General features: G+C 56.9%; 54 protein-coding genes (2 of these 54 cut by a window edge). 13 read left to right on the top strand and 41 right to left on the bottom strand.

The window, feature by feature from the left end; genetic code table 11:
- Positions 1-1116 carry the 3' portion of a glucan biosynthesis protein D gene (locus SB719_RS00560; RefSeq protein WP_293006555.1) on the top strand. It extends 543 nt beyond the left edge of the window, so 1116 of the gene's 1659 nt are visible here — the last part of the coding sequence; its start codon lies beyond the left edge, outside the window; its stop codon occupies positions 1114-1116.
- 29 nt (positions 1117-1145) lie between these two features.
- Here the strand turns inward: SB719_RS00560 and SB719_RS00555 are convergent, their stop codons facing one another.
- From SB719_RS00555 to lrhA, 15 genes are all read right to left on the bottom strand, one after another.
- Positions 1146-1598 carry a GNAT family N-acetyltransferase gene (locus SB719_RS00555; RefSeq protein WP_314689188.1) on the bottom strand — a complete coding sequence of 151 codons (453 nt, stop codon included), beginning with the start codon at positions 1596-1598 and terminating at the stop codon, positions 1146-1148.
- A 139-nt stretch (positions 1599-1737) separates the two neighbouring features.
- Positions 1738-3195 carry an NADH-quinone oxidoreductase subunit NuoN gene (nuoN, locus tag SB719_RS00550; RefSeq protein ID WP_039385550.1) on the bottom strand — a complete coding sequence of 486 codons (1458 nt, stop codon included), beginning with the start codon at positions 3193-3195 and terminating at the stop codon, positions 1738-1740.
- Positions 3196-3201: 6 nt separating this feature from the next.
- Positions 3202-4722: an NADH-quinone oxidoreductase subunit M gene (nuoM, locus tag SB719_RS00545; protein WP_292976302.1), complete on the bottom strand. Its 1521-nt coding sequence runs from the start codon at positions 4720-4722 to the stop codon at positions 3202-3204.
- Between the two features lie 223 nt (positions 4723-4945).
- Positions 4946-6781, bottom strand: a complete 1836-nt coding sequence (gene nuoL / locus SB719_RS00540) for an NADH-quinone oxidoreductase subunit L (RefSeq protein WP_065648837.1) — start codon at positions 6779-6781, stop codon at positions 4946-4948.
- On the bottom strand, positions 6778-7080 hold the full coding sequence (gene nuoK, locus SB719_RS00535) for an NADH-quinone oxidoreductase subunit NuoK (protein ID WP_013509877.1): 303 nt from the start codon (positions 7078-7080) through the stop codon (positions 6778-6780). The genes nuoL and nuoK overlap by 4 nt, the downstream gene beginning before the upstream one ends.
- On the bottom strand, positions 7077-7628 hold the full coding sequence (gene nuoJ / locus SB719_RS00530) for an NADH-quinone oxidoreductase subunit J (protein ID WP_065648836.1): 552 nt from the start codon (positions 7626-7628) through the stop codon (positions 7077-7079). The genes nuoK and nuoJ overlap by 4 nt, the downstream gene beginning before the upstream one ends.
- 10 nt (positions 7629-7638) lie before the next feature.
- A complete protein-coding gene (nuoI, locus tag SB719_RS00525) occupies positions 7639-8181 on the bottom strand; it encodes an NADH-quinone oxidoreductase subunit NuoI (RefSeq protein ID WP_039385566.1) in 543 nt (180 codons plus the stop codon).
- Positions 8182-8192: 11 nt separating this feature from the next.
- Positions 8193-9170, bottom strand: a complete 978-nt coding sequence (gene nuoH / locus SB719_RS00520) for an NADH-quinone oxidoreductase subunit NuoH (protein ID WP_065648835.1) — start codon at positions 9168-9170, stop codon at positions 8193-8195.
- Positions 9167-11890, bottom strand: coding sequence for an NADH-quinone oxidoreductase subunit NuoG (nuoG, locus tag SB719_RS00515; RefSeq protein WP_292976244.1), 2724 nt, complete (start codon positions 11888-11890; stop codon positions 9167-9169). The genes nuoH and nuoG overlap by 4 nt, the downstream gene beginning before the upstream one ends.
- A gap of 112 nt (positions 11891-12002) precedes the next feature.
- Positions 12003-13343 carry an NADH-quinone oxidoreductase subunit NuoF gene (gene nuoF / locus SB719_RS00510; RefSeq protein WP_150016637.1) on the bottom strand — a complete coding sequence of 447 codons (1341 nt, stop codon included), beginning with the start codon at positions 13341-13343 and terminating at the stop codon, positions 12003-12005.
- Positions 13343-13858 carry an NADH-quinone oxidoreductase subunit NuoE gene (nuoE, locus tag SB719_RS00505; protein WP_412158754.1) on the bottom strand — a complete coding sequence of 172 codons (516 nt, stop codon included), beginning with the start codon at positions 13856-13858 and terminating at the stop codon, positions 13343-13345. Before nuoE ends, nuoF begins: the two co-directional genes overlap by 1 nt.
- Positions 13859-13860: 2 nt before the next feature.
- On the bottom strand, positions 13861-15660 hold the full coding sequence (gene nuoC / locus SB719_RS00500) for an NADH-quinone oxidoreductase subunit C/D (protein ID WP_065648832.1): 1800 nt from the start codon (positions 15658-15660) through the stop codon (positions 13861-13863).
- A gap of 116 nt (positions 15661-15776) precedes the next feature.
- On the bottom strand, positions 15777-16454 hold the full coding sequence (locus tag SB719_RS00495; RefSeq protein ID WP_039379030.1) for a NuoB/complex I 20 kDa subunit family protein: 678 nt from the start codon (positions 16452-16454) through the stop codon (positions 15777-15779).
- A gap of 15 nt (positions 16455-16469) precedes the next feature.
- Complete coding sequence (locus SB719_RS00490) at positions 16470-16913, bottom strand: NADH-quinone oxidoreductase subunit A (RefSeq protein ID WP_039379033.1); 444 nt, start codon at positions 16911-16913, stop codon at positions 16470-16472.
- Positions 16914-17562: 649 nt separating this feature from the next.
- Positions 17563-18486 carry a transcriptional regulator LrhA gene (gene lrhA / locus SB719_RS00485; RefSeq protein ID WP_039379035.1) on the bottom strand — a complete coding sequence of 308 codons (924 nt, stop codon included), beginning with the start codon at positions 18484-18486 and terminating at the stop codon, positions 17563-17565.
- Positions 18487-19447: 961 nt separating this feature from the next.
- Here lrhA and SB719_RS00480 point away from each other — a divergent pair.
- Both SB719_RS00480 and yfbR read left to right on the top strand, forming a co-directional pair.
- Entirely contained in the window at positions 19448-20665 is a 1218-nt protein-coding gene (locus SB719_RS00480; RefSeq protein WP_065648831.1) for a pyridoxal phosphate-dependent aminotransferase, read from the top strand.
- A 120-nt stretch (positions 20666-20785) separates the two neighbouring features.
- Complete coding sequence (gene yfbR / locus SB719_RS00475) at positions 20786-21385, top strand: 5'-deoxynucleotidase (RefSeq protein ID WP_065648830.1); 600 nt, start codon at positions 20786-20788, stop codon at positions 21383-21385.
- A 15-nt stretch (positions 21386-21400) separates the two neighbouring features.
- Here yfbR and SB719_RS00470 read toward each other — a convergent pair whose 3' ends face one another.
- Both SB719_RS00470 and yfbV read right to left on the bottom strand, forming a co-directional pair.
- A complete protein-coding gene (locus SB719_RS00470) occupies positions 21401-22060 on the bottom strand; it encodes a sugar phosphatase (RefSeq protein WP_293006563.1) in 660 nt (219 codons plus the stop codon).
- A gap of 28 nt (positions 22061-22088) precedes the next feature.
- The gene (gene yfbV / locus SB719_RS00465; protein WP_065648829.1) at positions 22089-22541 is read right to left on the bottom strand and encodes a terminus macrodomain insulation protein YfbV; all 453 of its coding nucleotides are present in this window, start codon (positions 22539-22541) and stop codon (positions 22089-22091) included.
- A 339-nt stretch (positions 22542-22880) separates the two neighbouring features.
- Between yfbV and ackA the strand changes: the two genes are divergently transcribed.
- The gene (gene ackA / locus SB719_RS00460; RefSeq protein ID WP_065648828.1) at positions 22881-24083 is read left to right on the top strand and encodes an acetate kinase; all 1203 of its coding nucleotides are present in this window, start codon (positions 22881-22883) and stop codon (positions 24081-24083) included.
- Positions 24084-24154: 71 nt separating this feature from the next.
- Positions 24155-26299 (top strand): phosphate acetyltransferase, encoded by a 2145-nt coding sequence (gene pta / locus SB719_RS00455; RefSeq protein WP_292976226.1) that lies wholly within the window; start codon positions 24155-24157, stop codon positions 26297-26299.
- A gap of 78 nt (positions 26300-26377) precedes the next feature.
- Here the strand turns inward: pta and yfcD are convergent, their stop codons facing one another.
- Positions 26378-26923 (bottom strand): NUDIX hydrolase YfcD, encoded by a 546-nt coding sequence (gene yfcD, locus SB719_RS00450; protein ID WP_039379079.1) that lies wholly within the window; start codon positions 26921-26923, stop codon positions 26378-26380.
- A gap of 326 nt (positions 26924-27249) precedes the next feature.
- On the opposite strand from yfcD, the gene SB719_RS00445 reads away from it, so the two are divergent.
- Positions 27250-28146 (top strand): TIGR01777 family oxidoreductase, encoded by an 897-nt coding sequence (locus tag SB719_RS00445; protein ID WP_065648826.1) that lies wholly within the window; start codon positions 27250-27252, stop codon positions 28144-28146.
- 34 nt (positions 28147-28180) lie between these two features.
- Here SB719_RS00445 and hisP read toward each other — a convergent pair whose 3' ends face one another.
- The 15 genes from hisP to SB719_RS00370 form a co-directional block, all read right to left on the bottom strand.
- Positions 28181-28954: a histidine ABC transporter ATP-binding protein HisP gene (hisP, locus tag SB719_RS00440; RefSeq protein ID WP_039379092.1), complete on the bottom strand. Its 774-nt coding sequence runs from the start codon at positions 28952-28954 to the stop codon at positions 28181-28183.
- 8 nt (positions 28955-28962) lie between these two features.
- Entirely contained in the window at positions 28963-29679 is a 717-nt protein-coding gene (locus SB719_RS00435) for an ABC transporter permease (RefSeq protein ID WP_065648825.1), read from the bottom strand.
- Positions 29676-30362, bottom strand: coding sequence for a histidine ABC transporter permease HisQ (locus tag SB719_RS00430; protein WP_065648824.1), 687 nt, complete (start codon positions 30360-30362; stop codon positions 29676-29678). The genes SB719_RS00435 and SB719_RS00430 overlap by 4 nt, the downstream gene beginning before the upstream one ends.
- A gap of 196 nt (positions 30363-30558) precedes the next feature.
- On the bottom strand, positions 30559-31341 hold the full coding sequence (argT, locus tag SB719_RS00425; RefSeq protein WP_065648823.1) for a lysine/arginine/ornithine ABC transporter substrate-binding protein ArgT: 783 nt from the start codon (positions 31339-31341) through the stop codon (positions 30559-30561).
- Positions 31342-31615: 274 nt separating this feature from the next.
- A complete protein-coding gene (locus SB719_RS00420; protein WP_065648822.1) occupies positions 31616-32185 on the bottom strand; it encodes a UbiX family flavin prenyltransferase in 570 nt (189 codons plus the stop codon).
- 136 nt (positions 32186-32321) lie between these two features.
- The gene (gene purF / locus SB719_RS00415; protein WP_065648821.1) at positions 32322-33839 is read right to left on the bottom strand and encodes an amidophosphoribosyltransferase; all 1518 of its coding nucleotides are present in this window, start codon (positions 33837-33839) and stop codon (positions 32322-32324) included.
- A 36-nt stretch (positions 33840-33875) separates the two neighbouring features.
- Complete coding sequence (cvpA, locus tag SB719_RS00410) at positions 33876-34361, bottom strand: colicin V production protein (RefSeq protein WP_039379104.1); 486 nt, start codon at positions 34359-34361, stop codon at positions 33876-33878.
- 249 nt (positions 34362-34610) lie between these two features.
- Entirely contained in the window at positions 34611-35372 is a 762-nt protein-coding gene (dedD, locus tag SB719_RS00405; RefSeq protein WP_065648820.1) for a cell division protein DedD, read from the bottom strand.
- Complete coding sequence (gene folC, locus SB719_RS00400) at positions 35362-36630, bottom strand: bifunctional tetrahydrofolate synthase/dihydrofolate synthase (protein ID WP_304235269.1); 1269 nt, start codon at positions 36628-36630, stop codon at positions 35362-35364. Before folC ends, dedD begins: the two co-directional genes overlap by 11 nt.
- 170 nt (positions 36631-36800) lie before the next feature.
- Positions 36801-37709, bottom strand: coding sequence for an acetyl-CoA carboxylase, carboxyltransferase subunit beta (gene accD / locus SB719_RS00395; RefSeq protein WP_039379111.1), 909 nt, complete (start codon positions 37707-37709; stop codon positions 36801-36803).
- A gap of 132 nt (positions 37710-37841) precedes the next feature.
- Positions 37842-38504 (bottom strand): DedA family protein, encoded by a 663-nt coding sequence (locus SB719_RS00390; protein WP_065648818.1) that lies wholly within the window; start codon positions 38502-38504, stop codon positions 37842-37844.
- A gap of 34 nt (positions 38505-38538) precedes the next feature.
- On the bottom strand, positions 38539-39345 hold the full coding sequence (truA, locus tag SB719_RS00385) for a tRNA pseudouridine(38-40) synthase TruA (protein WP_292976209.1): 807 nt from the start codon (positions 39343-39345) through the stop codon (positions 38539-38541).
- A complete protein-coding gene (locus SB719_RS00380) occupies positions 39345-40355 on the bottom strand; it encodes an aspartate-semialdehyde dehydrogenase (protein ID WP_304235274.1) in 1011 nt (336 codons plus the stop codon). Before SB719_RS00380 ends, truA begins: the two co-directional genes overlap by 1 nt.
- Positions 40356-40447: 92 nt before the next feature.
- A complete protein-coding gene (pdxB, locus tag SB719_RS00375; protein WP_304235276.1) occupies positions 40448-41599 on the bottom strand; it encodes a 4-phosphoerythronate dehydrogenase PdxB in 1152 nt (383 codons plus the stop codon).
- 57 nt (positions 41600-41656) lie between these two features.
- Positions 41657-42430 (bottom strand): AraC family transcriptional regulator, encoded by a 774-nt coding sequence (locus SB719_RS00370; protein WP_292976203.1) that lies wholly within the window; start codon positions 42428-42430, stop codon positions 41657-41659.
- Positions 42431-42523: 93 nt separating this feature from the next.
- Here SB719_RS00370 and SB719_RS00365 point away from each other — a divergent pair, with 93 nt between their 5' ends.
- Complete coding sequence (locus SB719_RS00365; RefSeq protein ID WP_292976200.1) at positions 42524-43414, top strand: DMT family transporter; 891 nt, start codon at positions 42524-42526, stop codon at positions 43412-43414.
- Here the strand turns inward: SB719_RS00365 and SB719_RS00360 are convergent.
- Both SB719_RS00360 and tctD read right to left on the bottom strand, forming a co-directional pair.
- Positions 43401-44777, bottom strand: coding sequence for a sensor histidine kinase (locus tag SB719_RS00360; protein ID WP_314687692.1), 1377 nt, complete (start codon positions 44775-44777; stop codon positions 43401-43403). The two genes, SB719_RS00365 and SB719_RS00360, sit on opposite strands and share 14 nt — an antisense overlap.
- Entirely contained in the window at positions 44768-45439 is a 672-nt protein-coding gene (tctD, locus tag SB719_RS00355) for a transcriptional regulator TctD (RefSeq protein ID WP_065648811.1), read from the bottom strand. Before tctD ends, SB719_RS00360 begins: the two co-directional genes overlap by 10 nt.
- Positions 45440-45559: 120 nt before the next feature.
- Here tctD and SB719_RS00350 point away from each other — a divergent pair, with 120 nt between their 5' ends.
- The 4 genes from SB719_RS00350 to flk all read left to right on the top strand — a co-directional run bounded on the left by SB719_RS00350 (position 45560) and on the right by flk (position 49652).
- Positions 45560-46537, top strand: coding sequence for a Bug family tripartite tricarboxylate transporter substrate binding protein (locus SB719_RS00350; protein ID WP_412158753.1), 978 nt, complete (start codon positions 45560-45562; stop codon positions 46535-46537).
- An 11-nt stretch (positions 46538-46548) separates the two neighbouring features.
- Entirely contained in the window at positions 46549-46980 is a 432-nt protein-coding gene (locus tag SB719_RS00345; RefSeq protein ID WP_304235289.1) for a tripartite tricarboxylate transporter TctB family protein, read from the top strand.
- A 12-nt stretch (positions 46981-46992) separates the two neighbouring features.
- A complete protein-coding gene (locus SB719_RS00340; protein WP_304235291.1) occupies positions 46993-48501 on the top strand; it encodes a tripartite tricarboxylate transporter permease in 1509 nt (502 codons plus the stop codon).
- 119 nt (positions 48502-48620) lie between these two features.
- Positions 48621-49652: a flagella biosynthesis regulator Flk gene (gene flk / locus SB719_RS00335; protein ID WP_412158752.1), complete on the top strand. Its 1032-nt coding sequence runs from the start codon at positions 48621-48623 to the stop codon at positions 49650-49652.
- A 1-nt stretch (position 49653) separates the two neighbouring features.
- Here flk and SB719_RS00330 read toward each other — a convergent pair whose 3' ends face one another.
- Entirely contained in the window at positions 49654-50097 is a 444-nt protein-coding gene (locus SB719_RS00330) for a rhodanese-like domain-containing protein (protein ID WP_412158751.1), read from the bottom strand.
- An 86-nt stretch (positions 50098-50183) separates the two neighbouring features.
- Here SB719_RS00330 and SB719_RS00325 point away from each other — a divergent pair, with 86 nt between their 5' ends.
- Complete coding sequence (locus tag SB719_RS00325) at positions 50184-51620, top strand: PLP-dependent aminotransferase family protein (protein ID WP_412158750.1); 1437 nt, start codon at positions 50184-50186, stop codon at positions 51618-51620.
- Here the strand turns inward: SB719_RS00325 and SB719_RS00320 are convergent.
- Positions 51583-52755 (bottom strand): arabinose transporter, encoded by a 1173-nt coding sequence (locus tag SB719_RS00320; protein ID WP_314687684.1) that lies wholly within the window; start codon positions 52753-52755, stop codon positions 51583-51585. The two genes, SB719_RS00325 and SB719_RS00320, sit on opposite strands and share 38 nt — an antisense overlap.
- 168 nt (positions 52756-52923) lie before the next feature.
- Complete coding sequence (gene fabB / locus SB719_RS00315; protein WP_065648804.1) at positions 52924-54144, bottom strand: beta-ketoacyl-ACP synthase I; 1221 nt, start codon at positions 54142-54144, stop codon at positions 52924-52926.
- A gap of 156 nt (positions 54145-54300) precedes the next feature.
- Between fabB and mnmC the strand changes: the two genes are divergently transcribed.
- Positions 54301-56313 carry a bifunctional tRNA (5-methylaminomethyl-2-thiouridine)(34)-methyltransferase MnmD/FAD-dependent 5-carboxymethylaminomethyl-2-thiouridine(34) oxidoreductase MnmC gene (mnmC, locus tag SB719_RS00310; protein ID WP_412158749.1) on the top strand — a complete coding sequence of 671 codons (2013 nt, stop codon included), beginning with the start codon at positions 54301-54303 and terminating at the stop codon, positions 56311-56313.
- Between the two features lie 28 nt (positions 56314-56341).
- Here mnmC and SB719_RS00305 read toward each other — a convergent pair whose 3' ends face one another.
- The 3 genes from SB719_RS00305 to SB719_RS00295 form a co-directional block, all read right to left on the bottom strand.
- Positions 56342-56623: a YfcL family protein gene (locus SB719_RS00305; RefSeq protein ID WP_039379145.1), complete on the bottom strand. Its 282-nt coding sequence runs from the start codon at positions 56621-56623 to the stop codon at positions 56342-56344.
- Between the two features lie 30 nt (positions 56624-56653).
- Positions 56654-57199, bottom strand: a complete 546-nt coding sequence (locus tag SB719_RS00300) for an elongation factor P hydroxylase (RefSeq protein WP_065648802.1) — start codon at positions 57197-57199, stop codon at positions 56654-56656.
- 65 nt (positions 57200-57264) lie between these two features.
- Positions 57265-57671, bottom strand: the 3' portion of a protein-coding gene (locus tag SB719_RS00295) for a sulfite exporter TauE/SafE family protein (protein ID WP_292976170.1). The gene runs 391 nt beyond the window's last position; only the last 407 of its 798 coding nucleotides appear in the window; its start codon lies beyond the right edge, outside the window; its stop codon occupies positions 57265-57267.

The following is a 57671-nucleotide window of genomic DNA, read 5'->3' as shown; positions in this document are numbered from 1 at the left end:
TTCCGCGCCGTGGATGAAACCTATCAGTATGGCCTCTCCGCCCGCGGCGTGGCCGTTAACACGTTCAGCAATGGTCAGGAGGAGTTTCCTGATTTCACCGCATTCTGGTTTGAAACGCCAAAAGCAGATGACACCACTTTTGTCGTGTATGCCCTGCTGGATGGTGCCAGCCTGACCGGCGCCTATAAATTCACCATCCACTGTGAAGAGAAACGTGTGGTGATGGAAGTGGAAAACCACCTCTTTACCCGTAAAGCGATTCGCCAGCTCGGCATTGCGCCGATGACCAGTATGTTCAGTTGTGGTACCAACGAACGCCGCATGTGCAACACCTATCATCCGCAGATCCATGACTCCGATCGCCTCGCGATGTGGAGCGGCAGCGGTGAATGGATTGCCCGTCCGCTTAACAACCCGCAGCGCCTGCAATTTAACGCCTATAAAGATGAAAATCCGCGCGGTTTTGGTCTGCTGCAGCTGGATCACGACTTCAAAAATTATCAGGATGTGATCGGCTGGTATGACAAGCGCCCGAGCCTGTGGGTCGAGCCGACCGGCAAATGGGGCAAAGGGGCCATTAATCTGATGGAGATCCCCACTACCGGGGAGACGCTGGATAACGTGGTCTGCTTCTGGCAGCCAGAGGAGCCGATTCAGGCGGGCAGCGAGCTGAATTTTGGCTACAAGCTCTACTGGAGCCAGCTGCCGCCGGTACGCAGCGATCTGGCACGCGTGGATGCCACCCGCACCGGCATCGGCGGTTTTCCCGAGGGCTGGGCACCGGGTGAACACTTCCCTGAGACCTGGTGTCGCCGTTTTTCCGTAGACTTTATCGATGGCGACCTGAAAGCCGCTGCTGCCAGAGGCATTGAGCCGGTTATTACCGTTTCATCAGGCACGTTCAAACAGGTAGAGATCCTCTATGTTGAACCGATCAACGGTTATCGCATTCTGTTTGACTGGTACCCGAACAGCGATGCAACCACGCCGGTGGAAATGCGTCTGTTCCTGCGTACCAAAGATGAGACATTGAGCGAAACCTGGCTCTACCAGTATTTTCCGCCGCCGCCTGACCAGCGCAAATACACCGACGACCGGCAGATGACACCGGTCTGATAGCGATCACGGCGAGGCTCCCCTCGCCGTTATATTTTCTGCATGCCGATATGCGGGATGTCATCTTCCAGGTAGACCGCGGTGACCGCCTGAAAACCGAGCCGGCCATAAAACCCCTCAAGGTGCGCCTGCGCCGACAGATAAATCGCCTGTCCTGGCCAGTGAATTTCACAGCTGCTCAGCACCTGTTCCATTAACCGGTAGCCCAGCCTGAGCCCGCGCGCCTCTTCAGAGACGATTACCCGCCCCACCACAACCGCTTCACCCGGCTGCGCCGGCGTCAGTATGCGCGCGCAGGCCAGCAGCCGGCCCTCAAGAAAACCGAGAATATGGCGATTCTCTGCGGCCAGATCCTGCCCGTCCAGATCCTGATAGGGGCACTGCTGCTCCACAATAAAAACCTGGTTGCGCAGCGCCAGCAGCGTGTAGAGCTGCTGTGCCGTCAGTTCCCGATGGTGGCAATCAAGCCATGCTATTTCCACAGATCACTCCTGTTTTCAAATGGCGATAGGCTGAGACTACCATAACGGCCGGACTGGCACCGTGACGGCATACGGGCAACGAATAACAGATAAAAAAAATCAGGCCCGGAGGCCTGATTTATGTCAGCAAAAAGCATTGTTACATCAGCGGCTGTGCCATCTGTACCAGCCTGATGAGCGGCTGCGGATAGACACCCAGCAGCAGCACAAGAATGGCGGAAATCAGCACGACCACACCGCCCGCGGTAAACGCCCAGTTAGCCGGCGTATCACGCGTGTGCAGCTCTGGCGGGGTAAGATAGAGGCTCACCGTTACGCGCAGATAGTAGTAAAGGCCGATGGCACTGCCGGCAACCACGGCAGCGGTCAGCCACCAGAGATGCGCATTCACACCGGATGCGATAACGTAGAACTTACCGATAAAGCCCAGCGTCATCGGAATACCCGCCAGCGACAGCATCATCACCGTCATCACTGCTGACAGCACCGGACGATGCCAGAACAGACCGCGATAGGAATAGAGCGAGTCGGCATCCGGACCGCGATACGGGCTGGACATCAGGCTGACCACGCCAAAGGCGCCCAGGCTGCTGAACAGATAACCCGCCAGGTAAACACCAGCCGTTTCCAGCGACAGCTGATGCGTTTTCACCGCAATCAGCGCGACCAGCAGATAACCCAGATGAGCGATAGAGGAGTAGCCAAGCAGACGCTTAATATTGCTCTGCGAAATCGCCATCAGGTTGCCCACCAGGATAGAGACAAAGGCGATAATCCCCAGCACGGTGCGTACCGCTTCACTGTCGGTCAGCGGCGCGTACATAAACAGACGCATAATGACACCAAAGATAGCGATCTTGCTGGCGGTGGCCAGGAAGGTCGATACCGGTGCAGGCGCGCCCTGATAAACATCCGGCGTCCAGAGATGAAACGGCACCAGCGACAGCTTAAAGCCAAGGCCGATAATCATCATTCCCAGCCCCACCAGCAGCAGCGGCTGCTGGATCATGCTATCAGTCAGGCTGTTACCCAGCTGAACAAAGCTCAGGCTGCCGGAGTCGGCATAGACCAGCGCAATACCAAACAGCAGAAACGACGAGGCGGCCGCAGAAAGAATGGTGTATTTCAGCGCCGCTTCCAGCGAACGTTTCTGCCGGAAAGCGTAGCCAATCAGACCAAACAGCGGCAGGGAGAGCAGTTCAATACCAATAAATAGCGCGGCCAGATGGTTTGCACTTGCCAGCACAACCCCGCCCAGCGCAGCAATCAGCACCAGCAGGTAAAACTCATCCTTATTATCCGGGAAGCCCGCCAGCCAGGGATAGGCGAAAGTACAGGTCGCCAGACTCGCCAGCATCACCAGCGCGGTATAGAACATGGAGTAGCCGTCAACGCGCAGCAGCGGCGTCACATCCATTGCGCCCGCCTGCCCGACAAACCACAGCGACACCAGCGCAAGGTTCAGGCCAATAACGGTCAGCGTGGCATTAACGAAATGGTTGCGTCGCCACGCAATGGACAGCATCACCACCACCACCGTCAGTCCGACGATCAACAGCGGCAGTAGCGCGATCAATTGTTGAGGAGTTATTGTCATGGCGAATTACGGCCTTGTAGTTGAAATTGAAGCGGTAAACCACTGCTGAATATTACTCATCGCAGCATGGGACGTATCGAGAATCGGCTGCGGGTAGACACCCAGCAGCACCAGCAGCACGACCAGCACGCCGATGGTGGCAAATTCGCGTACTGACATGCCGGGCAGCGGCTCTTTCGATTTCGCTTCGCCGTAGTAAGCACGCTGCATCATGATCAGCGAGTAAACCGAAGCGAACACCAGCCCAAAGGTGGCAATCACGATGATCATCGGCACAACCTGGAAGCTGCCGGTCAGGATCATGAATTCGCCCACAAAGTTGCCGGTACCCGGCATGCCGAGATTCGCTACCGCAAAAAAGAGTGACAGACCTGGGATCCATTTGATTCGCGACCAGAGACCGCCCATCTGACGCATGTCACGGGTATGCAGACGCTCATACAGCTGGCCACACAGAATAAAGAGTGCTGCGGCTGACAGACCGTGAGCAATCATCTGGATAACCGCCCCCTGGAAGGCCAGCTGGCTGCCGGTATAAATCGCGATCAGCACAAAGCCCATGTGCGAAATCGAGGTATAGGCAATCAGACGCTTAATATCCGTCTGAGAGAATGCCATCCAGGCGCCATAGAAGATGCCGATAATGCCGAGCCACATCGCAATTGGCGCAAACTCAGCTGAAGCATTCGGGAACAGCGGCAGGCTAAAGCGCAGCAGACCATAAGCTGCGGTTTTCAGCAGAATACCGGCCAGATCGACAGAACCGGCAGTCGGTGCCTGGCTGTGTGCATCAGGCAGCCAGCCGTGCAGCGGCACCACCGGCATTTTCACCGCAAAGGCGATGAAGAAGCCCAGCATCAGCAGCCACTCAACGTTGCGTGACATCGGGGTTTTCAGCAGTTCTTCATAGCTGAAGGTCCAGACACCGGTTGCATTGTAGTGCACAAACACCAGCGCCAGAATCGCAATCAGCATCACCAGACCAGACGCCTGAGTGTAAATAAAGAACTTGGTGGCTGCTGTGATACGGGTTTTACCGTCCGACGCTTTATGTCCCCAGAGCGCGATGAGGAAGTACATCGGCACCAGCATCATCTCCCAGAAGAAGAAGAACAGGAACATGTCGATGGCAAGGAATACGCCGATAACGCCGCCCAGGATCCACATCAGATTGAGGTGGAAAAAGCCCTGATACTTCTCAATTTCGTTCCATGAGCAGAGTACCGCCATCAGGCCCAGCAGACCGGTCAGTACCACCATCAGCAGGGACAAACCATCAATGGCCAGATGGAAGCGGATACCAAAGCGCGGGATCCACGCCACGTTAAAGCTTGATTGCCACTGCGGCAGACCGCTGGCCTGCGTCAGCGAATAGCCGCCCTGCAGCCATAGCTGCAGACCAAGAGCCAGCGTGAGTCCCATGGTGATCAGGGCGATCCAGCGCGGTACTTTTGCGCCAAGCCGTTCAGCCAGCCAGCAGAGCAGGCCCCCGACGAAAGGTATTATTATTAGCCAAGGTAATAGCACGGCATACTTCCCTTTTTTTAACCTGCTTTCGAGCTATCTTGCTTGCCCGATTCGTTTCCGGCAGTGCCCGCAATCCTCACGTACATCAGTACGCTCCGGTTGCTGCGCGCTGGCGATAACGAAACGGGCTGCGCCGATTACGCTTCGTCATTCAGGCAATTTTCACATTCGCTATCAGGAAAAAAAGAGTTTTTGTCATCTTCTCTTCCAAGCCCATCAATCTTTACATCACCAGCATCAGGGCAAGCACCACAACGGCACCCACGCTCATGGAGGCAACATACCAGCGCAGATAACCATTCTCGCTGACCACCAGACCTTTATTACCAATACGCGACAGCAGCGCAGGCAGGTTCATCAGGGAGTTCAGCGGATCGCGCTGCAGCAGCCATGCGATACCGAGATACGGTTTAACAAAGACTTTGTCATACAGCCAGTCAAAGCCCCAGGCGGCAAACCACCAGGTGCCGAAGAAGCGGCCCGGTGCGCTGTTGGCCACGCGGGTCACCAGCTGACGCTTGCCAAGCCACAGTGCAGCAGCAATCAGAATCCCGCTGACAGCCACTAAGCCTGATGCGATCTCCAGCGCCATTTTGCCGTTTTCGCCAAATTCATTTTCCGGCAGGACGCCTGCCAGCGGAGGCGTAATCAGCGCGCCAATGAAGGTGGAGAGGATCAGCAGCACAATCAGCGGCAGATGATGGGTAATGCCTTTACCGGCATGCGCGTGGATCTTCTCCTCGCCATGGAACACGATAAAGATCATGCGGAAGGTGTAGATAGAGGTCAGGAATGCCCCGACCAGACCGGCAACCATCAGATTAATGTGTCCGTTGGCCAGCGCACCAAACAGGATCTCATCTTTACTGTAGAAGCCTGCGGTAATAAGCGGCAGCGCGGCCAGCGCGGCACCGCCTACCAGGAAGCAGGCATAAACCAGCGGAATGCTTTTGCGCAGGCCACCCATTTTAAAGATGTTCTGCTCATGATGGCACGCCAGAATAACGGAGCCAGATGAGAGGAACAGCAGCGCTTTAAAGAAAGCGTGCGTCATCAGATGGAAAATCGCCGCATCCCATGCCTGTACGCCCAGCGCCAGGAACATGTAGCCAATCTGACTCATGGTGGAATAAGCCAGCACGCGCTTGATATCGGTCTGTACCAGCGCAGCAAAACCTGCCAGAACCAGCGTGATAGCGCCGACAATTCCCACCAGATGCAGAACGTCAGGCGTCAGCAGGAACAGACCATGCGTCCGGGCGATTAAATAGACACCCGCCGTGACCATGGTTGCCGCATGGATCAGTGCCGAAACCGGCGTCGGGCCCGCCATCGCATCCGCCAGCCAGGTTTGCAGCGGCAGCTGTGCAGATTTACCTACTGCGCCGCCCAGCAGCATCAGGGTGGCCCACTGCAGCATACTGTTATCTGCGGCAAAGTGTGCCGGTGCCAGCGCCATCAGCTCACGGAAGTTCAGCGTGCCGAGTTCGTTGTAGAGAATAAACAGCGCAAAGGCCAGAAACACATCGCCCACACGGGTGATGATAAACGCTTTCATGGCCGCTTTGCCGTTATCCGGATTGCTGTAGTAGAAGCCGATCAGCAGATAGGAGCAAAGCCCTACCCCTTCCCAGCCCAGATACATCAGCATCAGGTTATCAGCCAGGACCAGTACGACCATGCTGGCGATAAACAGGTTGGTATAGGCGAAGAAGCGGGAATAGCCCTCTTCACCACGCATATACCAGGAGGCGAACATATGAATAAAGAAGCCGACGCCCGTGACCACAGAGAGCATCGTCAGTGACAGGCCATCCAGCACCAGATTCACTTTAATATCAAAGTTGCCAACCTGCATCCAGGTCCACAGCGCCTGAGTAAACGGCTGCTGTCCCTGACCGAAAAACTCAATACCCGCATAAAGCGTGGTCAGGGCCGAAAGACCGACCGACCCCATTCCGACAGCAGCTGACAGGTTCTCTGACCAGCGGCCCCGGGAAAACGCTAACAGCAAAAAGCCGATTAGCGGAAACAGTACAGTTAAATAGAGAAGATTCATCCGCGCATCTCGCTCACTGTGTCAATGTTCAGCGTCTGACGACGACGATAGAGCTGCAGCAGCAGGGCAAGGCCAATACTCGCTTCCGCTGCTGCAAGGCTGATTGCCAGGATATACATCACCTGACCATCTGCCTGCCCCCAATAGCTGCCCGCCACCACCAGCGCCAGCGCTGCGGCGTTGATCATGATCTCCAGACCAATCAGCATAAACAGCAGATTACGGCGCAGCACCAGTGAGGTCAGGCCGAGAACAAAGAGCACCGCAGCCAGAATCAGGCCATGTTGTAATGGGATCATGCCTGTCCCTCCTTATTGGATGCTGCATCCGTTACGCGATGGCTCATCACTTCAGCGTGACGATCGTCACGGCCGATGTGGAAGGCAACCACCAGGCCTGCCAGCAGCAGCATTGAAGCCAGTTCTACCGCCAGAACATACGGGCCAAACAGGCTGATACCGACTGCTTTTGCATCGATAACCGTGCCATCAATGCCCTGATCGGTGGCAGTGAGGATAGCGTAAACCATCACCACCAGCAGCAGCGCGGAGACAATGCCGGGTCCAACCCAGAGTGACGGCTTAAGCCACTCCCGCTCCTGCTCCTGCTGACTCTTGCCGAGATTGAGCATCATCACCACAAACACAAACAGCACCATAATGGCACCGGCATAAACGATAATTTCCAGCGCACCCGCAAAGTAGGCACCCATGGCAAAAAACGCGCCGGCAATCGACAGCAGTGAGACAATCAGGTACAGCAGCGCGTGTACCGGGTTCGTATGCGTGATAACGCGTAGCGTCGTCAGCACCGCCACCAGTCCGCAAAGATAAAACGCAAATTCCATACCTGGCTCCTTAAGGTAATAAGCCTTTGACGTCGATCGGTTTGGCTTCGTTTTCCGCGTCGCCCTTCTCTTTTCCGTCGATCGCCATACCCGCCATACGATAGAAATTGTACTCCGGGTATTTGCCGGGGCCCGAGATCAGCAGATCCTGCTTCTCATACACCAGGTCCTGACGTTTAAACTCACCCAGTTCAAAATCCGGGGTCAGCTGAATCGCGGTGGTCGGACAGGCTTCTTCACACAGGCCGCAAAAAATGCAGCGTGAAAAGTTGATGCGGAAGAATTCCGGATACCAGCGGCCATCCTGCGTCTCTGCTTTCTGCAGCGAAATACAGCCTACCGGGCAGGCAACTGCACACAGGTTGCAGGCAACACAGCGCTCTTCGCCGTCAGGATCGCGCGTCAGCACAATACGGCCGCGATAGCGTGGCGGCAGATAGACCGGCTCTTCCGGGTACATCTGCGTTTCACGTTTGGCGAAGGCGTGCATGCCAATCATCCAGATACTGCGCACTGTCGTGCCGAAGCCAACGACAATATCTTTTAATGTCATCTCAATACCCCTTACTGCGCGTTGTACAGAATCACTGCGGCGGTCGCCAGCAGGTTCAACAGCGTCAACGGCAGACAAACTTTCCAGCCGAACGACAGCACCTGGTCATAGCGTGGACGCGGCAGCGCAGCACGGATCAGGATAAACATCACCATAAAGAACGCCGTTTTCAGGGCGAACCAGATGAATGGCGGCAGGAAGGGTCCGTGCCAGCCACCAAAGAACAGCGTGACGATCAGCGCGGAAACCGTGGTAATGGCGACATATTCACCCACAAAGAACAGACCGAACTTCATACCGGCATATTCAATGTGATAACCGTCAGCCAGCTCCTGTTCCGCTTCCGGCTGGTCAAACGGATGACGGTGGCACACCGCTACGCCTGCAATACAGAAGGTTAAAAAGCCAAAGAACTGCGGAATGATGTTCCACAGGTGCGTCTGGTTTTCAACAATCGCATTCAGGTTAAACGAGCCCGCCTGCGCCACTACGCCCATCAGCGACAGGCCAAGGAACACTTCATAGCTCAGCGTCTGCGCAGAGGCACGCATCGCACCCAGCAGTGAGTATTTGTTGTTGCTCGACCAGCCGGCAAACAGCACGGCGTAGACGGCCAGGCCTGCCATCATCAGGAAGAACAGCAGACCGATGTTCAGATCTGTGACCATCCAGGTGGGTGAAACCGGCACAATTGCAAAGGCCAGCAGCAGCGATACAAAGGCGATAACCGGTGCCAGCGTAAAGATAAAACGGTCGGTAAACGGCGGTACCCAGTCCTCTTTAAAGAACATTTTGATCATATCCGCCGCCAGCTGAAGTGAACCACCCCAGCCGACACGGTTAGGTCCGTAGCGGTTCTGCCATAAGCCGAGCAAACGGCGCTCGGCAAAACTCATGAAAGCACCGCAGGCTACTACGACCAGCAGGATCACAATCGCTTTAACGACCTGCAGAATGATGTCGATAACGTCCGATGTCAGCCAGCTCATTGCGCAGCCTCCTGCAGTTGGTCAATTTGCGCATGCGCAAGGAACGGCGGCACGCCCGGCATGCCCAGCGGCAGCCCAATCTGTCCCGGCTGCAGGAAGGCGGAGAAGCGTACCGGCAGGCGCAGCGTTTCACCGGCACACACCAGCTCTGCAGCAGCGCCGTGATTGACGCCAAGCTTCTCTGCATCCGCTGGATTAATGACCAGCTCAGCAGGTACCATGCGCTTCTGGAACGTCGGGGAACGCTGCGTCATTTCCTCACTGCCGAACAGACGGTAGTAAGGCGCAACGCGGAAGTGGCTGCCGCTGGCAAACCGTTCCGGCACGTTACTGAACCACGGCAGTGAACCTTCACCTGCTTCAAACAGGCGTACACCCGGATCGCCATTCCGCAGTTTGCCGCCAACTTCATCCTGGAATTTGTTCCACGCCTGCGGTGAGTTCCAGCCTGGCGCCCAGGCGAATGGGATCTGCGAACGCGGTGCCTCAGGCTGGTTGTTCCCTTCCATAGAGAAGGCGAACATGGTGTCTTTATCCTGCGGCTGACGCGGCTCATGTACGCTGATATTGGCGCGGGCGGCGGTACGGCCACTGGCGCGATGCGGTGAACGAGCCAGTTTCTGACCACGAATGCGGAAGCTGGCATCCGGTGCCGCATCTTTAATCCCTTTCAGCTGCGGCAGCGCAGCGATGGTCGCATCAATGACATGATCGAGCTGCGTCCAGTCAATATGACGACTCTCCAGCGTGCTGTGCAGCGAGTGCAGCCAGCGCCAGCTTTCCAGCATCACAATGCTGTTGTCATAGTAAGCGGGATCGTAAACCTGGAAGAAGCGCTGTGCACGGCCTTCATGATTGATGGACGTGCCGTCGCTTTCAGCAAAGCTGGCCGCTGAGAGCACGAGACCCGCTTTCTCCAGCGTGGCGGTCCGCTGATGATCAACCACAATGACACTTGATGCAGTCTGCAGCGCAGCGTCAACGCGGGCTTTAGGCGCGTGACGATAAAGATCGTTCTCCAGCACTACCAGCGCATCCGCTTCGCCGTTTGTCAGCTGGTCCAGCGCCGCATCCAGCGAGTGACCGCCTATCAGGCCAAGCCCCATGCTGTTAGCTGCGCCAGCCAGCAGGGTGATCCCCACATCGGCACCGCGGGCTTTCAGCGCTTTCGCTACGTTGGCAGCCGCCTCAATCATTGCAGTACTGCCAGAGTGGGTGCCGGAGATAATCAGCGGCTTTTTCGCCCCTGCCAGCGCCTGCACCACCACATCAATTTTGCTGCTGAGTGATTTATCGATATCACTCACCGCGGGCGCGCTCTCATCCAGCGCGCTGGCGATGGCAAAACCAAGACGCGCCTGATCTTCTACCGGTGCGCGATAGCTCCACGCCGCAATGTCATCCAGACGGGTTTCATCGACGTTAGTGACAAACAGCGGATGTTTAGCATGCTGACCGATGTTCAGGATGGCGGCGATCTGCCAGTCTGCGACTTTCTGCGCCGCTGCCATCTCACGCGCTTTGCCTTTTACGGCCTGGCGGACTGACAGTGCGACGCGTGCACCCACCTGCGTCAGATCTTCGCCCAGCACCAGCACGGCATCATAGCTCTCCATTTCGCGCAGCGAAGGAGTATAGATACCGCTGTTCTGCAGCACGTTCAGCATCAGTTCTACGCGCGACTGCTCTCCTGCCGGCATACCGGTTGAGAAGTTGCCGGCACCCACCAGTTCGCGCAGGGCGAAGTTGCTTTCGATGCTGGCGCGGGGTGAGCCGATGCCGATAACGCGTTTCGCCTGACGCAGCACGTCAGCCGCAGCGTTAACTGCCTGCTCTGCATTCAGCGTGATGCTATCGCTGCCGCGCAGCTGATGCGGATGACGCGGGCGATCTTTGCGGTTGACATAGCCATAGCCAAAACGACCGCGATCGCAGAGGAAGTAGTGGTTTACCGTGCCGTTATAACGGTTTTCAATACGACGCAGTTCACCATAGCGCTCACCGGGACTGGTGTTACAGCCCACGCTGCACTGCTGGCAAATGCTGGGCGCAAACTGCATATCCCACTTACGGTTATAACGCTCAGAGTGCGTTTTATCGGTGAACACGCCGGTCGGGCAGATCTCAACCAGGTTACCGGAGAATTCGCTCTCCAGCGTGCCATCTTCCGGGCGACCAAAGTAGACGTTATCGTGCGCGCCATACACGCCCAGATCTTTACCGTCAGCGTAATCTTTGTAATAGCGTACGCAACGATAGCAGGCGATGCAGCGGTTCATCTCATGGGAGATAAACGGACCGAGATCCTGATTCTGATGAGTGCGCTTGGTAAAGCGATAACGACGGAAGCTGTGGCCTGTCATCACCGTCATATCCTGCAGGTGACAGTTGCCCCCCTCCTCGCAGACCGGACAGTCGTGCGGATGGTTCGTCATCAGCCACTCTACGACACTTTCACGAAACTCTTTCGCTTCGCCGTCATCAATAGAGATAAAGGTGCCATCCGATGCCGGTGTCATGCAGGACATAACAAGGCGGCCGCGGGTATCTTCGGCATTCTGGAATTGCTTTACCGCACACTGGCGGCAGGCGCCTACGCTGCCGAGCGCCGGATGCCAGCAAAAATAGGGAATATCAAGGCCCAGAGAGAGACACGCCTGCAGCAGGTTGTCCGCTCCGTTCACATCATATTCTTTACCGTCTACATGGATTGTAGCCATAGTGAACATGCTTCCGTAAGGCTCGTCCGGGGACGAGCGTTAAACATCAAATTCTGTTATCCCGCTTTTCAGCCGGACGGGCGTCTGGCGCCTTCCGTCTACGGTGGCCTGCTTACCAGCGCGCTTTCAGCAGGTTAGGCTGGATCCCGCCAATGGAGCGGGTATTGCCAAACACCTGCGGCGCAATGCCGGCTTCAAACTCTTCACGGAAATATTTAATTGCGCTCTGCAGTGGCTCAACTGCACCTGGCGCATGCGCGCAGAACGTTTTACCCGGACCCAGCTGGCGGCAAAGCTGCAGCAGCGTTTCGATATCACCCGGTTGTCCCTGCTTCTGCTCCAGCGCACGCAGGATCTTCACGCTCCACGGCAGACCGTCACGGCACGGCGTACACCAGCCGCACGACTCACGAGCAAAAAACTCTTCCAGGTTACGCACCAGCGACACCATATTGATCTCGTGGTCCACCGCCATCGCCAGCGCCGTACCCAGACGGCTGCCTGCTTTACCAATGCTGGCAAACTCCATCGGCAGGTCGAGATGCTGGTCGGTCAGAAAATCGGTTCCGGCGCCGCCTGGCTGCCATGCCTTGAACTTCAGACCATCGCGCATACCGCCAGCATAATCTTCCAGAATTTCGCGGGCGGTAATACCAAACGGCAGTTCCCAGACGCCCGGGTTCTTAACGCGGCCGGAGAAGCCCATCATTTTCGTGCCGGCGTCTTCGCTCTTGGACAGCCCTTTGTACCACTCCACGCCGTTCAGGAAGATGGCTGGCACGTTGGAGAGCGTCTCAACGTTGTTAACGCAGGTTGGCTTGCCCCATACACCGGCGCTGGCCGGGAACGGTGGTTTGGAACGCGGGTTAGCGCGACGCCCTTCCAGCGAGTTGATCAGCGCCGTCTCTTCACCACAGATATAGCGACCCGCGCCAGTGTGAACAAACAGCTCGAAGTCAAAACCGGTGCCGAGGATATTTTTACCGAGATAGCCCGCTTCGGTGGCTTCTGCAATGGCGCGACGCAGATTCTCTGCGGCTTCAACATATTCGCCGCGCAGGAAGATGTAGCCACGGTAGGCTTTTAGCGCAAAAGCACTAATCAGCATGCCTTCAACCAGCTGATGCGGCAGCTGCTCCATCAGCAGGCGGTCTTTATAGGTGCCCGGCTCCATCTCATCCGCGTTACACAGCAGGTAGCGGATATTCATGGACTCATCTTTTGGCATCAGGCTCCACTTCAGACCCGTGCTGAAGCCTGCACCGCCGCGCCCTTTCAGACCAGAATCTTTCACCGCCGTAACGATCTCATCCTGGCTCATGCCGTTCAGCGCTTTTTCAGCACCAGCATAGCCATTTTTACTGCGGTACTCTTCCAGCCATACCGGCTGTTTGTCGTCACGCAGACGCCAGGTCAGCGGATGGGTTTCCGCAGCACGAATAATGGGTTTCATCATTGATACTGCTCCAGTAGCGAGGCGATACCTTCCGGCGTCAGATGAACGTGCGTGTCGTCATTCACCATCATGGTCGGCCCCTTATCGCAGTTGCCGAGGCAGCAGGTAGGCAGCAGCGTAAAGCGCCCATCTGCCGTTGTCTGGCCGGGTTTAATATTGAGATTCTGCTCCAGCGCTGCCTGAATACCCTGATAACCGGTAATGTGGCACACCACGCTGTCGCAGTAGCGGATCACATGACGGCCAACCGGCGTACGGTAAATCTGGCTGTAGAACGTTGCCACGCCTTCGACATCGCTGGCCGGAATATCCAGCACATTAGCAATGGCGTGAATAGCCCCATCCGGCACCCAGCCCCGCGCTTTTTGCACGATCTTCAGCGCTTCAATTGAGGCTGCGCGCGCATCCTCGTAGTGATGTTTTTCATGCTCAATAGCGTGGTGCTCGGCCTCGCTCAGCACAAAGACCTCATTCGGGTCGATGGTTTGAATGGCAATTTTTTGATCGTGCATAATTAGCGGTCCACGTCTGACATAACAAAATCGATACTACCGAGGTAGACGATAAGATCGGATACCAGGCTGCCACGGATCACTGACGGGATCTGCTGCAGGTGCGGGAAGCTTGGTGTGCGCACGCGGGTGCGATAACTCATGGTGCTGCCGTCACTGGTCAGGTAGTAACTGTTGATCCCTTTTGTCGCCTCAATCATCTGGAACGATTCATTGGCGGGCATTACCGGTCCCCAGGAAACCTGCAGGAAGTGGGTGATCAATGTTTCAATGTGCTGCAGCGTACGCTCTTTCGGCGGCGGCGTGGTCAGCGGGTGATCCGCTTTGAACGGCCCTTCCGGCATGTTGTTCAGACACTGCTCCAGAATACGCAGCGACTGCCACATCTCTTCCATCTTCAGCTGCACGCGGGTGTAAGCGTCGCTGATACCTGCGCCAACCGGGATTTCAAAGTCGAAGTTTTCGTAGCCTGAATAAGGACGCCATTTACGTACGTCAAAGTCGAGGCCGGTTGCGCGCAGACCAGCACCGGTTGTGCCCCACGCCAGCGCCTCATCCATATTGTAGGCGGCTACGCCCTGCGAACGCCCCATCAATACGGTATTGCGCAGTGCCGCTTTGTCATACTCTTTCAGGCGTTTTGGCATCCAGTCGAGGAATTCACGCAGCAGGCGCTCCCACCCTTTTGGCAGATCGTGCGCCACACCACCGATGCGGAACCAGGCGGGGTGCATACGGAAACCGGTAATCGCTTCCACGACGTCATAAATTTTCTGACGATCGGTAAAGGCAAAGAACACCGGCGTCATTGCGCCAACGTCCTGAATAAACGTGGAGATGTAAAGCAGGTGGCTGTTGATACGGAACAGCTCAGAGAGCATAACGCGAATTACGTTAACGCGGTCTGGTACCGTGATCCCGGCCAGCTTCTCTACGGCGAGCACGTAAGGCATTTCATTAACACAGCCGCCCAGATACTCAATACGATCGGTATAAGGGATATAGCTATGCCAGGACTGACGCTCGCCCATCTTCTCCGCACCGCGGTGGTGATAGCCGACGTCTGGCACGCAGTCGACAATCTCTTCGCCATCAAGCTGCAGGATAATGCGGAACGCACCGTGCGCAGAGGGGTGGTTAGGGCCAAGGTTAAGGAACATAAAGTCCTCATTGGCCGTGCTGCGCTTCATACCCCACTCTTCGGGCTTAAACGTCAGCGACTCCATTTCGAGATCTTCTTTCTGCTTTGTCAGCGTAAAAGGATCGAACTCGGTCGCGCGTGCCGGATAGTCTTTGCGCAGCGGGTGCCCTTCCCAGGTCTGCGGCATCATAATGCGCGTCAGATGAGGGTGCCCCTGGAACGTAATGCCAAACATCTCCCAGGTTTCGCGCTCATACCAGTTGGCGTTGGCGAAAATAGTGGTGATGGTTGGCACATTCAGATCGTTTTCAGATAACGCCACCTTGAGCATGATGTCGCGGTTGCGTTCAATAGAAAGCAGATGATAGAAAACGGAAAAATCCGCAGCAGGCAGGCCTGCGCGGTGGGTACGTAAACGCTCATCAAAGCCATGCAGGTCATACAGCATGACATAGGGCTTAGGCAACTTGCGCAGAAACGCAACGATTTCCAGCAGCTGTTCGCGTTTTACCCATACCACCGGGATGCCGGTACGGGTTGCCTGAACTGTAAAGGCGTCCGGCCCAAAACGATTACGCAACTCGCCGATCACCGGGTCATCCAGGTGCTCCCGGGTTTGCCATGATGGCTGCGCGAGATCTTGCGTGGTCAAATCTGTCATACGTTACTCACCATTCCGGCCTGTTATCAGGCACTCAAAAGAAGGCGTCAGGATGGCGGCACACACTACGTTGTCATTTTCTGCGGCGGCCGTTACTCCATCCGTGTACGGGATACTTACACTTCGTCCGGGGTTCTCAGGTTAGTGACGGCAATTCGCTCACCACGTTTCCTTTCACGCTCAGACTGCATGTTGGCGCGATATACACCCTGGTCGCCGACGACCCAGGAGAGGGGACGACGCTCTTTGCCGATCGACTCACGCAGCAGCAGCAGCGCCTGCATATAGGCTTCCGGACGCGGCGGACAGCCAGGAATGTAAACATCCACCGGCAGGAATTTATCTACGCCCTGCACAACAGAATAGATGTCATACATACCGCCTGAGTTAGCGCAGGCACCCATTGAGATCACCCATTTAGGTTCCAGCATCTGATCGTATAAGCGCTGGATAACAGGGGCCATTTTGGTGAAAGGCGTACCGGCAATAACCATAAAGTCAGCCTGGCGCGGCGAGGCACGCATAACTTCAGCGCCAAAGCGTGCCACGTCATGCACTGCAGTAAATGACGTTGTCATTTCTACGTAGCAGCAGGAGAGGCCAAAGTTGTAGGGCCAGAGAGAGTTTTTACGTCCCCAGTTCACCATGTCGTGCAGGGCGTGTTCCAGCTTGCCCATATAAACGCTGCGGTGAACATGCTGTTCCAGAGGATCGGTAACAATCTCCTGTTTCTGCAGAGGATAACGATCGCCATCCCCGCCGTTCGGGTCTACGCGTGTCAGCGTGTAGTCCATCTTATTGCCTCGCTTTTACTGCTTATGAGGGTTGGTGTGACTGTGGCTGACCGGGCTTGATTTGACCACTACGCGACGACGCGCAGGAGCCCAATCCAGCGCGCCGATGCGAACCAGATAAACCAGGCCTGCCAGGAGCACCAAAATGAAAATTGCGGCTTCGACAAAGCCGACCCAGCCGCTTTCGCGAATGGAGGTCGACCAGGCGTATAAATAGAGGGCTTCCACGTCGAAAATAACGAAAAACATGGCAACCAGATAGAATTTTGCAGAGAGGCGGATGTGGGTATCGCCAACCGATTCAATACCAGACTCAAACGGGGTGTTTTTGTAACGCGCTTTAGCACGTCCACCAAGCAGCCAGCCGCCGGTTAACATAAAGGCACAAAGGCCAAATGCGATCACAATAAATACAATAAACGCCCAGTGATGAGCGATGACTTCGGTGGTTGTTGACATACGCTTTGCTTACTCATCAAAAGTGGCGATGGCATCCTGCACTGTTGCAGCAAACACACCACATCGATTCAAGGGAAGGATAAAAACCTTATAAACGTTGCTGTCTTTCCTGATTAGGCAGCAATTTTATGGGGTTTTTTACTCCTTTCTATAACCTTTTGTCAACTTTGACAAAAGTATCCAAACATTATTTTACACCCGCATCATATTATTAACATATACCCTCATCAGCGCCAGCTAAATCGCTTCAGTTTGTGCGGTTAATTTCAGTGTAACGGGGTTTTACATGCATGGATCGTGCGTTTAACACTCACATTTTGACAGGTCTTCCGCAGATTTCCCTCTCCCTGACAGGGTTATTTTTTTGATCCAGAACACACTTCTGCGCTTTTAGCTCTAAAAAGCAGCGCATATGGCAGGATCGGTTAGTGCAAAGAAGGCATTTTTTGATAAAAAATTTCTAAAATGACGGGAATTGAAACAACTGCTCGTTTTTCGGAAAGCCTGATAATTATCGGCCATAAAAATGCGTATCTGGCCCCGGATAACAGGCAAAAAAAAAAGCCTTAGTCGCAGTTACGCCGACTAAGGCTTTTTTATAGCAATTATACAGCGCGTAACGCGCGTATTACTGCAGTGTCGCTACGGCTTACTCTTCATCATCCAGCAGCAGTGAGCTATCCGGATTTGCGCTGAGATTGTAAGGATCGTTAGTCGATTGCATGGCATTAAAAATGGCCAGTGCCAGCTCATTGTCGCTGTCAGCATTACGACACAGCAGATATTGCGTATCAGGCAACACAGGTAACCCCTCTGCTGCTCCCATTACGCGCAGTTCAGGGCTCATCATTTCAACCGGACGAGCCGTCACGCCCAGACCTGCTTTAACGGCCGCGCGCACTGCTGCCAGTGTTGAAGCCACATAAGAGATACGCCATGGAATGCCGGCTTCATTCAGATGATCTATAGCCATATCGCGATACGGGCTTGGTTCATCCAGCAATACCAGAGGAATCGCTTCGCCGCGCTGGAAAATATAATCAGCAGCACAGTACCAGAGCGTTGGAGAAGTACGCAGCACCTGATGCGTAAAGTTACCCGGGCTGGACGTTGTCACAACCAGATCAACTTCGCCCTGGTTCAGCATTTCCATCATAAACGGGTTACGTTTGACGCGTACATCAATAGCGAGCTTTGGATAGACTGACGTTACCCGGTTCAGCAGGAAAGGCAGAATGGTATCTGATGTGTCATCAGAGGCACCGATAGTCAATACACCCTGAATATTGCTGTACATCAGTGAGGTGCAGGCTTCATCGTTAAAACGCAGAATTTTCCTGGCATAGCCAAGTAGCTGAATACCGTGCTCCGTCAGAAGTTTGTTACGTCCATGTCGGGCAAACAGCTCTTTACCGACCAGTTGCTCCAGACGTTGCATCTGCTGGCTTACCGCTGACTGGGTTCTGCACACAGCTGCCGCCGCCGCCGCAAACGTATTCAGGTCAGCAACAGCAACAAATGTACGCAGCAGATCGAGGTCGAGATTCAGTATCGGACGATTTGCATTAGTCATGATTTTTTTCTTCACTTTATAAGATTTTTAGAACTACTACCCTGGTGTATTGCCACAAAATCAAAGAGATAAGTGACAATGGTACTTACTGACAACCTCCATAAGAGATTGTCCTGAAACCGAGTTCAGGCGGGTAATGACGAGCGTACGTTCTCTGTTAACAGAGAGGCGGCGTCATCAGAGACAGAACAACTTCAGGGCCAAAGACAAGAGTCGTACCGGTGCTGGAAGCTGTGTAGTTGCCTGGTTGCCTGCATAAAAGGTTGCAGAGCAAAAAAAGAGATAACACATTGTTATGTCGATACGAAGCGGTAAAGTGCTTCGAATAATAAATTATACTTAATCATTTTTACGCTTTAAATGGAAATGTTTTCGTGCAAAACATCATATTTTTTGCTCAATAAGCCCTTTTAACCCCTCCGGCAACACCAGGGTCAAATTTTGACCATCTGGTTTGTAAACTTATTTGGAGCAAAAAAGTTATATAAAAAACGCTCTTTACCCGCCAGTGTTGCACTCGCAACCACGATTACCTGCGCAATTTCTATGCTAAGTCTTCGCATAAGAATGCAGATATTGCCGCTGCGCCATGCATGGGTTAACACCTATTGAATAAAACATCATCATTTAGCAAGATACGCTTAACTGTTTCATTGCGCAGCTAATCATTAGCATAGAAAGCATCCTTCATTGTTCTTATGACAGATTTGCCGATAGCGCCGCTGCCAGAAGCAAACCACATTGCCATCTTCCGACATAATAGTCTTTTAAATAAAGCACAAGCAGTCATAAAAACCAATCTAATCGATATACCGCCTTAATTAAACTACTCTGGCCGTGAATCTGTCTCAATCACGCCAAAAGCCGCTGCCGCCCTTCTTTTGTTATCACGAGAAGAGTAAATTGGGCTGGTTTTAACTGGGTGGCGGGTTAAAGGACTCTGCCCGAAAAGGCGGCAACGATGAATTTCCAAATTGATAAATCCGGTAAGCTGGAAAATGTCTGTTACGACATTCGCGGACCGGTACTAAAAGAAGCAAAGCGACTCGAAGAAGAAGGCAATAAGGTTCTCAAACTTAATATTGGTAACCCTGCGCCATTTGGTTTTGAAGCACCCGATGAAATTCTGGTCGACGTTATACGTAACCTGCCGGGCGCGCAGGGCTACTGCGATTCAAAGGGGCTCTACTCTGCTCGTAAAGCCATCATGCAGCACTATCAGGCGCGTGATATGCGCGATGTTACCGTTGAAGATATCTATATCGGTAATGGCGTATCAGAGCTGATCGTGCAGGCGATGCAGGCGCTGCTCAATAGCGGCGATGAAATGCTGGTGCCGGCACCGGATTATCCGCTGTGGACGGCAGCCGTTTCGCTCTCCAGTGGTAAAGCAGTACATTATCGCTGCGATGAGTCGGCGGGCTGGTTTCCGGATCTGGATGATATCCGCAGCAAAATCACACCGCGCACGCGCGGCATTGTGATTATTAACCCCAATAACCCCACCGGCGCGGTTTACAGTAAAGAGCTGCTCATGGAGGTTGTGGAAATTGCGCGTCAGCATAACCTGATCATCTTTGCTGACGAAATTTACGACAAGATCCTCTATGACGATGCCCAACATCATTCGATCGCGGCGCTGGCCCCCGATCTACTGACGGTAACCTTTAACGGTTTATCCAAGACCTATCGCGTAGCCGGTTTCCGTCAGGGATGGATGGTATTAAACGGGCCGAAAAAACACGCAAAAGGCTATATTGAAGGCCTGGAAATGCTTGCCTCTATGCGCCTGTGTGCCAACGTGCCCGCTCAGCATGCGATTCAGACAGCGCTGGGAGGCTACCAGAGTATCAGTGAGTTTATCGCTCCTGGCGGGCGGCTCTACGAGCAACGTCAGCGTGCCTGGGAGTTGATTAACGACATTCCTGGCGTAAGCTGCGTTAAACCGCAGGGCGCGCTTTACATGTTCCCGCGTATTGATCCGAAGAAATTTAATATTTATGACGATCAGAAAATGGTACTCGACTTCCTGCTGCAGGAAAAAGTACTGCTGGTACAGGGTTCTGCGTTCAACTGGCCTCATCCGGATCACGTGCGTATTGTCACACTACCCCGGGTAGACGATCTGGAAATGGCGATCGGCAAATTTGGCCGTTTTCTGCAGGGCTATCGGCAGTAAGTCATCGTCTGCTGCAGCCTGTCAGGCCATTAACCTGTCATTTACCTGGCTGCAGTCAGGTATATACTGTATGCATTCCGGGGAGGGGTTTCCTCCCCGTTGTGCTGACAGGATGCTGTAATGACTCAAAGCCACTTTTTCGCTCACCTCTCCCGCCTGAAACTCATCAATCGCTGGCCGCTGATGCGCAACGTGCGCACGGAAAACGTCTCTGAACATAGCCTGCAGGTCGCTATGGTGGCGCATGCGCTGGCCGTGATCAAAAATCTGAAATTTGCGGGTGAACTCAATCCCGATCGTATTGCGATGCTGGCGCTCTACCATGATGCCAGTGAAGTGCTGACCGGCGATCTGCCGACGCCGGTAAAGTATTACAACGCGCAAATTGCGCATGAATACAAAAAAATTGAGAAGATCGCGCAGCAAAAGCTGATTGAGATGCTGCCGCCGGAACTGCAGGAAGCGTACCGTCCACTGATCGATGAACACCACTATAGTGCTGCTGAACAGGCTGTGGTTAAGCAGGCAGACGCGCTCTGCGCCTACCTGAAATGCCTTGAAGAGCTTTCCGCGGGTAACCATGAATTTTCACTGGCTAAGACGCGGCTGGAGAAAACCCTGACCGAACGGCGCTCACCGGAAATGGACTATTTTATGGAGGTGTTCGTTCCGAGTTTTAACCTGTCACTGGATGAGATTTCACAGGACACCCCGCTCTGAGCGAGCGGGCAGGGTTCAGGCGCGCAGGCTCAGCGTAAAAGTTCCGGTACCGTTCTGCGTAATGTTTAACGTACGCAGGTCAGGTACATTAAACAGCACCTGGCTCAGACCGGGCGTGTCCGCCGCCGGATTAACAGCAATGACTGCACTGCCCGCGGCAAGGCCTGCTGCAATACCTGCGGGCGCATCCTCCACCACCACACATTCAGACGGGTGCAGGCCCAGACGCTCTGCGCCCAGCAAATAGGGCTCCGGATCGGGCTTACCGTGCCGGATGTCATTGGCTGTTATAAACACGGCTGGCAGGGGGAGTCCAGCAGCGCGATGCCGGGCATGTGCAACCGGCACAGAACCGGAAGTAACAATCGCCCAGGGGATATTCTGCTCATTGAGCTGCATCAGCAGCGCACGGGCGCCGGCTATCTCCTGTACACCCTGCGTATCAGTGGCTTCCTGTTGTTCCAGCCAGTGAAATTCTGCCTGAATGGCTGCCTCACTCTCTCCCTGCATAAAATGACGCAGAGAGTCGATAGCGGGTTTGCCGTGAATGTAATTCAGTACCGCATCAGCGCCGATTGCATGGCGTTCGCCCCACTGCGTCCAGCAGCGATTCACTGCCGGCAGCGAATCCACCAGCGTGCCATCCAGGTCAAACAGAAATCCTTTGAAATTCACCTGCTGCTCCTTGTCCGGTTTTACAACATTAAAGGTCATCCAGAAAAGTGCGATCGAGCTGTCTGAACGCACGTTTCAGCACATCTGCCAGCGCCTGATAAGTGGGTTTTCCCTCTACCGGTGCAATCGCCTGCCCCGCCTCTTCCAGTTTGCTGCGGACTTCATTGAACCACTGCAGCAGCGCAGGCGGTAGCGGTGTACCGGCTCGTTTGCCCAGCCACCATAGTCCCTGCATCGGCAGGCTGCAGGCAAACAGGGCAGTAGCAATTGCCGGCCCCAGCTGCCCGCCTAATGCAATCTGCCACGTCAGGGTAAATATGGCCAGCGGCGGCATAAAACGGATGGCAAACCGGGTCGCCGTAACGACCCGGTTTTCCGGAAACACGGGTGCCAGACGTTTATCCGCAGGCCAGGTTTTCATGTAGTGTTGCCCGCGCTGGAATAAGCCGAACCAGCCCGGATTGCCTGCGTCATTCGCCATTATGCACCTCAACTAATACTGCATTATTTAAAAAAAATTTATAACTACACAACTTTACGTGACATCCTTCAAAACATTTTGTTTTTGCAGGTGACAGTGGGTATTCTGACGCCGTTTTCAGTAACATTACCGGAAGCTGCCGCCTGATTAAAGCACAGCCAGAGCCAGGTATTGCTACAGCGCTTTCAAAAAATCGCGTAAAATTAACGAAATTTTTTTGCGTGTCGTTTTCTTTTTAGCTGGCGCATGATGTTAATCATTAATCGCCCCGCTTTCATGGGCTACGCTGTTAGTCTGATTGCGTTATTTTTAGCCACTATTTAACAAATAGGTACTTCCATGTCGACGAAGTTAGTACTGGTTCTGAACTGCGGCAGTTCTTCTCTCAAATTTGCTATCCTCAATCCAGCTACCGGCGATGAGTACCTGTCGGGGCTGGCTGAATGTTTCCACCTGCCGGAAGCACGTATTAAATGGAAGCTGGAAGGCAGTAAGCAGGAAGCCCCACTGGGTGCGGGCGCAGCCCACAGCGAGGCACTGAACTTCATCGTTAACTCTATTCTGGCACAAAAACCAGAGCTTTCGGCACAAATCGCTGCAATCGGTCACCGTATCGTACATGGTGGTGAGCGACTGACCCGGTCCGTCATTATCGACGAAGCGGTGATTCAGGGGATTAAAGATGCCTCGTCATTTGCCCCGCTGCATAATCCGGCCCATCTGATCGGCATTGATGAAGCGATGAAAAACTTCCCGCATCTCTCAGATAAGAATGTGGCGGTTTTCGATACGGCTTTCCATCAGACAATGCCTGAAGAGTCTTATCTCTATGCGCTGCCTTATCATCTCTATCGCGAACATGGCGTACGCCGCTACGGTGCTCACGGCACCAGCCACTACTATGTTACGCAGGAAGCGGCAAAACTGCTGAACAAGCCAGTCAGCGAGCTGAATATCATTACCTGCCATCTTGGCAATGGCGGCTCTGTTTCGGCTATTCGCAACGGCCAGTGTGTTGATACTTCTATGGGCCTGACGCCACTTGAAGGTTTAGTCATGGGCACCCGCAGCGGTGACATCGATCCGGCCATTGTTTTCTTCCTGCACGATGCACTGGGTATGAGCGTTGATGCGATCAACAAGCTGCTGACCAAAGAGTCAGGGCTGCTGGGTCTGACGGAAGTAACCAGCGACTGCCGCTACGTTGAAGATAACTATGCGACTAAAGATGATGCAAAGCGTGCGATGGATGTTTTCTGCCATCGCCTGGCCAAATATATCGGCAGCTATACGGCGCTAATGGATGGTCGCCTGGATGCAGTCATCTTTACCGGCGGTATTGGCGAAAATGCTGCTCTGGTACGCGAACTGGCCCTGGGCAAACTGGGCCTGCTGGGCTTTGACCTTGATCACGAGCGCAATCTGGCTGCCCGCTTTGGCAAATCCGGCTTTATTAATAAAGACGGCACCCGCCCTGCACTCGTCATCCCGACTAATGAAGAGCTGGTGATTGCGCAGGATGCCGCGCGTCTGACGGCCTGATCCCTTTCTTCTCCGTCAGCTCAGGCTGACGGAGCGATTTTGACACCCTGTAACACCGCGAGGTTTTTAACGTGTCACGTACAATTATGCTTATCCCCACCGGCACCAGCGTCGGCCTGACCAGCGTCAGCCTTGGCGTGATCCGCGCAATGGAACGCAAAGGCGTGCGCCTGAGTGTTTTCAAGCCCATTGCTCAGCCGCGCGCCGGTGGTGACAGACCGGACCAGACGACCACCATTATTCGTAAGAACTCCGCTATTCCTGCCGCTGAACCGCTGCAGATGTCACGCGTTGAGTCACTGCTGGGTTCAAACCAGCAGGATGTACTGATGGAAGAGATCATTGCCAACTACCACGCCACGGCCAGAGAAGCAGAGGTGGTGCTGGTCGAAGGTCTGGTGCCGACACGTAAGCATCAGTTCGCTTCGGCGCTCAACTACGAGATCGCCAAAACGCTGAACGCAGAGATTGTTTTTGTGATGGCGCTGGGCAATGACTCGCCGGCTCAGTTAAAAGAGCGTATTGAGCTAAGCCAGAGCAGCTTTGGCGGCAGTAAAAACAAAAACATCACAGGCGTTATCATCAACAAGCTGAATGCTCCGGTTGATGAGCAGGGTCGTACCCGTCCCGATCTGTCAGAGATTTTTGATGACTCCTCTAAAGCCAGCGTAGCCAACATCGACCCGAAACAGCTGTTTGCTAACAGCCCGTTGCCGGTACTGGGCTGTGTGCCGTGGAGCTTTGACCTGATCGCCACACGCGCCATTGATATGTGTCGCCACCTCAATGCGGATATCATCAACGAAGGTGAAATCGAGACGCGTCGCGTTAAATCCGTGACCTTCTGCGCACGCAGCATCCCGCACATGCTGGAGCATTTCCGTCCTGGCTCGCTCCTGGTAACCTCAGCCGATCGCCCTGATGTGCTGGTTGCCGCCTGTCTGGCGGCGATGAACGGGATTGAAATTGGTGCCATTCTGCTGACCGGTGGCTATCAGATTGAAGCGCCTATTGCCCGCCTGTGTGAACGCGCTTTTCAGACTGGCCTGCCGGTATTTATGGTGAAAACCAACACCTGGCAAACTTCGCTGAGCCTGCAGAGCTTCAACCTGGAAGTACCCGCTGATGATACGCAGCGTATTGAAAAAGTGCAGGAGTATGTTGCCGGCTTTATCAACGCCGACTGGGTTGAGTCGCTGACCGCCACTTCCGAGCGCAGTCGTCGCCTGTCGCCTCCTGCTTTCCGCTATCAGCTCACCGAACTTGCACGCAAAGCGGGCAAACGTATTGTACTGCCGGAAGGAGATGAACCGCGCACAGTCAAAGCCGCGGCAATCTGTGCCGAACGCGGCATCGCCACCTGCGTACTGCTGGGAAATCCGGATGAGATCCAGCGCGTGGCTGCAGCTCAGGGCGTAGAGCTGGGCACCGGCATTGAAATTGTCGATCCGGAAGTGGTGCGCGGAAACTATGTGCCGCGCCTGGTTGAGCTGCGTAAAAGCAAAGGCATGACGGAAGTCGTAGCGGAAGAGCAGCTGGAAGACAATGTGGTGCTGGGCACCATGATGCTGGAGAGCGGAGAAGTGGACGGTCTGGTCTCCGGTGCGGTGCATACCACGGCCAATACTATTCGTCCGCCGCTGCAGCTGATCAAAACCGCGCCCGGCAGCTCGCTGGTTTCATCCGTGTTCTTTATGCTGCTGCCGGAACAGGTACTGGTTTATGGCGACTGCGCCATCAACCCGGATCCGAACCCGGAACAGCTGGCCGAAATCGCCATTCAGTCTGCAGATTCCGCCAGCGCCTTTGGTATCGATCCGCGCGTAGCGATGATCTCTTACTCAACCGGCAACTCCGGTGCGGGCAGCGATGTCGAAAAAGTACGTGAAGCCACCCGTATTGCGCAGGAAAAGCGCCCCGATCTGGTCATCGATGGTCCGCTGCAATATGACGCGGCCATTATGGAAGATGTCGCCAGGTCTAAAGCGCCCAATTCGGCGGTTGCCGGACGCGCCACGGTGTTTATTTTCCCGGATCTCAATACCGGTAACACTACGTACAAAGCAGTGCAGCGCTCTGCCGATCTGATCTCTATCGGCCCGATGCTGCAGGGCATGCGTAAACCGGTCAATGACCTGTCACGCGGTGCGCTGGTGGATGATATCGTGTATACCATCGCCCTGACGGCGATTCAGTCGCAGCAGGCGGAAGGGTAATCTCCTCCTTCCCTGCTCAGGTATAAAAAAAGCATGCGCCTGGCGCATGCTTTTTTTCGCCTGTCGCAGATGGAGCCGTCAGCTTTCGCTGTTTTGCTTGCTGCGTGCTGCATCACTGTTGCGGCTCAGCCACAGCGACAGCGCTTTCAGTGAATCGTCGGTGAACTCGTCGCAGCGCGCGGTGATCTCTTCCGGCGTCATCCAGAAAATCTCATCGACTTCGCTCTCCTGCATCGCAAACGGCCCGTGGGAAACACAGCTGAACAGCCCGCCCCAGACGCGACAGTGCTGATCTTCAAAGTAGAACTTACCGTGTTCAGCAAACGGCACCGCCGCGATCCCCAGCTCCTCTTCCGCTTCGCGTCGTGCAGATTCGAGCATCTCTTCTCCGCTCTGGACGACGCCGCCCGCGGTGGCATCCAGCATGCCCGGCATGAAATCTTTAGTCTCTGTGCGACGCTGTACCAGGATCTTGCCCATACCATCATGTACCACGATATAGGTGGCGCGATGGCGCAGACACTGTGCCCGCATCTGTGCCCGGCTGGCCTGCGCAATCACTTCGTTCTCTTCGCTGACGATATCGACCCACTCAATAGCGTCGTCTGCCGTTTGATCCACCATCCGTAACCCTTTTAACGTTTCAGCGTGCGCGGCACGCGTCGTTTTTTATTGCTTTATCAGAATGCGCGTAAGGTAAAGCGTTCTTATCACTGTCGCAAGCGCTTAGCGTGCTTTGCCCGACTCCGGCAGCCTCAGCATGAGCAACAGGGGTGCCACATCTTTACCGACTTTTTCATCTTAAGGCAATAATCTGCTGGTCGGATCTTTGCCTCGCCGGCAGCCGCAATACCACTTTTTCCATTACGCTGCAGGCGCTGTCACACTCACTCTCCGCTTCTCTTCTATGCTCAATGCTGAGCAGATAATCATTTACAGGGAGGCTCACGATGCAATTACTGATTACCGGCGGCACCGGATTAATTGGCCGTCACCTGATCCCGCGGCTGCTGCAGCTCGGGCATCAGGTGAATGTGGTGACGCGTGATGTGGCCGCAGCGCGGGAACACCTGGATGAGCGCGTCAGGCTCTGGTCAGGGCTTAATCAGCAGTCCGACCTTAATGGCATAGAAGGCGTGATTAATCTGGCTGGCGAACCCATCGCCGACAAGCGCTGGAGCGCCAGTCAGAAGCAGCAGCTGTGCGAAAGCCGCTGGCAAATCACCGAACAGCTGGTTTCACTGATTCATGCCAGCAGTACGCCTCCTGCGTTTCTCATCTCCGGTTCCGCCACGGGTTTTTATGGCGACAGCGGCGAGGTCATCGTGACCGAAGAGGATCCCGGCCAGGATGAGTTTACCCATACGCTGTGCGCGCGCTGGGAGCAGCTGGCGCTCAACGCAGAGAGCGATCAGACCCGGGTCTGCCTGCTGCGCACCGGCGTGGTGCTGGCGCGTCAGGGCGGCGCGCTGGAGAAGATGAAGCTGCCCTTCCGCCTTGGCGTGGGCGGGCCGATTGGCAGCGGCAAGCAGTATCTGCCGTGGATCCACATCGATGACATGATTGATGCCATTATCTGGCTGATGGACCATCAGGCACTGCGCGGTCCGTTTAATATGGTTGCTCCCTATCCGGTACGTAACGAACAGTTTGCCGCCACGCTGGGGCAGGTAATGCACCGGCCCGCCTTTATGCGTACGCCGGCGGCCGCGATTAAGCTGATGATGGGGGAGTCGGCGGTGCTGGTGCTGGGCGGACAGCATGTGCTGCCTAAACGGCTGGAGGCGTCAGGTTTTACCTTTCGCTGGTACGATTTACAGCAGGCGCTGCAGGATGTCGCGGGCTGATTAATGCGGGAGCCTGCGCTCCCGCCGCTTCAGGCTATTTCAGTGAGCCTTTCAGGAACTGCTGCAGACGCGGACTCTTTGGATTGCCAAACAGCTCATCAGGCGTCCCCTCTTCCTCAATTTTTCCCTGATGCAGAAAAATCACATGGTTCGAAACGTGGCGGGCAAACTCCATCTCATGCGTGACCACCACCATGGTTTTCCCCTCTTCTGCCAGCTTCTGCATAATACGCAGGACTTCGCCTACCAGCTCGGGGTCGAGCGCTGAAGTCGGTTCATCAAACAGCAGCACTTCCGGTTCCATTGCCAGCGCGCGGGCAATCGAGACGCGCTGCTGCTGGCCGCCAGAGAGGTGTACCGGATACTTTGCCCGCGCGCGCGCATCAATCCCGACTTTATCCAGATACTTGATCGCCCGTTCGCGCGCTTCCGCCTTGCTCAGACCCAGCACCTGAATGGGCGCTTCAGTCACGTTATCCAGCACCGTCATATGGCTCCAGAGATTGAAGTGCTGAAACACCATGGTGAGGCGCGTGCGCAGCGAGCGCAGCTGCTCTTTATTCGCCACTTTCAGCTGGCCGTCGGTATCACGCACCAGCGCAATCTGTTCATTATTAACGGCTATAGCACCTTCGCTCGGTTTTTCGAGGAAGTTAATACAGCGTAAAAAGGTACTTTTCCCGGAGCCGGATGAGCCAATAATGCTGATCACATCGCCGGCATTGGCCCGCAGTGATACGCCTTTCAGAACTTCGTGTTCACCGTAACGCTTGTGCAGTTCGGCAACCTGTAATTTATTTTCAGCCATAGTGATACTCAGTGCGACGAAGAGGGTTTCACATGTGCCAGAAAGCGGCGCTCCGCAAGGCGGAACAGGCTAATCAGCACATAAGAGATAATCAGATAGAGCACGGCAGCGAGCCCAAACGCGGTAAACGGCTGATAAGTGGCCGAGTTGATATCGCGCGCGATTTTCAGCAAATCCGGCACGGTCGCGGTAAACGCCAGCGCGGTAGAGTGCAGCATCAGGATCACTTCATTGCTGTATGCGGGCAGCGCGGTGCGCAGCGCTGACGGCAGAATAATGCAGCGGTAAAGCTTTACGGTCGAAAAACCATAGGCGCGCGCGGCTTCAATTTCACCGTGTGGCACGGCGCGGATAGCGCCCGCAAAAATTTCAGTGGTGTAAGCACAGGTATTCAGCGTAAACGCCAGCAGCGTACAGTTCAGCCCGCTGCGGAAAAACGCATTCAGCAGCTCAGAACCTTTTACCACTTCCAGCGTATACATACCGGAATAGAACACCAGCAGCTGTACATAGAGCGGCGTGCCGCGAAACACATAGGTAAACAGCCAGACCGGTGTTGAGATAAACCGGTTGGGCGAGACGCGGGCGATGGCCAGGATCACGGCCAGGCAGCCGCCGATGACCACAGAAAGGATAAGAAGCCACAGCGTGATGGCCACACCGGTGAAGCGATAACCATCGGTCCAGAGCAGTTGTTTCCAGTACTCCTGAATAATTTCAATCATAATTCTGCCCTTTTTACCCCGACCGAGTAGCGGCGCTCAAGCCACCACAGCACGCCATTGGACAGCGTGGTAAACACCAGATAGATCACCCCTGCCACAATGGCGAAATAGAACGGCTGCCAGGTACTCTTGCCCGCCAGCTGCGTCGCTTTAACCACATCCTCCAGACCCAGCAGTGACACCAGTGCGGTCGCCTTGAGGATCACCTGCCAGTTGTTTCCGATACCGGGCAGCGCGAAACGCATCATGGCCGGAAACAGAATGCGCCGGAACGTCTGGGAGCCGGTAAAACCAAATGCGGTGGCCGCTTCAATCTGTCCCTTTGGCACCGCCAGAAACGCGCCGCGAAAGGTTTCAGTAAAGTATGCGCCATAGATAAAACCGAGCGTGATAATACCGGCCACCATCGGGTCGATATCAAACTGCGTCAGGCCCAGCGCGTCAGTTACCGCGTTGAGCGCAATCTGCAGCCCGTAAAAGATCAGCAGCATCAGCACCAGATCCGGCACGCCACGGATCAGGGTAGTGTACCCTTCCGCGATGATTGCCAGCGGCCGGCTGCGTGACAGTTTGGCACCCGCCCCGAGCAGGCCAAGGATAACCGCCAGCAGCACGGCGCTCAGTGCCAGCTCCAGCGTCACCAGCGTGCCTTTGAGAATGACTTCAGAATAGCCATACAACATGATTTCGATCCTGTCGTGAGAGGAAAATAACACACGCTGCCCGGTAAATAGCGGACAGTCCTGACCAGGGATATGAATCACGGAAGGATAGCGGCAAGCGTATGAACCCCGGGAGTTTACATAAGTAAGCGCCCGGAGTGAATAGTTATGGCCCCGGTTCCTGTCACTCTGCCCGCAGTATCAGGAAACAGGTCAATCAGTCACCGTAGACGTTGAAATCAAAATATTTTTTCGCAATTTTGTCGTAGGTACCATCTTTGCGCATCTCATTGAACGCCTTGTCGATGGCGGCTTTGAGATCGCTGTCATCTTTGCGCAGCCCCATGCCGGTGCCTACACCAAAAATTTTGTCATCTTTAACCGCCGGGCCGGCAAAGGCGTAATTTTTGCCTACCGGCTGCTTCAGGAAGCCTTCGCTCGCCTGCACTTCATCCTGGAATGCGGCGTCAATGCGACCGGCGTTCAGATCCTGATAAACCAGATCCTGATTCGCATACGGTGTCACGGTAACGCCCTTTGGCCGCCAGTATTGATTAGCGTAGGTTTCCTGCGTGGTACCCTGCAGCAGACCGATATTTTTGCCTTTCAGGGAGTCAATCGTTGGCTGCAGCGGAGAGCCTTTTGCCGCCACCAGGCGGGCATTCGCTGCATAAAGTTTTTCCGAGAAGCCAATCTCTTCCTGACGCTTTTCGGTGATTGAGAGCGACGAGATAATGGCATCAATTTTTTTCGCTTTCAGCGACGGGATGAGCGCATCGAAATCACTTTCCACATAGGTACATTTGGTCTGGATACGCTTGCAAATCTCATTGGCAAGGTCGATATCAAAACCTACCAGCTGGCCCTGGGCATTTTTTGACTCAAACGGCGGGTAAGTGGGATCGGTCCCGATGCGCAGCGACTGCGGTACGGCGGCAAAAACGCTGGCGGTGCCGGTCATTGCCAGCAGCAGGGAGAGAGCCAGAACTCGCTTTTTCATAGTTTACCCTCAAGTGACGTGCTTATTGTTATGTGGTGTGATGTGTGTTTTGCGCTGAATAGATTGCAGTTTTCATGCCAGGTCTCAAAGCTGGCGATGCAGCATGCAGGTGCGCTAACGAGCGCGTCGTAACGGGACGCAGACAATTCGTTATGAAGGGAATATAACAGCGGGATGCGGAAGAAAAAGCGAGTTTGCTAACTTTTAGTGCAGATTATGCACGAAGAGTGATCGACACCGCGAATTTGCACATCCATTGTGCAGCGCTCCACGTTTATGCGCCATTCCAGCGCATAAACAGATCTTCCGGCAGCGTAATATCAAACTGATCCACGACGCGATTCACCGTCTGGTCAACCAAATCCTCAATGCGCTGCGGCCGGTGATAAAACGCCGGCACCGGCGGCATTATCATCGCACCCAGTTCAGCCGCCGTGGTCATCATACGCAGATGCCCGACGTGCAGCGGCGTTTCGCGTACGCACAGCACCAGACGACGCTGCTCTTTCAGCACGACATCCGCGGCGCGCGTCAGCAGACTGTCACTGTAGCTGTGTACAATGCCAGAGAGGGTTTTCATTGAGCACGGCAGGATCACCATACCCAGCGTTTTAAACGAGCCGGAAGAGATACTTGCCCCGATATCCCGCACGTCATGCACCACGCTGGCAAGCGCCTGTACATCCCGCACGCTGTAGTCGGTTTCCAGCGCCAGCGTCTGGCGCGCAGCCGGGCTCATCACCAGATGGGTTTCCACTTCGGGCACCGATTGCAGCACCTGCAGCAGCCGCACGCCGTAGATCGCGCCGCTGGCGCCGGAAAGACCAATGATGAGACGTTTCATAACTCTGCCTTACTCTGTTCAGAAGCGGCAATGATAGCCTGCCCCAGGCAAAAATGCGCTGGCGCACGGTGAAAAAGCGCAAAACAGACGGGGCAGGCTTGCGCCTGCCCCGTCTGTCTGCCGGATAAAAGCCCAATCAGCCTTCGTTATGTATCTCCAGCCCTTCCACTTCATTCTGCCGCTGCAGTGCTTTGGCATCGTCGTTGCGCAGTGACTGCAGATATTCCAGGTATTGCTGATCCACATCCTTCGTGACATAGACGCCGTTGAACACAGAGCACTCAAACTGTTCAATGTCCGGATTCTCTTCGCGTACCGCCTCAATCAGATCGTTCAGATCCTGGAAGATCAGCGCGTCAGCCTTGATCAGCTGACGGATCTCTTCCACTTCACGGCCGTGTGCAATCAGCTCAGTGGCGCTGGGCATATCGATACCATAGACGTTCGGAAAACGGATCTCCGGTGCGGCCGATGCAAGGTAAACCCGCTTAGCTCCCGCCTCGCGCGCCATCTCAATAATCTGTTCAGAGGTCGTACCGCGTACGATAGAGTCATCCACCAGCAGCACATTTTTATCGCGGAACTCGGCACGGTTGGCGTTGAGTTTACGGCGAACGGCGCTGCGGCGCAGATGCTGGCCCGGCATAATAAAGGTGCGGCCCACATAGCGGTTTTTCACAAACCCCTGCCGATAAGGCTTATTCAGAATGCGCGCAATTTCCAGCGCGGTATCGGTCGAGGTTTCCGGAATTGGAATGACTACGTCGATATCGAGATCTTCCCACTCACGGGCAATTTTTTCACCGAGCTTGGTGCCCATGCGCACCCGCGCGCTATAGACGGAAATCTTATCCAGGAAAGAGTCCGGGCGGGCAAAATAGACGTATTCAAACAGGCAGGGATTGCTTTTCGGATCCTCAGCGCACTGGCGGGTCGAAAGCTGGCCCTGCTCGGTGATATACACCGCTTCACCTGGCGCAACGTCACGAATGAACTCAAATCCCAGCGTATCCAGCGCCACACTCTCTGAGGCAACCATATACTCCGTGCGGCCATCCTGCATAGCGCGCTTGCCGAGCACCAGCGGGCGAATACCGTTGGGATCGCGAAACGCCACCATGCCGTGTCCGATAATCATCGCCACTACGGCGTAAGCGCCACGCACCTGCTGATGCACTGCCGCTACCGCTGCAAAAATGGTCTCAGCATCCAGTGGGTAGTGCTGAAAACGATCCAGCTCCTGCGCAAAGATGTTGAGCAGGATCTCTGAATCGGAGGTGGTGTTAACGTGACGGCGTCCGGTCTCAAACAGCTGTTTACGCAGCTCGTGCGCATTGGTGAGATTGCCGTTATGCGCCAGCGTAATACCGTAAGGGGAGTTAACGTAAAACGGCTGCGCTTCAGAGGCGCTGGAGCTGCCAGCGGTAGGGTAACGCACGTGGCCGATACCGATATTGCCCTGCAAACGCTGCATGTGGCGCGCTTCAAACACGTCGCTGACCAGGCCATTTGCTTTGCGCAGACGGAAGCAGTTCAGCGCATCGATAGTACAAATGCCGGCGGCATCCTGTCCGCGGTGCTGCAGCACCGTTAACGCGTCATAGATCGACTGGTTTACTGGCATAAAACCGGTGATACCAACAATACCGCACATATTGTCATTTCCTCATTAGCCGCACTCCCGATGGTGTCACCGGGGTAAAAAACTGGACGTGCTTTTCAGGTAATCAAAAAACCACCTGATGATATAACTGAACTGGGGAATGAGCTGAGACTGTTGCCAGTCCGGGCTTTTCGAAAAGCCGGTGAATGTATCAAGGAAGAAAAGAATGGCGGAAACAATCAGCACGCCACGCAACGCCCCGAAACAGACCCCCAACACCCTGTCGGTTCCCGACAAGCCGGTTTTCTCAACCAGCGAGCCGATCACATAGTTCACGATGGCACCCACAATCAGGGTGGCAACGAACAACACCGCAATTGCGATGCCGTTGCGAACCAGTTCGTCGTTAAAACCTGTAAACCAGACTGCCAGGTAGGCGTAGTAATGACTGGCGACAAAAAACGCGCATCCCCAGGTAACAAGAGATAAGGCTTCCCGGACAAACCCGCGAATCAGGCTGACCAGAGCCGAAAAACCAACTACCGCAATAATGACGTAATCAATCCAGATCATGAACGCTTCCAGTACAGTGCTTCGCACCCCTGCATCCAGTTCGGGGCGCATTCTAACAGAAAAAGAAAACGTTTGCGTAGCCTTTTCCCGTTCACAGTGATGAAAAAGGGCGAGGAAAAATAATTTCTTCGCCCGCGACTAATAACAATATTTAATTGACTGATTTAACAGTTAATTTACTACTTTTCCTGCCACTTTAAATGCAATAAGCCACGCCTGTTACTGCTATCGGCGTAGCTTATCAGCCTGTCAGTGCACGCTATAGGGTTTAACCACCCCGCCCAGACCGGAAACGCTCTGAAGTTCGCTCAGCGAACTCTGCAGTTTCGCTTTGGACGCGTCAGGACCGACATAAATACGGGTAATCTGACCCTGCACCGGTGATGACGGCACGGTAAAGGCGCGATAGCCAGAGAGCCGCAGCTTCGCCACAATCTCATCGACTTTCGCCGCATTTTTCAGTGCGCCAAGCTGCACCACATACGCCTGCCCCGCTGGCGCGCTGGCTGGCTTCTGCGTTTCTGCCGGCTTGCTCTGCTCCGCTGCTTTTGGCTGCTCTGCAGGTTTCGGCGTCTCCACCGGCTTCGGCTTCGGTTGTTCCACCGGCTTCGGCCTGCTCTGCTCCACCGTTTTAGGCTTCGTCTGTTCAGCGGGTTTTTGCTGGGTTCGGGGCGGCGTCTGCTGATGCACCGCCGGTGGCGTCACGACGCTCGGCTGGCTGTTCTGCACCGGCTGCGCGCTGCCGCTGACGGCCGGATTTTGTGCTGCCTGGCTGGCCGCTGACTGCTGTGCGGCACCGGCACCTTCCGGCGGCTGCGACGGCAGCGGCTGCGTAACCGGCGGCACCATTTCACTATCCTGCTGATCGTCAGGCTTCGGCACCAGCGGAATCGCTGCAAACTCTTCTTTGTAATGCTTTTTCTTACCGTCCAGCAGGCCTGGCAGCACAATGACGCCAATCGCCACCAGGATCACCGTGCCCACTAACCGATTTTGAAACTTACTCGCCACTGCCGTTCTCCGCTGCCATCAATTCCATAACCTGTGCTACGGTGTGAAACGAACCACACACCAGAATCACATCCTCCCGGCTGGCCTGCGCACGCGCTGCCTGCCACGCCGCATCGACGCTGGCATACGCCGTACCGTGCTCCAGATGTGCAAGCAGCTCTTCCGCCGATGCGCCACGCGGGCCTGCCAGCGGCGCGCAATACCAGTGCGTCACCTGCGGTGCCAGCGCTGCGAGCGTACCGGCGATATCTTTGTCGTGCAGCATACCCGCTACCGCATGAATGCTTTTGCCTGCGGGCAGTGCCGCCAGGCGCGACGCCAGCCAGGCGGCCGCGTGCGGATTGTGCGCCACATCCAGAATCACCTGCGGCGCGTGGCTGACGGTCTGAAAGCGGCCCGCCAGCATTGCCTGCGGCAGATGCGTACGGATGATGGCATCAGAGACATCCAGACCTGACGCCCGTAACGCAGCCAGCGCCGTGGCCGCGTTCGGCAGCGGCACCTGCGGCAGCGGCAGATCGCGCAGTTCACCCTGCGCATCCTGCAGCATCCAGCTATCATCAGAGCGCTGCCACTGCCAGTCGCGATTGATCTGGTGCAGCACGGCACCGGTTTCTGCGGCAACGGCGGCGATGGTTGCCGGCATCTCCGCTTCGCCTACTATGGCAGGTTTGCCGGCGCGGAAAATACCTGCTTTTTCCCGCCCGATACTCTCGCGGTCGGGGCCAAGCCAGTCTGTGTGATCGAGTGCGATACTGGTGATCACTGCGACATCAGTATCAACAATGTTGGTGGCATCAAGACGGCCACCCAGTCCGACTTCGAGGATCACCACGTCAAGGTTCGCCTGGCGGAACAGGTTAAGCGCAGAGAGCGTGCCAAATTCAAAATAGGTCAGCGAGGTATCACCGCGCCCCGCTTCGATTTCAGCAAAGCTGGCGCTGTGCTGCGCCTCTGGCAGCTCCGCGCCCTGTACGCGCACGCGCTCGGTGTAGCGCACCAGATGGGGCGAACTGTAAACGCCTGTGCGGTAGCCTGCTGCCATCAGCAGCGTTTCCAGCATGCGGCAGGTGGTGCCTTTGCCGTTGGTTCCGGCAACGGTGAAGATAAAGGGAGCAGGTTTCAGCAGGTCAAGCTGCGCGGCAACGCGCTGAATACGATCCAGACCCAGTTCAATCGCCTGTGAGTGAAGATGCTCAAGATAGTGAAGCCACGTGGCCAGCGGCGACGTGCCCTGAGGAGGCTGATGCGTGTTCATGAGTCCCGTCTGTTGCGTGGTACAGCTCATCGTTCAGCGCAGCGGCGGAAAGAGAGGCCTGCGCGCGGCTGATGGCTATCAACAGGCAGGCACCGGCACAGCTGCTCACTGAAAATGGGATGTACGGAATGAAAGTAAAAAGGCGCATCGCTGCGCCTTTCGGTTGCCTGTCAGGCGTCGTTGCTTTCTGGTTCCACCACCACTGGCGGTTCGCCATCCAGCTGCGGAGCCGGCAGGTTCATCATTTTTGCCAGCAGGCTGGCCAGCTTAAAGCGCATTTCCGGACGACGGATGATCATGTCGATCGCGCCTTTTTCAATCAGAAATTCACTGCGCTGGAAGCCCGGCGGCAGCTTTTCACGTACCGTCTGCTCAATCACGCGTGGACCGGCAAAACCGATTAGCGCTTTTGGTTCTGCCACGTTGAGATCGCCCAGCATCGCAAAGCTGGCAGAGACGCCGCCCATGGTCGGATCGGTCAGCACGGAGATATAAGGCAGACCGCGTTCCTGCATTTTCGCCAGCGCCGCGCTGGTTTTTGCCATCTGCATCAGCGACTGCAGCGCTTCCTGCATACGCGCTCCGCCGCTGGCAGAGAAGCAGATCAGCGGGCAGTTATCTTCCAGCGCCTGCTCTACGGCACGCACAAAGCGTGCGCCCACTACCGAGCCCATTGAGCCGCCCATAAAGGCAAACTCAAATGCTGCTGCAACAACCGGCATGCCGTGCAGCTGGCCTTTCATGACGATCAGCGCATCTTTTTCGCCGGTGTCTTTCTGGGCCGCTACCAGACGATCCTTATACTTTTTGGAGTCGCGGAACTTGAGCAGATCTTTTGGCTCCAGCTCGCTTCCCAGCTCAACCATCGATCCTTCATCCATCAGGCTATGCAGACGCTCGCGCGCATGCATACGCATGTGGTGGTCGCACTTCGGGCAGACCTCAAGGTTGCGCTCCAGCTCGGCGCGGTAGAGCACCTGACCACAGCTGTCACACTTGGTCCACACCCCTTCCGGGATGCTGGCTTTGCGCGTAGGCGTCGTGGTGCTTTTATTCAGTATGCGTTCAATCCAGCTCATTGATGACCTTTCTGTTTAATGCTGACCTGGTCCAGTCTTTTCGTTACTGCTGAAATCACCTTCAGCAGGCCGTAAATGTCGCTCATTAAACCACAACCTGTTCACGCTGTGGATAAAAATATGGCGGCGCGCTTACTGCGATTTCTGCTGACGCGCCTGACGGCGATGGCGCCATACTTCAATCACGCCTGGCAGTACCGATACCACGATAATGCCGACAATCAGCAGTTTGAGATTCTCCTGTACCACCGGCAGATCGCCAAACAGATAGCCGGCATAGGAGAACAGCAGCACCCATAACAGCGCGCCCGTGACGTTGAAGAGCGCAAAGTGGCGATAGGACATGTGCCCCATACCCGCCACGAAGGGGGCAAAGGTTCGCACGATTGGCACAAAGCGCGCAAGTATAATGGTTTTGCCGCCGTGACGATCGTAGAACGCATGGGTTTTATCAAGATAGCTGCGGCGGAAGATTTTTGACTGCGGATTACTGAAGAGTTTCTCACCGAACAGACGGCCAATGGTGTAGTTCACCGCATCGCCGAGAATGGCGGCGATAACCAGCAGCGTGACCATCAGATGCACGTTTAAATCGTTGCCCGGTAATGCAGCAAGTGCGCCTGCCACAAACAGCAGCGAATCACCCGGCAGAAATGGCGTCACCACCAGGCCAGTCTCGCAAAACAGGATCAGGAACAGGATGGCGTAGATCCAGATGCCATACTGCGCCACCAGTTCGGCCAGGTGCACATCAATGTGCAGAATAAAATCGACAACAAAATGGATAAACTCCATACCAGCTAACTCCCTGACACCCTATGGTTAAAAATTAATCTGCGAGGAATAGTGGTCCCGGCGCAGGCTGTGGTAACGCAAAATGCGATGGGTAATCCACCGCTACCAGATATAACCCTTCTGCTTTGGCGGTTGCCGCTGCCAGCGTGCGATCTTTCGCCGCCAGCAGATCTGCTATCCAGCTCTCCGGCTGATTGCCGTTGCCGACTTCTATCAGGCTGCCAACGATGTTACGCACCATATGGTGCACAAAAGCATTAGCTTTAATATCGACAATGACAAACGCGCCCTGCCGCGTCACGTTCAGATGCATCACGTTGCGCCACGGCGTGCGCGACTGACACTGCACGGCACGAAACGAGGTAAAATCATTCTCGCCCAGCAGATGCTGGCCGGCACGCTGCATCTTCTCTGCATCAAGCGGATGGTAGTAGTGCGTCAGCCCGTTGCCCAGAATAGCCGGGCGCAGCCGCTGGTTATAAATCACATAGCGGTAGCGTCGCGCGGTCGCGCTGAAGCGCGCGTGAAAGCTCTCCGGCACCGCTTTTACCCAGCGTACGGCGATATCATCCGGCAGATTGGCATTGACCCCCAGCGTCCAGGCGCTGTCAGCGCGCCGGGAAGTGGTTTCAAAATGCACTACCTGACCGGTGCCGTGTACACCTGCGTCGGTACGCCCGGCACAAAAAACGCTGACGTCATGGTTCGCTACTTTCGCCAGCGCTTTCTCCAGCTTCTCCTGCACGCTGCGTACTTCATTTTGCCGCTGCCAGCCATAGTAGCGGCTGCCGTCATACTCAATGCCCAGCGCCAGCTTCAGGGTTGTCGCCTCCGCCTGCATCAGTAGAAATACTCCTGCACCAGCTTCTCCGCCGTTTTCACTGCCATCAGCGCGCCGCCAAAGCGTACGTTATCCGCCACCGACCAGAACTGCAGCAGCTCCGGAACGCCGTAGTCGTTGCGCAGGCTGCCAATGCTCAGCACTTCATTACCGGAGGCATCACCAACCTGCGTCGGGTAATCCCCCTCTTCGCTCAGGCTGATATCTTCCGCACGCGCCAGTTCATCACGCGCCTCTTCGGCAGAGAGCGGACGCAGATTTTCCAGATAAACGATTTGCGCATTACCGTAAAACACCGGCGCCTGCACGCTGCTGACGGCAATCGGCAGTCCCTCATCCTGCAGTACTTTACGCACCTGCTCCACGACGCGACGTTCACTTGCCACGCTGCCGCTGCTGTCTGCCTGCTGCGGCAGCAGGTTAAATGCCAGCTGACGGCCAAAATAGTGTTCGTCAGGCGGAATGCCATTCAGCAGGCGCGCACTCTCGCCTGCCAGTCCATCCACGGCAGCTTTGCCCTGGCTGGATACCGACAGCAGGTTTGTTACCTGAATGCGGCTCAGCCCGGCGGTTTCAACCAGTGGCTTGATGGCGCATAACAGCTGGCTTACCAGCGCATCTGCCACGCTGATGATATTGCGGTTACGGTAGTCCGCCAGTACCTGCGGGTTCACATCCGGTACCACCAGCGGCACATCCGGCTCCAGCGCGAACAGATCGCTGCTGTCGATCACCAGGCATCCCTGGCTCGCCGCCTCTTCTGCGTAGCGGGCTGACGCCTCGCGACCGGCGGTGAAAAACGCCAGCTGCGCCTGGGTCCAGTCGAACTCAGCCGCATCCTGTACGCGCACCGAACGGCCGGCAAAACGCAGTGTTTCACCCGCGCTGTTTTCGCTTGCCAGCAGATGGATCTCACCAACCGGGAACTGGCGTTCCGCCAGCAGTTCCAGTACAGCGTTTCCTGTAGCGCCTGTTGCGCCCAGTAGCGCAATATTCCAGCCGTCAGACATGTTGGTTTACTCCAGACAATGACATAAAAACAGAAGGCGGTAATGATACCGCCTCATAATTCAGATTCGTTCCCGCTGTGCGCCGTGGCGCATCATTCCGGGAGAGAGGATGGCTGCCCCTGCAGGCTGACGCGAAAGCCCAGCTGCTTCAGCATGCTGGCGCTGGCAGCGTTGTCGCAGATCACCTGCAGCGAAGACCACTCACGGCGCTCTTCATACTGCCGGCGCAGCCGGTCAAACTCGCCCGGCTGGCCTGCTGCTTTACGCAGCGGCGCGTCGTCGCGGCGCACATCATACACCAGGTGTGCCAGTCGTTTCAGCGTTGCCTGATCGAGTTCACCGTGCAGCGTGATGCTGCTGAACTCCGGCGGCGGCAGCAGACTCTCCAGCGCCACCTGCTGCGGCTGGCCGATAAACGCGCTCCAGGCTTCAAAGACCTGCGTCGTGCCACGCGCTTTACCCTCCAGCGTGTAGCCTGCGATATGGGCGGTGGCGATATCCACGCGCGCCAGTAAATCGAGACTGAGATCGGGTTCCGGCTCCCATACATCCAGTACCACGCGCAGATCGCCACGTATTTTCAGCACTTCCAGCAGCGCAGCGTTGTCAACCACCGGACCGCGGCAGGCGTTAATCAGAATGGTATCGGGCCGCAGCGCCATCAGCAGCGCCGCATCCGCCAGGTGCCAGCTTTTATAGCGCCCTTCCTTATTCAGCGGCGTATGAAAAGTCAGGATATCCGCCTGTGCCACCAACGTTTCCAGCGTATGAAACGGCCCGGTATCGCCACGATCGGCACGGGGCGGATCGCACAGCAGCGTTTTAACGCCCCAGGCTTCCAGTCGCGCCTGCAGACGGCTGCCGACGTTACCAACGCCCACAATGCCCACGGTGCGATCGCGCAGCGCAAAGCCGTCACGTTCAGCCAGCAGCAGCAGCGCAGAGAAGACATATTCCACCACGGCGATAGCGTTGCAGCCTGGTGCGGCAGAGAAGCCGATGCCGGCTGCCTGTAGCGAGGCCTGATCCACGTGATCGGTGCCCGCGGTGGCGGTGCCGACAAATTTTACCGGCGTGTCCGCCAGCAGCGCCGCACTAACCGGGGTCACTGAACGCACCATCAGCGCACTGGCATCACGCAGTTCCGCTTCCGGCAGCGGACGGCCCGGTACGGCAACCACCTCACCGGTACGGCTGAAGAGTTCGCGGGCATAGGGCATGTTTTCATCAACGAGAATTTTCACGGCGGAAGTCCTGTCTGCGGGAAATGAACGCCGGCTAGTGTGCCACAAAGCCGCCGGTTAGCCTAACCGGCTGCGATAACGTTCCGGAGAGGTACCTGACTGCTGCTGAAACATGACAATCAGCGCCGAGGCAGAGCTATAGCCGAGTTCATGGGCGATAGCCTGTACGCTCATGCCCTGCTCCAGCAGCGCAAGCGTGCGCAGGAAACGCAGCCGCTGCCGCCACTCGCTAAAGGACATTTTCAGCTGCTGCTGACAGCGCCGCGCCAGCGTGCGTTCGGTGGTAAACACGCGCTGCGCCCACTGCGCCAGCGTGGTGTTGTCGCCGGGATTTGCCTCCAGCGCACGCAGCACCGGTGCAAGAAATTTATCCTCTGAGGCGGGCAGATAGCTGGTATGCACGGGTGCCTGGCGCAGACGATCCAGCAGCACGTCACACAGGCGCCACTCCGCCTCGCTCTGCGGCTGCGCCAGCGCGCGCTGCGCAAACTCATTCATAATGGCGTGCGTAATGGCATCTGCCGTCAGCAGGCAGGGGCGATCCGGCAGGCCGTTACAGAGTTCTGCCGCCAGATTCAGGGTGCGAAACTGTGCCTGACAGTGGTTATAGCTGCTGTGACGCTGGCCGGGGGGGATCCATACCGGCATCTCGGCCGGTGCCAGCAAACGTTCCCCTTCAATATCCAGCTCCAGTACATGACGGGTGACAAAAATTGCCTGCCCCCACGCATGCTGATGCGGCAGATATTCGGTGCGCGCATGCGTCTGCTCATAACGCATAAAAATGCGCGGGGCGTCAGCCGGCGGGCAATAGGCAACCTGAATAGTCATTCTGTCCGGTCATTAACAAATTTTGTCCGATTTTAACTATCTGTTTTAAACCGGTCAAACGTATGCTGGCGGCACATTTTTACGGAGCCTGTTATGAACCTGCTGTTCCCGCTCATTGCGGTGCTGATCTGGTCGATCAACACCATTGTCAGCAAACTCTCGGCTGACGCTATCGATCCTGCTGCGATCTCTTTTTATCGCTGGCTGCTGGCGCTGCTGGTGCTGACCCCGTTCTGCCTGCCCGGCGTATGGCGGCACCGGCGCACAATAAAAAGTCACCTCGGTCAACTGCTGCTGCTGGGGCTGCTTGGCATGGTGCTCTACCAGAGCCTTGCCTACTATGCGGCACACAGCGTGTCGGCGGTGATGATGGGCATACTGGGGGCCACCATTCCGCTGCTGACGATTCTGCTCAGCCTGCTGGTGCTGCGTCTGGCCCCCACGCGCGGTATTCTGCTGGGCGGGATTCTCTCGTTTATCGGGCTGGTCTGGCTGGTCAGCGCCGGCAATCCGGCCCAGCTGCTGGCGCAGCGACCCGGCAATGGCGAAGTCATGATGCTGGCGGCCTCCACCTCTTATGCACTCTATGGCGTACTAACCAAACGCTGGGCGATCCCGCTCCCCACCTGGCAAAGCCTCTATGTGCAGATTTTCTTCGGTGTTGTGCTGCTGCTGCCGGGCTTTCTGCTCGCGCCGGAGGTCGCGCTGACGCAGCAGAACCTGCCGCTGGTGCTGTTTGCCGGGCTGTTTGCCTCGATCGTGGCGCCCTTTTTGTGGATCCTTGGCGTGCAGCGGCTGGGTGCCAGCACCACCAGTATCTTTATGAACGTGGTGCCGGTATTTACAGCGCTTATTGCGGTGCTGTTTCTGCATGAGCAGCTGCACAGCTATCACTGGATTGGCGGCGGTATTACGCTTACCGGCGTGATCCTGGCGCAGCGGCTGAAGACGCCGCTGCGCCAGCCGGCCATCAGGGAAAGCTGACGGTGACCCGCAGTCCGCCCAGCTGCGGGCTGCGATCGAGACGCAGCCGCGCGCCGTGCCAGGCGCAGATATCTTTCACCAGCGCCAGCCCGATACCCGCACCAGGCTGCCCGCTGGGATCGAGACGTGCAAACGGCTGGAGCGCCTGCTGCTGCTGCGCAGCGTCTATACCGGGGCCGCTGTCTTCAATCTCCAGCTGATGTCCCTGCAGCCGCGCCGTTACCGTTCCCTGCGCCGGCGTATATTTAATCGCATTATCCAGCAGGTTGGCGCACAGTTCAGCCAGCAGCAGTGCGTCTCCCTGTACGCGACACGTCTCTTCGTCCTCGAAACCTAAATCAATCTGCTTGTGCCGCGCGGCGGTATAGCCGCTCAGGCACGCCTGCTGCACAATCTGACTGAGATCAACGCGGGTAAAGGGTTTATCTTCGCCGTGGCGCGCCTTGATCTGCGCCAGCTGCAGCAGCCGGTCAGTCAGCTCTACGGTATCGTTCAGCGTGTGGCGCATGCCCTGCAGGCTCTCACGCCACTGCTGCGGATCGTCACTGCTGAGCGCCACGCTGACCTGAGTTTTCAGAATGGTCAGCGGCGTACGCAGCTGGTGCGACACATCGGCGCTGAAGCGCTCCTGCCGCGCCAGCAGCCCGCGCAGCCGCTCCAGATGCCGGTTAAATGCCACAATCAGCGGCTGCAGCTCTGACCAGGGCACCAGCGACGGCAAGGGCGTCAGCTCCCCTGGCGCACGGCGCAGCATAATCCGCGACAGCCGGCGCAGCGGCCGCAGCACCCGGCGCAGCAGCATCCCCGCCAGCAGCAGCGTGATCAGCACCAGGAAACTCTGGCTGATCAGCGCCGTACGCAGCAGGCTGTCGGCAAAGGCGTGCCGGGAGTTCAGCGTTTCCGCCACCAGCACCAGCGCCATGCCTTCTACCCCCTCTTCATTCACCGGCTGCCATAGCGCCGCCACCCGAATCGGCTGCCTGCGGTAATGCGCATCATAAAAATGCACCAGCGCCGGGTATGCATCAGAGAGCGGCGCGTTACGCGGCAGCAGCGGCAGATCGGGATAGCCGGAGAGCGTATTTCCCTGCGGGGAAATAACCTGATAGAAGAGCTGGTCGTTCATATTACGCTCAAAACTGTCCAGCACTACCCAGGGCACATCAACCTCCAGATGGCGCTGACGTACCACCAGCCTTTCCGCCACGGTACGGGCTGACGCCAGCAGTGAACGGTCGTAGGCCTGGTTTGCTGCCTGCAGCGCGCTCTGATAATGGGTATAGACCGAGAGCGCCCACAGCAGCAGCAGCGGTACGCCCAGCCACAGCAGCAGTTCACCGCGCAGCGAGTGCATCAGTCGCACGGCTGCTGCTCCAGGCTGTAGCCGAGCCCGCGCAGGGTCACAATCACCACGTCGCTGCCGGAGAGCTTTTTGCGCACCCGATGCACATAAAGCTCAATGCTCTCCGGGCTGGCGTCATCGGCCAGGGTAAACGTCTGCTCATAGAGGTGCTGACGCGATACCGGTCGCCCCGGCCGCTGCATCAGCGTCGAGAGCACGCTCGATTCGCGCGGCGTCAGCGATAGCGGCTTCTGGTTCAGCAGGAAGTAACCTTCGCTGTCGCGTTCCAGCTGTCCGAGCCGCTGCGTCTGCGCCGTCTGCCCGTGGCTGCGGCGCAGCAGCGCGCGCAGCCGCGCATCCAGCTCATCCAGCTCAAACGGCTTGGTCAGGTAGTCGTCGGCGCCGCCGTTTAAGCCCTGTACCCGCTGCGCCAGCGTACTTTGTGCCGTCAGCAGCAGCACCGGCACGTTCTGTCCGCGTTTGCGCAGCCGGGCCAGTACTGCCAGGCCATCCAGCCGTGGCAGTGACACATCCAGCACCACCAGCGCGTAGTCCTCACTTTGTAATATATGATCGGCGGCCAGCCCGTCCGCGACCCAGTCGACAGCAAACCCTTTTTGCGTGAGCGCCTTTTGCAGCCATGAGGCCAGTTCAGTGGTGTCTTCCACCAGTAAGAGACGCATATCACATCCTGTCATTTTTGCTGATGGCTGAAAGGTAAATGAAAGGTTGCTGTTTTAACAATTCAGCAACCACGAATGTTCGGTGGTCATCACAAACTGGAAGAATGACTGGAGCGAACCATGAAAAAAACAGGCCTTCTCGTCCTCGCCTCATCCCTGCTGGCTTTTTCAGTAACCTCTGCGCTGGCAGCGGTACCACAGCGCACCGAGTGTATCGCCCCGGCCAAACCCGGCGGTGGTTTTGACCTGACCTGTAAGCTGATCCAGGTCTCCATGCAGGAGACCGGCCAGCTCACCTCGCCCATGCGCGTGACCTACATGCCAGGCGGCGTCGGCGCAGTGGCCTATAACGCCATTATTGCGCAGCGCCCGGCCGAAGCGGGTACGCTGGTAGCCTTCTCCGGCGGGTCGCTGCTTAATCTGTCACAGGGCAAATTTGGCCGCTATTCCGTGGACGACGTGAAGTGGCTGGCCGCCGTCGGCACTGACTACGGCATGGTGGCGGTACGCGCCGACGCGCCGTGGAAAACGCTGAGCGAGCTGATGGAGGCGATGAAAAACGATCCTAATAAAGTCGTCGTAGGCGCCGGCGCATCAATCGGCAGTCAGGACTGGATGAAAACCGCGCTGCTGGCGCGTGAAGCCGGTATCGATCCGCGCAAAATGCGCTATGTCGCCTTTGAAGGTGGCGGCGAGCCGGTGACCGCACTGCTTGGCAACCATATTCAGGTGGTGTCCGGTGATATGAGTGAAATGGTGCCACACCTGCAGGGCGGCAAAATGCGCGTGCTGGCGGTGATGAGCGACAAACGTCTGCCGGGTGAACTGGCCGATATCCCCACCGCTAAAGAGCAGGGCTTTAACGTTGAATGGCCGGTGATCCGGGGTTATTACCTGGGTCCTAAAGTCAGCGATGCGGAGTACCAGTGGTGGGAAGATTCGTTTAAAAAACTGGTTACCACCAAAGAGTTTCAGCAGCAGCGCGATTTGCGCGGCCTGTTTGAATTCAACATGTTTGGCAGCGAACTGGATGCTTACGTGAAAAAACAGGTCGCTGACTATCGTGAAAAAGCGAAATCGTTCGGGCTGGCGAAATAGCGGAGGCAATAATGAGCGATCGTATTTTTGCCGCCATCTGGCTGGCGCTCTGTATTGCCGGCCTGTTTATCGGCTGGCAGATCCAGAGTGAATATAGCTATGAGCCGGTCGGTCCGCGCCCTTTCCCGCTGCTGCTGCTCGGGCTGATGGCGATCTGCGCCGTTATGATGCTGCTGCGCAAGCCTGACGCTATTCAGTGGCCGCAGGCGAAGACGCTGAAGAAACTGCTGGCGCTCTGCCTGATGCTGCTGGCCTATGGCTGGCTGTTTGAACGCATGGGCTTTCCGCTCTGCACGACCCTGCTGACCTTTGGTATCGGTCTGCTGTTTGGCGCGCGCTGGTGGGCGGCGGCGATCTCTGGCGTGGTGATGGGCGTGGCGCTGTTTTACGCCTTCGACCGGCTGCTTGACGTAACGCTGCCGATGGGCAGCTGGCTGAGTTAACAGGAGTCAATAATGGATACCTGGTCTTTTCTGATGCAGGGCTTCGCTGTCGCTATGACGCCGGAGAACCTGATGATCGCCCTGATCGGCTGCTTTATCGGCACCATTGTCGGCTTACTGCCGGGGCTGGGCCCGATTAACGGCGTGGCGATCCTGATGCCGCTGGCGTTTGCTCTGCACCTGCCGGCTGAATCAGCGCTGATCCTGCTGGCTACTGTCTATATCGGCTGTGAATATGGCGGACGTATCTCTTCGATTCTGCTGAATGTACCGGGTGACGCAGGCGCTATCATGACCGCGCTGGATGGCTATCCGATGGCGCAGCAGGGGAAAGCGGGCGTAGCGCTCTCTATCTCCGCCGTCAGCTCGTTTGTCGGATCCACCATCGCGATTCTCGGCATCATTCTGTTTGCCCCGATTCTGGCAAACTGGTCGCTGGCGTTTGGTCCGGCGGAATATTTTGCCCTGATGGTGTTTGCCATCGCCTGCCTCGGCAGCATGATGAGCCACAACCCGCTGAAATCATTCCTGGCCGCCCTGATCGGTCTGGGTATGGCTACCGTGGGCGTCGATGCGAATACCGGTGTTTATCGCTTTACCTTCGACAGCGTACACCTCTCCGACGGCATTCAGTTTGTGGTGGTGGTGATTGGCCTGTTCTCGGTCAGCGAAATTCTGCTGATGCTGGAATCCACCAGCGGCGGTCAGAAGATGGTGCGCGCCAGCGGCCGCATGATGTTCAATATGAAAGAAGCGGCCCAGGCAACCGGCGCCACGCTGCGCTCCTCCTTTCTGGGCTTTTTCGTTGGCGTGCTGCCGGGTGCGGGTGCCACTATCGCCAGCGCTATCGCCTATATGACGGAGAAGAAGATCAGCGGCAGCGACCAGTTCGGCAAGGGGGATATTCGCGGCGTGGCAGCACCGGAAGCAGCAAATAATGCCTCGGCGTGTGGCTCGTTTATTCCGATGCTGACGCTGGGCATTCCGGGTTCCGGCACCACGGCGGTGATGGTGGGCGCGCTGACGCTCTATAACATCACACCAGGCCCGGCGATGTTTATCGAACAGCCTGACATTGTCTGGGGTCTGATTGCCGCACTGCTGATCGGCAACGTGATGCTGCTGATCATGAATATCCCGATGATCAATATCTTTGCCCGCATGCTGACCATTCCGCTCTGGTTTCTGGTGCCCGCCATTGCCGCCATTTCCGCCGTCGGCGTGTATGCGGTACACAGCACCACGTTTGACCTGCTGCTGATGGTGGGCTTAGGCATCTTCGGCTATATCCTGCGCAAGATGGATTTCCCGATGTCGCCGCTGATCCTCGGCTTTGTACTGGGTGAAATGCTGGAGCAGAACCTGCGTCGTGCGCTCTCGATCAGTAACGGTAATCTGCCGATTTTGTGGGAGAGCCTGATCTGCAAAGTGCTGCTGGTGCTGGCTATCGCGGTGCTGGTTGTGCCATTCGTCTGGAAACGCTGGCGGCGCAGCCGCTTCAGAGCGGCGGAAGCAGAATAAATCCGGATGTTATTGCTTTTCTGATATCAGCCCCCGTGGATTTCCCGGGGGCTTTTGCTATCATATGCGCCTCTTTTTCCGGCGCACCCGGATCTGACTCGTTTTTCAAGGATTCCGCCATGCAACCTCTCAGCGGTCCCGGTGTGCCCGCGGGCGATCGTTCTGCGCTTACCGGTGCTTCCGGCCCGGCTCGCCCCGGTGGTCCGGCCGGCGAACAGCCTCTCTCTCCGGCGCAGCGCACTACGCTGGAACGGCTTATTGTACGCATTATGTCTCTCAGCACCCTGAAAGCACCTGAGCTGTGGGCTGGCGTACGCCACGAAGTGGGCGTGAAGAGCGATGCTGACTTTCAGTCGCGCCATTTTCCGGCCGCTGAACAGCACCTCAACCGTCGTCTGAGCCAGGTGCAGGACAGTCATGCCACGCGCCAGCTGCTTCAGCAGCTGCAGGATAAGCTGCCGCAGGGCAATAACCGTCAGGCGGTAAGCGACTTTATACGCCAGCAGTTTAATCAGACGGTGTTAAGTGCACTGAGCCAGGATCAGCTGCGGCAGGTTCTGACCATGCTGCAGAACGGTCAGATGGCGATCCCGCAGCCGCAGCAGAGCCGCAGTACCGATCGGACATTGCTGCCGGCGGAGCAGCAGGCGCTGAACCAGCAGGTGACGCGGCTGGCGGCCACAACCGGCGAGTCGCCGGTAAAACTGCTGACCGACGCGCTGAAACTGGTGAATCTTAAAAGCGGCGATCCGGTGCCGTCGCGGCACTTTCCGCTGCTGACGCAGTATCTGCAGGTGCGCCAGACGCTGGGGCAGCACAGCGCCCCCACGCTGCAGCTGCTGGAAAGCTCGCTGAAGCAGCCGCTGAGCCGTGATGAACAGCAGCTGCTGCAGGATTACAGCCAGCGGCGTTTTCAGGCGACGCCACAAACCGTGCTGACCGCGACGCAGTGTCAGGACCTGCTGAATCAGCTTTTCAGCCGCCGGGCTGAGCGCGGTGATACGCTGCCGCTGGCTGACAGTGCGCGCCAGCCACAGCCTATATGGGCGCCGTTTACAGAGATTCTGCCGCGCCCGCTGGCGCAGCGCCCGGCGCTGTCGCTGATCATCGCGGTGGGTGTGGTGCTGTTTCTGCTCTGGCTGCTGGCCTGAGTCAGCAGCCGCACCCGGCCGCAGCACCGTGCTGTGGCCACTCTCCCGCGGCGGTTCCCCCTGCCAGCGGATGTCCGTCGCGCTTCCAGAAATCCAGCCCGCCAATCAGCTCTTTAACCTGAAATCCCAGCGCTGCCAGTTTCAGTGCCGCTTTGGTTGAGCCATTGCAGCCAATGCCGTCGCAGTAGGTGATATAGACCTTGCTGCGATCGAGCGCCGCCGTGCTGTGTGCGCTGATGGTACGGTGGGGAAACGAATGCGCGCCGCAGATATGTCCTGCAGCATAGTGTTCAGGGCTGCGGGCATCAAAAACAACAATGGCAGCCTCGCCGCGGGCCAGATCCTCTGCCAGATCCCAGGCATCGGTGTAATAGCGCAGCTTATGCTGCAGATACGCGTAACTCTCTTCCGCACGGGCGGCGGGATAGTGTAATACAGTGGACATACTCTTCTCCTGTTGCGATTTGCCCCTACTTTACGGCAAATTGGCCTCTGCCATGAGACCCTTTCTGTCAGAGTGATAAGACCATTATGTATCAGGAACTGATCGCGCTTTTTCAGCAGCAGGTGCAGGGAGGACGACGCGAGCGCCTCTGCCGCGCTCTGCGTCAGGCGATAATCAGCGGCCAGCTGCGCTACGGTCAGAAGCTGCCCTCCAGCCGTCAGCTGGCCGCAGAGCTCTCAGTCGCGCGCGTCACCACGGAAGCGGCCTACGCGCAGCTGGAGAGCGAGGGCTATCTGCAGCGCCACACCGGACGCGGTACTTTCGTCGCGATTACGCTGGCTATGCCGTCAGAAGCGCAATCAACCCGTCAGGCGCCGCATTTCTCGCAGCGTGGCCTGCAGCTGCTGGCGACCGGCGGCTGTCAGGATCCGCCCTTCCCTGCGGCGTTTGCCGCCGGATCGCCCGATTTGCGGGCTTTCCCGCACGCCCAGTGGCGGCGCATCAGCAGCAGCGTACAGCGCCGGCTCGGCAGCCGCGTAATGGGCTACGGCGATCCGCTCGGCTACCTGCCGTTGCGTGAGGCGGTCTCGGAGTATCTGAGTCTGTCACGCGGTATGCGCTGTCGCCCGGAACAGGTCATCATCCTGACCAGTTCTCAGCAGGCGCTGCAGCTGCTGGCGCTGCTGCTGCTGGATCCGGACGATGAAGTCTGGCTGGAGGATCCTGGCTATCCGGGGGCACGTAACGCCTTTCTTGCCGCAGGCGCGCACTGCCGGGCGATGCCGCTGGATGAAAACGGCGCGATCCCGCTCTCCGGTCGCGCCCGGCTGGTTTACCTGACGCCCGGGCATCACTATCCAACCGGTATAGCAATGAGCCTGCCGCGACGGCTGGAGTGGCTGGCATGGGCGCAGCAGCATAACAGCTGGCTGATTGAAGACGATTACGACAGCGAATTTCATTACGGTGAACGACCTGCGCCGGCGTTGCAGGGCATGGCGCGTGACAGCAGAGTGATCTCGCTGGGAACCTTTTCCAAAACCCTGTTTCCTTCCCTGCGCCTGGCGTGGATGGTAGTGCCGCCGCAGCTGACTGAGCCGCTGGGCCGGGCGCGCAGCGTGCTGGATGGTCACAGCGCGCTGCTGCCTCAGGCTATTACCGCTGAATTTATGCAGCAGGGCCATTTTGCCAGCCATCTGCGTCTGATGCGTCAGCTCTATCACTACCGGCGCGACCGGCTTCTGGACGAGATTTGCACCCGTATGCAGCCGTGGCTGCGGCCGTTCCCGGCAAACGGTGGTCTGCAACTGACTGTCGCGCTACTGCAGGGCAATGAGGCCGCGCTGACGCAGCAGGCTGAGGCTGCGGGTCTGCTGCTGCCGCGCCTCTCCCCGCTATACCATGCGACTGCGCCGCAGCCTGGCTGGCTGCTCGGTTTCGCAGCGCTGACGCCGGCTGAGATCGCCAGCGCCTGCGACACGCTGGTTATGCTGCTGGCGCGCGGCGCGCGCAGCACCCGGTAAGGACGGAACCGGCCACGGCGCAAAGCGCGCCGGCGAGATAGACAGCGCCATAGCCCGACGCCGTCGCCAGCAGGCCGGTTAGCGGGCCGCTGATGGCATAGGCGATATCCTGAAAAGCAGAGAATGCGCCCAGCGCGGTGCCGCGTACCTGCGGGGCGACGCGACGCACCACTTCAACCCCCAGCGCCGGAAATATCAGCGAGCAGCCGCAGCCGGTCAGCGCCGCCCCTGCCAGCGCCAGCCAGCCTGAGGTGGCAAAGGCAAGCAGCAGCAGGCCCAGCGCCTCCACCAGCAGTGACGCCAGCGCCACCCGGATCCCGCCATAACGATCCGGCAGATGACCAAAGAGGATACGTACTCCGGTAAAAGCGCAGCCAAATGCGGTAAGGGCAAAGCCGGCGTGCCCCCACGCCTGGGCTGCAAAATAGAGGGAGGTAAACGTCCCGATCACCGCAAAACCGGCGCCCTGTAGCGCCAGCACCAGCCCCGGTGAAAAAATAGCGCTGATAACGCTCCACAGCGCCGGCCGCATGCCGCTGGCGACCGGCACCGCACGGACCCAGCCGTTAACCATCAGGGCCAGCAGCGGCAGCAGCAGCGCTGCACCGCTGATAGCCAGCAGCCCGCCATGCTGATACATCAGCACGCCCAGCGGAGCGCCTGCCGCCAGTGCACCGTAGATTGCCATTCCGTTCCAGGACATCACCCGACCCGAGTGCCTGGCCCCCGCCAGTCCCAGCCCCCATGTCAGATTACCGGTAAGCAGCAGGCTTTCACCCACGCCCAGCAGCAGACGCGCCAGTACCAGCAACACAAAGCGTATGCCAGGCGCGACCGGCAGCAGCACGGCGGCAGCATAGGCCACCCCTGTCAGCGCAATCGTCAGCATACCGTAGCGGGTGGTGGCGCGCGCACCCTGCTGATCCGCGCGCCGGCCGGCAAAACTGCGCGTCAGCAATGTGGCAAAAAACTGGCTGCCTGTTGCAATGCCCACCATCAGGTTGCTCATGCCAAGCTCCTGATGCACATACAGCGGGATCACCGGCAGTGCCAGTCCGGCAGTCAGATAGCTGAGGAACACGGCAAATGAGGTACAGGCGAGCGGTAATACGGACGCGTTAGCGTGAACAGTCATGTTTGCGCACTCCCTGTCAGCAACAATAGCGCACGAAAATTATGGGGGAAAACAGGAGTGTATGCAGGTCAAAGCGGGGTTGTCAAAGCGGCTCAGGCTGAGCAAAGAGAGGCAGGCTGCCATGCCGGCAGCCTGTGATGTCCCGTCAGCGGACGGGACGCGGGCAAATCAGCCCTGATATTTACGCATGGTCAGCGTGGCGTTGGTACCGCCAAAGCCGAAGCTGTTGGACATGACCGTGGTCAGCGCTTTTTCCGTTGGCTGCGTCACGATGTTCATGCCTGCAGCGGCGTCATCCAGATCGTCAATGTTGATACTCGGCGCGATAAAGCTGTGCTCCAGCATCAGCAGGGTGTAGATCGCTTCCTGCACGCCCGCCGCACCCAGGGAGTGGCCGGTCATGGCTTTGGTTGCTGAAATGTATGGCGTGTTGTCACCAAATACTTCGCGAATGGCGCCCAGCTCTTTCACATCGCCAACCGGCGTGGAAGTGCCGTGCGTATTCAGATAGTCGATCGGCGCATCAAGGCCCTGCATCGCCATCTTCATGCAGCGCACTGCGCCTTCACCGGATGGCGCAACCATGTCAGCACCGTCAGACGTTGCACCGTAACCGACAATCTCAGCATAGATATGTGCACCACGTGCCAGCGCGTGCTCCAGCTCTTCAACCACCACCATGCCACCGCCGCCGGCGATAACAAAACCGTCACGGTTCGCATCATAGGTGCGTGAGGCTTTCTCAGGTGCATCGTTGTATTTGGTAGAGAGTGCGCCCATCGCGTCAAACTCGCAGGACATTTCCCAGGTCAGCTCTTCACCGCCGCCGGCAAAAACCACATCCTGTTTGCCCAGCTGAATCTGCTCAACGGCGTTGCCGATGCAGTGTGCTGAGGTGGCGCAGGCAGAGCTGATTGAGTAGTTCACACCGTGAATTTTAAACGGGGTCGCGAGGCAGGCAGACACGCCTGAAGCCATGGCTTTGGTCACCACATAAGGGCCCACGCCTTTCAGCCCACGCGGGCCACGCATAGCGTCAGCACCAAATACCTGATAGCGCGGTGAACCACCGCCGGAGCCAGCGATCAGACCCACGCGCGGGTTGTTCTGATATTGCTCATCAGTCAGGCCTGAATCTTTAACCGCTTCCGCCATAGAAAGATAAGCGTAAATAGAGGCGTCACTCATGAAACGCACGATTTTGCGATCGATGAGCCCGTTGGTATCCAGTTTGACGTTGCCCCACACGTGGCTGCGCATGCCGGCTTCTTTCATCTCTTCAGAGAAAGTGATACCGGAACGGCCTTCACGCAGAGAAGCCAGCACTTCCTGCTGGTTATTACCAATGCTGGAAACGATACCCAGGCCAGTAATCACTGCACGTTTCATTCAATAGTCCTCATTCCACATCTTTTTGGATTGACGTGCACTCTAGCGTACAGTTGTACGCCGAACAAGTCCGATCAGCCATTTCCTTTTGTAAATTTGCGTCATGTGACGCCACTCGCTAAAATCGCGCCACTGCCTGAAAAATGAGCCTTTCCCGTGAAATTATCCCCGGTTGAACATGCGCAATTAACCTGGAACGATCAGGGTACACCTGTTTCCCGAGCGTTCGATGATGTCTATTTCTCTAACGATAATGGACTGGAAGAGACCCGCTATGTGTTTCTCGGCGGTAATCAGCTGCCGCAGCGTTTCAGCACGCATACGCGCGATCTGTTTATTGTGGCGGAGAGCGGCTTTGGCACCGGTCTGAACTTTCTCACGTTATGGCAGGCCTTCGATCAGTTTCGTGCGCAGCAGCCTGCGGCTGCGCTGCAGCGTCTGCACTTTATCAGCTGTGAAAAGTATCCGCTGACGCAGGCAGACCTCACCACGGCGCAGGCCCGCTGGCCGGAGCTGGCACCGTGGGCGACCCAGCTGCAGCTGCAGTGGCCAGCAGCGCTGCCGGGCTGTCAGCGGCTGCTGTTTGACGGTGGACGGGTGACGCTTGACCTCTGGTTTGGCGACATTAATACGCTGATAACAGAGTTTGATGAGAGCCTGCAGGGTCAGGTTGACGCCTGGTTCCTGGACGGGTTTGCGCCGTCTAAAAACCCGGATATGTGGACCCCGGCGCTGTTCAGCGCTCTGGCGCGGCTGGCGCGTGCCGGGGGAACGCTGGCAACCTTTACCGCTGCGGGTTTTGTCCGGCGTGGCCTGCAGGACGCGGGATTCACCGTCAGCAAACGCAAAGGTTTTGCGCATAAGCGCGAAATGCTTACCGGTACGCTGGCGCATGCCGTGGCGCTGCCATCCGCGCAGCCGTGGTATGCGCGGCCTGAAGCAGCAGGCCAGGATGTCGCCATTATTGGCGGCGGCGTCGCCAGTGCGTTACTGGCGCTGGCCCTGCTGCGCCGCGGCTGGCGCGTCACGCTCTACTGCGCCGATGAGGCCCCGGCGCTGGGCGCATCCGGCAATCGTCAGGCGGCGCTCTATCCCTTACTGAATCAGCACGACCCTGCGCTGGCGCAGTTTTTCCCTGCCGCTTTCAGCTTCGCGCGTCGCCTCTACGATAGCCTGCCGGTCAGCGCTGAACACAGCTGGTGCGGCGTGCTGCAGCTGGCGTGGGATGAAAAAAGCGCAGATAAAATTGCGCAGATGCTGTCCCTGTCGCTGCCGCCGGATATCGCTTACGGCGTATCACCGGCTGAAGCGGAACAGCTGGCGGGCGTCACGCTGGGAATGGGTGGCATCTGTTATCCGCGTGGCGGATGGATCTCCCCTTCTCAGCTTACCAGCAACCTGCTGGAGCAGGCTCAGACGCAGGGCCTGCGCCTGCACTGGCTGCACCGGGTTACACAGCTGACGTCGCATGAACCCGGCTGGACGCTGCATTTTTCCGCTCAGGCCGATGTGCAGCATCAGAATGTCGTACTGGCCAACGGGCATGCGCTGCGGACGCTGGAACAGAGTCAGGATCTGCCGGTCTACCCGGTCGCAGGTCAGGTAAGCCATGCGCCCTCGTCAGCAACGCTGGCAACGCTGCAGAACGTACTTTGTTACGATGGCTATCTGACGCCCGTCAGCCCGACGTTTGGCACGCACTGCATTGGTGCCAGCTATCACCGGGGTGACACCGCAACCGCTTTTCGTGCCGATGACCAGCAGAGCAACCGGCAGCGTCTGATTGCGTGTCTGCCGCAGGCAGCCTGGCCACATGAGATTGATCTCAGTCATAACGAGGCGCGGGTCGGCGTGCGCTGCGCCACGCGCGATCATCTGCCGATGAGCGGCAGCCTGCCGGATTACGCTGCCACGCTGGCGCAGTATGCTGACCTGCCGGGCCAACGCGCCCGCGGAGAGAAGATAGCTGAAGCACCGCACTATCACGGACTGTTCGTGCTGGGCGCGCTGGGATCGCGCGGACTCTGCAGCGCGCCGCTGGCAGCTGAAGTGCTGGCAGCGCAAATGAGCGGTGAGCCGCAGCCGCTGGACGCACCAACGCTGGCAGCGCTGAATCCAAACCGCTACTGGGTGCGTAAATTGCTGAAGGGAAAAAAGGCGGGACGCTGACAGCCGGGGCGAACGGTCGCCCCGCGTATCAGGCGGTCTGACGTGCCTGGCTAAACAGATTATCCCACATGCCGACCACCAGCGCCTGATCGCGCGGTGAGAGTTCACCTGCGGCGATAGCATTCTGCAGGCTTCTGGACACGACAATCTGCAGCGCTTCCGGCGTATGTTCACCGCTCTGCTCAATTTCCGCGACCGCCAGCGTCAGATGGCCGCGCAGATAACCGCTGGCAAACAGTTCATCATCACTGGCGTGGTCGACCATATCGTCAATCAGCGCCAGAATGCGGGACTCAAATTCTACGATCATCTCTCATTCCTTTCATGTTAAGCAGGCGAATTAAAGCGTTTCCGGCCACGGAAACTGCGCTGCAGTGAGCGCTGGCGTACCATAATAGCGGTTCAGCGCCGCAATAAACTGAGCCGGACGAGCCGGGATCCCCTGCTCCAGGTAGTGCATAACCTGGGCATGGACTCTGCGCTGAAACGCAATGCGATCGGGTTCACAATCGCCCTCGAGATTGTCACAGCTGACATTAAAGGGAAAGTCCGCCGCGACGCAGAACAACCACTCCAGCGCCTGCGGTTTTATTTCGACCGCTTCAAACTGGCTCTGCGTTTGCGCATCGCGCCCGTCAGGGCAGTACCAGTAGCCAAAATCAACCTGCTGACGCCGTGCGTCACCCGCAATACACCAGTGCGAAATTTCATGCAGCGCGCTGGCGTAGAATCCATGCGCAAAAACCACGCGATGCCAGGGTGATTCCGCATCTGCCGGAAGATAAATTGGTTCGTCATCCCCTTTAATTAGACGTGTCTTAAAAGTCTCAGCAAAGCAGCCGTCGAAGATGTCGATCAGCTGCTGATAGTGGTGTTCTGTCGGCATAGTCATCTGTCAGTTAATCATCTGGCGCCATTGTCGCACCGGCGGCGCGATTTGACGAGTCGGGTTTATCCTGCTGCAAACCAGGCCAGTATGTCGGCCCCGTGGCTGTCCCACAGCAGTTTGGCGCTCATGACCGCAGAAACGGTCACGACCATCGGGCGGATCAGCCGCTGACCGCGGCTCAGCACCAGCCGGGCACCAAGCCGTGCCCCGATAAATGCGCCGAGCAGCATCACCACGCCGGTTCCCCACACCAGCTTGCCGCCAAACATAAAGAACAGCAGGCTGGCAAAATTGGAGGTGAAATTCAGTACCTTGGCATGCGCCGTTGCTTTAGCGAGGTTGAAACCGCATAGCGTGACAAAGGCGAGTGCGTAAAAGGATCCGGCCCCCGGGCCGAAGAAGCCATCATAGAAGCCCACACAGCCGCCGCCCACCAGCGCAAACGCCACGCCCTGCAGACGATGTTCGC

The sequence above is a fragment of the Pantoea sp. SIMBA_079 genome (genome assembly GCF_046940275.1).
GTDB classification, from domain to species: Bacteria; Pseudomonadota; Gammaproteobacteria; order Enterobacterales; family Enterobacteriaceae; genus Pantoea; species Pantoea borealis.
Note: the sequence above shows the minus strand (reverse complement) of the source record. Positions and strands in the feature narration are given on the sequence as shown.

What these genes read in the sequence shown, in the direction of transcription:
- truA (WP_292976209.1), bottom strand. Translation starts at nt 39,345, where the DNA reads ATGCAGGCGGAGGCGACAACCCTGAAGCTGGCGCTGGGCATTGAGTAT.
- nuoL (WP_065648837.1), bottom strand. Translation starts at nt 6,781, where the DNA reads ATGAATCTTCTCTATTTAACTGTACTGTTTCCGCTAATCGGCTTTTTG.
- nuoN (WP_039385550.1), bottom strand. Translation starts at nt 3,195, where the DNA reads ATGACAATAACTCCTCAACAATTGATCGCGCTACTGCCGCTGTTGATC.
- SB719_RS00340 (WP_304235291.1), top strand. Translation starts at nt 46,993, where the DNA reads ATGGATACCTGGTCTTTTCTGATGCAGGGCTTCGCTGTCGCTATGACG.
- cvpA (WP_039379104.1), bottom strand. Translation starts at nt 34,361, where the DNA reads ATGATCTGGATTGATTACGTCATTATTGCGGTAGTTGGTTTTTCGGCT.
- ackA (WP_065648828.1), top strand. Translation starts at nt 22,881, where the DNA reads ATGTCGACGAAGTTAGTACTGGTTCTGAACTGCGGCAGTTCTTCTCTC.
- yfbV (WP_065648829.1), bottom strand. Translation starts at nt 22,541, where the DNA reads ATGGCGAATGACGCAGGCAATCCGGGCTGGTTCGGCTTATTCCAGCGC.
- SB719_RS00430 (WP_065648824.1), bottom strand. Translation starts at nt 30,362, where the DNA reads ATGTTGTATGGCTATTCTGAAGTCATTCTCAAAGGCACGCTGGTGACG.
- fabB (WP_065648804.1), bottom strand. Translation starts at nt 54,144, where the DNA reads ATGAAACGTGCAGTGATTACTGGCCTGGGTATCGTTTCCAGCATTGGT.
- SB719_RS00445 (WP_065648826.1), top strand. Translation starts at nt 27,250, where the DNA reads ATGCAATTACTGATTACCGGCGGCACCGGATTAATTGGCCGTCACCTG.
- nuoJ (WP_065648836.1), bottom strand. Translation starts at nt 7,628, where the DNA reads ATGGAATTTGCGTTTTATCTTTGCGGACTGGTGGCGGTGCTGACGACG.
- SB719_RS00435 (WP_065648825.1), bottom strand. Translation starts at nt 29,679, where the DNA reads ATGATTGAAATTATTCAGGAGTACTGGAAACAACTGCTCTGGACCGAT.
- SB719_RS00390 (WP_065648818.1), bottom strand. Translation starts at nt 38,504, where the DNA reads ATGGAGTTTATCCATTTTGTTGTCGATTTTATTCTGCACATTGATGTG.
- purF (WP_065648821.1), bottom strand. Translation starts at nt 33,839, where the DNA reads ATGTGCGGTATTGTTGGTATCACCGGTTTTATGCCAGTAAACCAGTCG.
- nuoH (WP_065648835.1), bottom strand. Translation starts at nt 9,170, where the DNA reads ATGAGCTGGCTGACATCGGACGTTATCGACATCATTCTGCAGGTCGTT.
- SB719_RS00350 (WP_412158753.1), top strand. Translation starts at nt 45,560, where the DNA reads ATGAAAAAAACAGGCCTTCTCGTCCTCGCCTCATCCCTGCTGGCTTTT.
- yfbR (WP_065648830.1), top strand. Translation starts at nt 20,786, where the DNA reads ATGACTCAAAGCCACTTTTTCGCTCACCTCTCCCGCCTGAAACTCATC.
- SB719_RS00365 (WP_292976200.1), top strand. Translation starts at nt 42,524, where the DNA reads ATGAACCTGCTGTTCCCGCTCATTGCGGTGCTGATCTGGTCGATCAAC.
- nuoE (WP_412158754.1), bottom strand. Translation starts at nt 13,858, where the DNA reads ATGCACGATCAAAAAATTGCCATTCAAACCATCGACCCGAATGAGGTC.
- SB719_RS00490 (WP_039379033.1), bottom strand. Translation starts at nt 16,913, where the DNA reads ATGTCAACAACCACCGAAGTCATCGCTCATCACTGGGCGTTTATTGTA.
- argT (WP_065648823.1), bottom strand. Translation starts at nt 31,341, where the DNA reads ATGAAAAAGCGAGTTCTGGCTCTCTCCCTGCTGCTGGCAATGACCGGC.
- nuoI (WP_039385566.1), bottom strand. Translation starts at nt 8,181, where the DNA reads ATGACATTAAAAGATATTGTCGTTGGCTTCGGCACGACAGTGCGCAGT.
- SB719_RS00320 (WP_314687684.1), bottom strand. Translation starts at nt 52,755, where the DNA reads ATGACTGTTCACGCTAACGCGTCCGTATTACCGCTCGCCTGTACCTCA.
- SB719_RS00345 (WP_304235289.1), top strand. Translation starts at nt 46,549, where the DNA reads ATGAGCGATCGTATTTTTGCCGCCATCTGGCTGGCGCTCTGTATTGCC.
- SB719_RS00480 (WP_065648831.1), top strand. Translation starts at nt 19,448, where the DNA reads ATGAATTTCCAAATTGATAAATCCGGTAAGCTGGAAAATGTCTGTTAC.
- lrhA (WP_039379035.1), bottom strand. Translation starts at nt 18,486, where the DNA reads ATGACTAATGCAAATCGTCCGATACTGAATCTCGACCTCGATCTGCTG.
- SB719_RS00300 (WP_065648802.1), bottom strand. Translation starts at nt 57,199, where the DNA reads ATGCCGACAGAACACCACTATCAGCAGCTGATCGACATCTTCGACGGC.
- accD (WP_039379111.1), bottom strand. Translation starts at nt 37,709, where the DNA reads ATGAGCTGGATTGAACGCATACTGAATAAAAGCACCACGACGCCTACG.
- folC (WP_304235269.1), bottom strand. Translation starts at nt 36,630, where the DNA reads ATGAACACGCATCAGCCTCCTCAGGGCACGTCGCCGCTGGCCACGTGG.
- hisP (WP_039379092.1), bottom strand. Translation starts at nt 28,954, where the DNA reads ATGGCTGAAAATAAATTACAGGTTGCCGAACTGCACAAGCGTTACGGT.
- SB719_RS00370 (WP_292976203.1), bottom strand. Translation starts at nt 42,430, where the DNA reads ATGACTATTCAGGTTGCCTATTGCCCGCCGGCTGACGCCCCGCGCATT.
- yfcD (WP_039379079.1), bottom strand. Translation starts at nt 26,923, where the DNA reads ATGGTGGATCAAACGGCAGACGACGCTATTGAGTGGGTCGATATCGTC.
- SB719_RS00380 (WP_304235274.1), bottom strand. Translation starts at nt 40,355, where the DNA reads ATGTCTGACGGCTGGAATATTGCGCTACTGGGCGCAACAGGCGCTACA.
- SB719_RS00495 (WP_039379030.1), bottom strand. Translation starts at nt 16,454, where the DNA reads ATGGACTACACGCTGACACGCGTAGACCCGAACGGCGGGGATGGCGAT.
- nuoC (WP_065648832.1), bottom strand. Translation starts at nt 15,660, where the DNA reads ATGACAGATTTGACCACGCAAGATCTCGCGCAGCCATCATGGCAAACC.
- SB719_RS00305 (WP_039379145.1), bottom strand. Translation starts at nt 56,623, where the DNA reads ATGATCGTAGAATTTGAGTCCCGCATTCTGGCGCTGATTGACGATATG.
- SB719_RS00420 (WP_065648822.1), bottom strand. Translation starts at nt 32,185, where the DNA reads ATGAAACGTCTCATCATTGGTCTTTCCGGCGCCAGCGGCGCGATCTAC.
- nuoG (WP_292976244.1), bottom strand. Translation starts at nt 11,890, where the DNA reads ATGGCTACAATCCATGTAGACGGTAAAGAATATGATGTGAACGGAGCG.
- tctD (WP_065648811.1), bottom strand. Translation starts at nt 45,439, where the DNA reads ATGCGTCTCTTACTGGTGGAAGACACCACTGAACTGGCCTCATGGCTG.
- SB719_RS00330 (WP_412158751.1), bottom strand. Translation starts at nt 50,097, where the DNA reads ATGTCCACTGTATTACACTATCCCGCCGCCCGTGCGGAAGAGAGTTAC.
- flk (WP_412158752.1), top strand. Translation starts at nt 48,621, where the DNA reads ATGCAACCTCTCAGCGGTCCCGGTGTGCCCGCGGGCGATCGTTCTGCG.
- nuoK (WP_013509877.1), bottom strand. Translation starts at nt 7,080, where the DNA reads ATGATCCCATTACAACATGGCCTGATTCTGGCTGCGGTGCTCTTTGTT.
- nuoF (WP_150016637.1), bottom strand. Translation starts at nt 13,343, where the DNA reads ATGAAACCCATTATTCGTGCTGCGGAAACCCATCCGCTGACCTGGCGT.
- SB719_RS00325 (WP_412158750.1), top strand. Translation starts at nt 50,184, where the DNA reads ATGTATCAGGAACTGATCGCGCTTTTTCAGCAGCAGGTGCAGGGAGGA.